This window comes from Geotalea sp. SG265 (assembly GCF_022808985.1).
In the GTDB taxonomy this organism is placed as follows: domain Bacteria; phylum Desulfobacterota; class Desulfuromonadia; order Geobacterales; family Geobacteraceae; genus Geotalea.
Genome location: NZ_JAKZFT010000015.1, coordinates 1 through 55,687, shown reverse-complemented (window position 1 = coordinate 55,687; position 55,687 = coordinate 1). Strand labels below are relative to the sequence as shown.

The following is a 55,687-nucleotide window of genomic DNA, read 5'->3' as shown; positions in this document are numbered from 1 at the left end:
GACGCATTTGACGCAGCCGATGCATTTTCCCAGGCTGATCCGTGGTTCGCCCCCCTCGGTCATTTCGATGCCATCCACGGGACAGATGCTCTGGCAGCGGGCACCGCAGGCGATGCATTTGCTTCCGACCAATCGAACCTTGCCACGGGGTTTTTTCACTTTCGCTTGGCTCATTTTATTTCCTTCCAAGGAGTTTTACCTATCGTCAGCCGTCTATACTGCCAGCATGTCTGCGGCTATCAGTCGCTCCACCAGCATCCTTGCGGTACCGTCAGGATTCCCAATCCCATCACCGATTATTTCTCCCTGGGCCCGCTCCGGCGAAAAGATCCTGCTAACCCAGGTGGGTGAGCCCTTCAGGCCGATGCTATTCACATCCAGGTTGAGGTGGCTGTTGTTCCAGGTCGTCACCTCGGCCCGTGCCGCCTTGAGCCGCATGGGGACCGTAGGGTAGCGCGGCCGGTTCAGTTCCCGGACAACGGTGACCATGGCCGGCAGTCGCGCCTCAACGATCTCGTAGCGCCCTTCCAGTTTCCGTCGGACACGAATCCGCTTCTTCAGGAAATCCACCTGTTCGATGCGATCGACCAGGGTCAGCTGGGAGAACCCGAGACGCACGGCGATACCGGGCCCTACCTGTGCCGTATCCCCGTCGATGGTCTGTTTGCCGCAGAAGACGATCCCCACCTCATCCCGCTCGGCCAGCTTTGCGATGGCGGCAGCGATGACATTGCTGGTGGAGAGGGTGTCTGCCCCCCCGAAACAACGATCCGAAAGCAGCACCGCCTCATCGACCCCCAGGGCCAGTGCCTTTCTCAAGGCGGCTTGCGCATTGGGGGGCCCCATGGAGAGGGCCAAGGCGCGGAACCCATGCCGCTCCTTCATGCGCAGGCTCTCTTCAAGGGCGTGCACGTCGTAGGGGTTGATGATGAAGGGTATTCCGTCCCTGACAAGGGTGTTGGTGACCGGATCGATCTGCACCTGGGTGGTGTCCGGGACCTGCTTGATGCAGGCAATGGCATACATTGGTAAAGCTCCTCCTGGATCTGGATTCCGGCGTCAGCCTTCAGCTTTGCAGCGATACTCCCGTATCGTGGGACAAATCCCATTGCTGCCGCAGCAGCGTGAAAGCATCACGCATGAGGTCGGCTGCAGACAGATTGGTCACTGCCATGATCTGGCGGAACTTGTCCATCTCCTCATCAGTGACGCGCATGGAAACGATATAGGGTTTTTTGGGGTTGTTGTACTTTCTTGCCATCTCTTCTTCCTCCTCTTTGAGAACCACCACCTTGGCTGAAACAGCCAATGGGCTTACCGCCGGGAAGGGATAGGCAATTTCGGTACCAACCCCCCTATCCGTGAACAGATGAGGTGATGGCGGAAAGGGTCTGATCACTTGAATACAGGGGAATGAGACGGTTTTCCCGGGGGTGGTGAAAGGGGGATCGGGGGAGTTTTTTCGGTCGTCGAGGGGTGAAAGCGGGCGTTCCATCCTATGACATGTGGTCCATTATGGAACAGTCCATCTGTATCGTTTCAGAACAAAGTTCATTAGACAGAGATTCTTTCGAGCGGTGGAGATCGAAGCCTAACTAAGGGTATTCCCAGGGGTTTAATCGTACTATTTCCGAAAAGATGGTGGCTGGTAAAATTGTTGGTATAGGGTTTGCGGTATAGTAGAAAAATGTTTTAGAAAATCGTATGCAGGACATGAATCGGTTGGGAAAACAAAAACAATGTGGTTTATGCCACAAAACACAAGGAGGAGCAACAATGGCATTAGCAGAACAGACGTACGGATTTTTCATTCCGACAGTTTCATTGATGGGAGTAGGTTGCTCAAAGGAAACGGGAGCCCAGGCCAAGGCGCTGGGTGCGACGAACCTGCTCATCGTCACCGATGCAGGCCTGTCCAAGATGGGGGTCGCTGATCAGATCAAGGCCCAGCTGGTGGAGGCAGGGCTGAAGGCGGTGATTTTCGATGGTGCCGAGCCCAACCCCACCGACAAGAACGTCCATGACGGCGTCAAGGTCTACCAGGACAACAAGTGCGACGGCATCGTCTCCCTTGGCGGCGGCAGCTCCCATGACTGCGGCAAGGGGATCGGCCTGGTCATCGGCAACGGCGGCCACATCCGCGACTTCGAAGGGGTCAACAAGTCCACCAAGGCCATGCCCCCCTTCCTGGCCATCAACACCACCGCTGGCACCGCTTCCGAGATGACCCGTTTCTGCATCATCACCAACACCGATACCCATGTAAAAATGGCCATTGTTGACTGGCGCTGTACACCGAATATTGCCATCAACGACCCGGTCCTGATGGTCGGCAAGCCTCCCGCCCTCACCGCTGCCACCGGTATGGATGCCCTGACCCATGCGGTCGAGGCCTATGTTTCCACCATTGCCACCCCGATCACCGATGCCTGTGCCATCAAGGCCATCGAATTGATCGCCGCCAACCTGAGCGTGGCCGTGGCCAACGGCGACAACCTGGAGGCGCGTGACGCCATGGCCTATGCGGAGTACCTGGCCGGCATGGCCTTCAATAACGCCAGCCTCGGCTATGTCCATTCCATGGCCCACCAGCTGGGTGGCTTCTACAACCTCCCCCACGGCGTCTGTAACGCTATCCTGCTGCCGGCCGTCAGTCAGTTCAACCTGATCGCCTGCCCGAAACGCTTTGCCGACATCGCCGTCGCCCTGGGTGAGAACATCACCGGTCTTTCCGTGACCGAGGCTGCAGAAAAAGCTATCGCCGCCATCCGCAAGCTCTCCGCCTCTATCGGCATCCCTGCCGGCCTGAAAGAGTTGAATGTGAAGGAAGCCGACCTGAAGATCATGGCCGAGAACGCCAAGAAAGACGCCTGCCAGCTGACCAATCCGAGGAAGGCGACCTTGGAGCAGGTGATCGAGATTTATAAGGCAGCAATGTAGGACGGCTGCCGCTTTTGCGCAATGCCGGCGTTGCCCTTCCCGATGCTCTTGTGCGGCGTAGCCTAGCTACGCCTCCGCGGCATCGCGCGGGCGCCTTGGCCTTGCATCAAAATCGACACCCGGTAGGAAAAAGCAAAATCGAGGGGCGAGAATCTCGCCCCCTCGTGAGAAAAATTTACAGGCTGATCAAAAAGCCCCAGGTGCAAGGCGCCCCGAAGACTGAGGACTGAGGCGTACATCAGGTACGCCGCAGGGACGAAGTCGAGGGCAACGCCGCAGATGGGGGTTTTTCATCAGCCTCCTATCTCCGAGCCGTGCCGCCTAACAGGTTCCCTCATGGTGCCCGGCCTACGGGTTTCGCTGGAAACGGCGGAGCCTCCCTTTCGGAAAGGAGTAAACAAGCCTTCGCGGCTAAACATTATGATTGGGAGAAGATAAAAAAACATGAACAAGATTTTACGCGTCAACATGACCGACCTCACCACCAGGACCGAGCCGGTACCGGCAGCCTGGGCGGGACTGGGGGGACGTGCCCTTACCTCGACCATCGTCGCGGCCGAAGTGCCTGCCACCTGCCATGCCCTGGGTGAAAACAACAAGCTGGTCTTTGCCCCCGGCCTTCTGACCGGCACCCCTGCGGCCAACTCCGGCCGTCTCTCCGCCGGGGCCAAGAGCCCCCTTACCGGCACCATCAAGGAGAGCAACGCCGGCGGCACGGCCGCTCAGATGCTCGCCCGCCTGGGGATCAAGGCTCTCATCATCGAAGGGCTGCCCACGGGGGACACATGGTACAGCCTCCATGTCTCCAATGAGGGGGTCACCATTCAGGAGGAGACCGAACTGCTCGGCAAGGGAAACTTTGCCGTCATCGAGGCCCTGGAAGCACGCCTGGGCAAGAAGACGGGCATTCTCACCATCGGTCCGGCCGGTGAACTGAAGATGACCGCCGCCAACATTTCCGTCAAGGACCCTGACAGCAAGATCCGCAGCCATGGTCGTGGCGGTCTCGGCGCCGTCATGGGTTCCAAGAAAATCAAATTCATCACCATCAATGACCAAGGGGCTCCCGGCGTGAAGATTGCCGAGCCGGAGAAATTCAAGGTGGCCGCCCGGACCTTTGCCAAGGCGCTGCTGGATCATCCGGTCAGCGGCGAGGGGCTCCCCACTTATGGCACCAATGTTCTCGTCAACATCCTCAACGAGGCGGGCGGGCTGCCGACGCGCAACTTTACCAGCGGCCAATTCCATGCCCACGACACTATCTCCGGCGAAACCATGTACGAAACCATTGTCTCCAGGGGTGGGAAACACAAGCATGGCTGTCACGCCGGATGCATCATCCAGTGTTCCCAGGTTTACACATGCACGGAAGGAAAGTATCTGACCTCCGGCTTTGAATACGAGACCATCTGGGGTCTTGGGGCAGACTGCTGCATCGAAAACCTGGACGATATTGCCCAGGCGGACAACATCATGGATGACATCGGCATCGATTCCATCGAGACCGCCGTCATGTTCGGGGTGGCCATGGAGGCGGGCATCCTCCCATTTGGGGACGGCAAAGGAATGATCCGCCTCCTGGAAGAAGAAATCGGCAAAGGTACGCCTCTCGGGCGCATCCTCGGTGGTGGCGCCGCCAGCGTCGGCAAGGCCTACGGCGTTACCCGGGTTCCGGTGGTGAAGAACCAGGCGATTCCCGCCTACGATCCCCGCTCCGTTAAGGGGATCGGCATCACCTATGCGACCTCCACCATGGGGGCGGACCACACCTCCGGCTACACCATTGCCACCAACATCCTCAACGTGGGAGGCTTCGTCGATCCGCTGAAGAAGGAGGGCCAGGTGGAGCTCTCCCGCAACCTGCAGATCGCCACGGCGGCCGTGGATTCCACCGGCATGTGCATCTTCGTCGCCTTCCCGGCACTGGACATCCCGGAGTGCCTGCCGGCCCTGATCGACATGATCAATGCCCGCTTCGGCATCTCGCTCACCGGCGACGACGTCACCAACCTTGGGAAACAGGTGCTGAAGACCGAGCGCCAGTTCAATATGGACGCCGGCTTCGGTAAGGAGCACGACCGGCTCCCCGAGTTCTTCAAACACGAGCCGGTGGCCCCCCACAATGCGGTCTGGGACTTCAGCGACGAGGAAATAGACGAGTTCTGGAACTTTTAAGGCAGTAAACCTTGGTCCCCCGGCACTTTGCCGGGGGATTGACGGTATGTGAGGCTTTCGTGAACATAACGGTTAAATTGTTTGCCACCTTCAGGAATGGCCGGTTCAAGATGGACCACCAGGACTGGCCTGAAGGGGTCGATTGCCGCAGGATCGTTGCCAGCCTGGGGCTTACGGAAGAGGAGATCGGCATCGTCCTGATCAATGGCCGCCATGTGCCTCTCGACCAGGTGCTCGGTCATGGTGATACATTGTCCCTTTTTCCCCTGGTCGGAGGAGGCTGATATGGATGCAGTGCAGCAGTACCTGTGGAGCAATGCGGTAGGTGACCTGGTGCCATGGCCTGCCCAGGCGGAAGCCGTCCGGCAGTTCGGCCTGACCTATGACCAGGTGGAAAGCCTGATCCTGGAAAAGGGGCTGCTGCCGGCCCGCTACCAGCGCAATCGCACCACTGTTTCCATTGACGAGCAGTTGCAGCTTTTCAAGAGCCGGGTGGCGGTCATCGGCTGCGGCGGCCTGGGAGGCTACATTATTGAGGAGCTGGCCCGGCTGGGAGTCGGCCAAATCGTCGCCATCGATCCCGACATCTTCGAGGAACACAACCTGAACCGGCAGTTGCTGGCGTCTCCAGCTTCCCTCGGCAAAGCCAAGGTCGATGCTGCAGCGGCTCGCGTTGCAGAGATCAATCCTGCGGTAACGCTCGAAGCGGTCAAGGAGGCATTCACCACTGCCAACGGCAAGCAACTCCTGCAGAGGGTGACGGTGGCGGTCGATGCCCTGGACAGCATCGGCTTCCGCCTCGAGCTGGCGGACGTGTGCACGGAAATGGAAATCCCCATGGTCTACGGGGCGATCGGGGGCTGGTACGGGCATGTGGCCACCCAGCTGCCGGGGGACACCACCGTCCAGCGCACCTACCGCAACTGGGTGGAAGGGAAGGGGATCGAAAAACAGCTGGGCAACCCTGCCTTCACTCCGGCGGTGGTTGCGAGCCTGCAGGTGGCTGAGGTCTGCAAGATCCTCCTCGGCAAGGGAGAACTGCTGCGCCACCGCAAACTGAGTATCGATCTGCTGGAGATGGAGATCTTCGAGGTCAGCTACGAAGCGCCGGCGGAACTGGTGCGTGCTGCCTGATTGTAGCTCTTTGCAGCCGGGTTGACATTGTGGGATATGGCGGGATACTCAGAGTGGAATTTCACTCTGAGGAGGACTAAGCCATGAACATCAGTGCGAGAAATCTTTTGTCGGGCAAGGTTACAGCAGTGGAAAAAGGGGCAATCAACAGCGAGGTCGACCTTACCCTTGCCGGTGGGGAGAAGATTGCGGCGGTCATCACCAATCACAGCCTGGAAAATCTGGGAATCAAGGAAGGGGTCGAGGCCTATGCCCTCGTCAAGGCCCCTTTGGTTATTCTTACCAAAGGTGAAACCGGCTTGAAATTCAGCGCACGGAATGTCTTGAGCGGCACCGTCGGAAAGGTGAAGCATGGCAGCGTCAACGCGGAAATCACGGTGGAACTGCGGGGGAAAGGGACCATCACTTCCATCATCACTGAAGGAAGTGTTTCGGCAATGGAGCTCAAGGAAGGGGACCAGGTGCAGGCGGTCTTCAAAGCATCAAGTGTCATCCTGGCTGTGAAGCAATAAATAAGGGGAAAATACCTGATCCTTCATCGTATACAATAAACCGTTGTTTTAATGCTTGACAGCAAAATGGTATAATGGTACCTATATTACCACAATAAGCGTCGGCATTTTCGTCGCTGTAAAATAGAACAGATTTTTCTCCGAGCCTGTCCGCCTAAAGGGATTTCCCCAGGGCGGCCGGCCTTTGGGCTCTGCTGGAAACGGCAGAACCTTCCTTTGAAAAGGAGAACCTTTCGTACCGCTACCATTGCGGCCAGGGGCTTCTCTTTTTCGGGAAAGCCCCTTTTTTGCACCCGCATGCAAAGCATAACCGAAGAAGCAGTTTCATCTCTCCGAGCCGTATCGCCTAAAGGATCTCTTTTCCCATGGCGATCGGCTAGGGTGTCGCTGGAAACGGTGGCGCCTCCCTTTTGGAAAGGAGAGCCTCGAAGTACCGGAACCTGTTCCCGTATTGAAGGGCCTTTCCATCTGCGGCAAGACTCTTTGATGCAATTGGGGGAAGATTTCCCCCTGTAATTACGAGAACAGGAGGATACGATGAAGAAACGCAGCATGGCAGCAACAGTGGTGGCAATTGGCTTGGTGTTCATCACGGGTGTTCACGCCAAGACCCTTGAGGATGTGCTCAAAGAAAAAGGGGTGATCACCGAAGAGGACTATAGGGAAGTCACCAAGAGCAAACCCCTGGACTACAAGCTTGGCAAGGGATTTACCTTGACCTCTGCCGATGGAAAATTCCAGACGACTTTGGGTGGCAGGCTCCAGACCCGTTTTACCTTCACCGATGCCGATGATAAGGGGGCGACGAGAGATTCGGACAAATTCGAGGTCAAACGGATGAAGTTCTGGCTGAACGGCTATGCCTACTCCAAGGACCTCACCTACCTGCTCCAGGTGGATTTTACCCAGGGGAGCTCCTCAAAGCTTCTGGAGCATGCCTACTTCAACTACCGGCTCATGGATGAAGCCCAGATCCTGGTCGGGCAGACCAAGGTACCCTTCGGCAGGCAATGGCTAAACTCTTCGGGAGGACAGCAATTTGTCGACCGTTCCACCGCCTCGGACATGTTCCGCCCCGGCTATGACGCCGGTGTGAAGCTGAACGGCGACATTGCCGGCGGCATCGCCACTTATGAAATGGGCTTTTACGGCGGCGGCGGCCAGAGTACCTTCCGCTCCTCCAACGACAACGCCTATGCAGCCCGGATCACCGTCAATCCCTTCGGTAAGATGGCCTATTCCGAGAGTGACCTGGATCAGAGTGAAAAACCGCTCCTTTCCGTTGGTGCCAACTACTACCGCAACGCCTTGCAGAAGACGTCGGCGACCGCCCTCGAGAGCAACAACGTCACTCTGGCCGGTTCTACCGGCTGGCTTGGCAAAGGAATCAGCACCTTTGCCACCGGCGAGAAGATCGACATCAACGGCTACGGCGTGGATGCGGCCTTCAAATGGCTCGGTGCTTCGGTGCAGGGAGAATACCTGCTTGGCCAAGCGGACGGCCGAACCAGCGACAAGACCCTGCGTGCCCACGGCTTCTACGCCCAGGCAGGCTACTGTATCATTCCAAAGAAGCTGGAAGTGGCATTCCGCTACTCCTTCGTCGATCCCAACCGGGACAAGGCCAACGACCAGCAGGTTGACACCCAGGGTGCCGTTTCCTACTACTTCAGCAAGCATAACCTGAAGTTGCAGGGGGATGTGACCAACAGCCACGATCAAGGCAGAGGGAAAACCGACGATTTGATCTATCGCCTGCAGGCACAGGTGATCTTTTAATCCATTGAGGTTGGGGCTGGGGAGAATGCTTCCCGGCCCCGGAGCCTGTTAATCCGAAAAAAGACCTCCAATCTACAGAAAGAAATGCTTTATCTTGAAAAGGAGAAGACAATGAAACAGTGGCGCATACTCCTGCTTGCAGTAGCCGCTCTCGCGGTGTTCTGCGTTTCAGCCTCTGCCGAAGAGCGGCTGAAGATGTCCACCACCACCTCCACCCAGGATTCGGGGCTCCTGAAGGTGCTGCTTCCCCCCTTCGAAAAGAAAAACAACTGCAAGGTGGACGTCATTGCCGTCGGCACCGGCCAGTCCCTCAAACTGGGGGAGATGGGGGATGTGGACGTGGTCTTCGTCCATGCCCGAAAGCTGGAGGATAAATTCGTTGCCGACGGTTTCGGCGTCAACCGCCGCGACGTCATGTACAACGATTTCGTCATCATTGGCCCGAAAAACGATCCGGCCGGGATAGCAAAAGCGAAGAGCGCCGCTGAGGCGCTGAAGATGATCGCTGCCAAGGGGGCGACCTTCGTTTCCCGTGGCGACAAGTCCGGGACCCATATTAAGGAAAAGGAACTCTGGCAGGCGGCGGGAATCGTGCCGAAAGGTGCTTGGTACGTGGAGTCGGGCCAGGGTATGGGACCGGTCATCACCATGGCCACCGAGCGCAGGGGCTACACACTGGCGGACCGGGGGACCTATAACGCCTTCAAGGAAAAGAAAACCGACCTGGCGATTCTCTTCCAGGGGGAGAAGGGACTTTTCAATCCTTACGGGGTCATTGCCGTCAATCCGAAGAAGCATCCCCATGTGAAGTACGACCTGGCCATGAAATTCATCGATTACGTGACCGGACCGGAAGGGCAAAAGATCATTGCCGGCTACAAGGCCCATGGTGAACCGGTTTTTTTCACCTACGGGAAAAAGTAAAAGTATATTTAAACAGGGCAGATCTATGCAAAACCTCGTCGAACTGAGGGCAATCGCAAAGCGGTATGGAAACACCTTGGCACTTGAGCTGAGCCGCCTGGTCATCCGGGAAGGGGAGCTCTATCTCCTGACTGGTCCCAATGGTTCTGGCAAGAGCACTCTGCTGAATATCCTCGGTCTCCTCCTCCGTCCGGACCGGGGCGAAGTGTTCTTTGCCGGCGAGCAGGTCAAATGGCAGGGGCCATTGACCAGACTGCGCAGGCAGGTGACTTTGCTTCACCAGTCGCCTTATCTGTTTCGCGGCAGCGTCGCCGACAATGTTGCTTATGGATTGAGCTTGCGCGGCATTACCGGGACATCGGCACAGCAGAAGGTAGCAGAGGCGCTGGCGACTGTGGGCCTCGACGGATTCCAGCGGCGGAAAAACACCGAGCTTTCGGGTGGGGAGGCACAGCGGGTCGCCATGGCCAGGGCTCTGGCTGTCCGGCCGAAGCTCCTGCTCTTGGACGAACCCCTGGCAAACGTGGACAAGGAGAGCGCCCGAGTCCTTGAAGAGGTCATTGCAGCCCTGCCGTCCAACGGCACGACGGTGGTCATGTCCTCCCACGACCCCGATCAGGGGGAACGGCTTCCCTGCACGCCGATTCGGCTGCAAGGGGGACGCATCGAATCTCCCCCCGGTGGCGAGGCGACCTTTCTGTGCCACCAGATGCCGAGGCCGGCGCTTCAGCTCTGACGGCTTCCGCAGATGAAGAAGCTCCATCTGCGGCGTTGCCCTTTCCGGTAGTCAGTGCGGCAGCAGACATGCTGCCGCATTTTTTTGTGGATTCCCTTTTGACCGGGCTTTTTGCGGCAAAACGGCTTGTCACCCCTGCTGCAGGTGCTAGACTTTTAGTAGCCGTTAAGGCTGCAACCATCTGCGAAAGGAGGTAAACTATGACTCCAGGTAACGTGGGACGAGGCGGGGGCCAATCACCCGCAAACGTCACCAAGCATCTGAAAGGGATCGACTTTCCCGCCAGCAAGCAGGACCTGATCAAGCATGCCCAACACGAGCATGCGGACAAGGAAGTCATCAGTCAGCTCCAGGGTTTCGAAGAGCGGCAGTACGGCAGCATGGCTGATGTAATGAAGGCCTACGGCAAGGAACATCAGGGCTCCTCGCGGAGCAAATCTTCCCAGCAACAGGGGCAGCAGAGCCGGCAGAGCAAATGATGCCGAAGTTCCTGACGAAACAACAAAGGGCCTGAATCTGACGATTCAGGCCCTTTATTTTCACCATGGGCAGTATCAGACGTGGCTGCCCGCCAGTGCCTCCCTGATGAAAGACAGGTGGCGTTGCTCGTCGGCCAGGTTCGCGCGGACGAGCACGGCAATGTCGGCAGGCCAGTCCAGGCCGTTGGCCTTCTCGTAGGTGGAGGTGGTGAGCTTTTCGTTGGTCTCCATGGCCTGCAATGCCCCTTTGGCTCCCATCATGCTGCGCAGAGCGGTGAAGCCCTTGATGAAGAACCCTTTGAAATCGGCAGTCAGGTCGGGAGGTGTGCCATGGAGCTCGCGCATCTTTTCCGACAGGACATCGATGTGGCGGCGATGGTCCCCCTGGAAGGAGATGAGCTTGTCCCTGACGATGGACTGCTCCATGTTCTTGATCGCCTGGTCGTAGGCATGGGTGGCATCCACATCCAGCTTGATCAGCTTTTCCAATTGGTCGAGGATTTCTTCACGATCCATGAATTGCCTCCTTAGGCTCTGTTATGGATTGGGGTGCCGGCAGCAAGGTCAGGCATGTGCCCTGGGGGGTCGCTTCTGCGGCCTCGGTTTGGCGGCAGCCGGCTCGGCAGTTTTTCCCTTCTCAGCGGCAATCTGCTCACCGATCTGGCTGAGGACATTGCCGTCCACCAGTTCCATGGCCTGGGGAAAGATTTCCTCCTCCTCCACATCCACGTGGTCGTCCTTGGTGTCCTCCAGCGCTTCGCAGTTGGCCTGCCACTCGTCAGAATCGAAATCCTGCTCGTTCATCTGCTGCAGTATCTGCCTGATGTCGTCATGATCAGCGTAGGAATCCTGGACCAGGTCGGCCAGGTCTTCGATTTCCTCCAGTTTCGGATAAAAGAACCGCTCTTCCAGGTTCATGTGGGTATTGAGTTCTTCCTGCAGCTGGGCGAACAGCTGCTGCTTCTGCTGTCCCCCGGCCTGCTTGAGTTGATCCATGAGCTTGGTAACTTCCTGGTGGTCGGTGCGAAGGATCTGGAATACGTCGGTTTCGGAGCTCTGTTTTCTGGCCATTTTTTCCTCCTTGTACCGGTGTTCGGTGGTGTGCATGCGGCAGCCCGTGCCGTAGCGCCTGGAATGACCGCGGCGGGAGAAGGAGCAGTGCTCCTTCTCCCACGGGCTCATCACAGTTTCGACATGGTTATGTTGGCGGTACCGTTGTCCGTCTTCAGGTTGACGCCGGCCGCGCTGCCGGTCTCCGTGGTCTTGTCGGGCTGGGCGGCGCTCCATCCCAGAACGAACAGGTCATACAACGCACCGGACAGCGGTGCAGCGGTGGTTCCGCCGGGCAGTTTGCCGGTGGTGTAGGGATTGTCCCCCACCTTGACCTTGTCGCTCAGATCCAGAGTATCAACGAGGGTGCCTCCGTGGGTGATGAGCATGATCCCTTGGTCGAGCCCGGCATCCTTGACGGTGATCTTGCCGCTGATGGTCCTGGCTTCGGCAGGCGCCGAGATGGCCAGGGGACTGAAGGCGATAAGCGGCGTCAGGGAGCTGACGCTGGTCCTCGGGCTGGGATTGAACAGCTCGGCGGTGGCGATGGCAAAGAAGACTCCCTGTCCCTCAGTCGGGGTAACGGAGGTCAGGGTGATCGGCCCGCCGTTACTGAATGCCCCGACATGGAGCGGGCCCGACGACAGCTCGATTGGAGTGCTGAAGCTGCCGGTGGTGCTGAAGGGATCGATGTGCCGGAAGCGTATTTCATAGGGTACCGGGTCCGTGGGCAGGGTCTGGTAGAAGGTGACGGCGGCCCCTGCCGGTTTGGCATTGACGTTGACCGCATATTCGCTGCCGGTGGTGAGCCGGATGGGCCGGTTGCTGATGGCGGTGGATTTGTCAGGGGAGCTTCCCTTATGGACTTTCACCCCATTGATGACGATCGTCTCCACGTTGCGTCCCCTGATGACCAAGTCATAGGTGGCGGTGGTGGCGGTGCCGAAGACTGGCAGCGGATAAAGGGTGAACCTGCCCCTGTTGTCGATGGTCGTCGAACGACGGGCCTGGCGCAGGGAGGTGACCGGATTGACCTGCTCTGCCTTGACGGTGAAGTTTTTGCCCGTGTAGTTCTTGAAGGCGGTACGGAAGGAGCTGCTCAGGTTTGTGAAGGCGCCGCTGATGTTACGGAAGGCGCTGCTGGCATTGCCGAAAGCCGTTGCCGGCGGCGCGACGGTGCCGGTGAGCGCTCCGGCGCTGTTCATGTCGAAATACCGCAGGCGTGCCTTGAGGATGAATTCCTTGGCCCTGGTGGGAACGGCGGCCAGATTCTGGGCCGAGGACATCTGCCCCTGGCGGAAGATCTCCACCACATCCTCGCCAACGTTAAAGTCGAGGGCCAGTTTCAGATCGCCGCTGGTGACGACGATGGGGGTCTCCGGCACGACCTTTATCCCCTGGGCGGGGGATGGAATGCGCAAGGGTGCCTTATGGCTGCCGGTGCCGTCAGTAAAATCCACCTCGTTGTTGAAGGTGACGCCGCTGGGCAGGGAACCCTTTGCCGGCCCCTCGGTGGGGGCGAGAAAAACCCTGATCTGTCCGTATTTCCCTGCCGGGAGCTTCAGTCCGCTCCAGACCTCCTGGGTTTGCCCGGCACTGAGGGAAGCGAGGTCGATGGTTCGCGGTGTTGCCAGCGGAAACTTGATCCAGCCGGTATCGGTGAGGTCGTCAGTATCGAGCTTGTGGAACCACGCCTCCGTTACCGTAATCCAGACATGGTCGTAATTGAGGTCGGGCGCATCCGTTATATGGATGCTGGCGGTACCGCTCGGCGCTGCTGCTCCTCCCCCTCCGCCGCCACCGCATCCTGCCGTTAGAAGAGTTGTCATAGCAATGAATAAAAGAATCACTCCAATCAAGCCGGGTCGTGCTTGTTTCATCTGTGTTCTCCTTTCATGCCTGTTATGGATGTATTTCCCTCGCTCTTTTCCTCTGTGCCATCCCGGCCGAACCGGTTCTGGCGGTGCGTGCCAAAAGTTGTTCCTTTTCCTGTACCGATTTCCGTGCCATGTCCGTCAGGTCCTGATCCTTCAGAAACTGGGTGCATCTGGGGAAAATTTCCTGCTCCTCGTCCTCGTGGTGGTGCCTGATCCCCTCATCGAGCTTTTCAAAGATCTCCAGCCACTCCTCAGAGGCGAAGCCGGTCCTTTCCAGCTGGGAGATAAGGTCCTTGGCCGTCTGGTGTTCGTCCAGGGCGTCTTCCACCAGTGCCTTCATGTCCTCAATGGGAAGGAGTTTCGGATAAAAGAACTTCTCTTCAATCTGGAAGTGTGCCGCCAGCTCCATGTGCAGGGTGCTGAAGGGCTGCTGCCGCTGATCCCGGGATGCCGCCGAGATCTGCTGCATGAGTTGCTCGGCCCGGCGGTGATCTTTTTTCAGAAGTTCGAAGAACTGGTGTGCCTGTTGTGCCATAGGCCTGCCTCCTGGTAATGTTGGAAGAGCTCCGGAAGTTCCTGCTTCCATCAGTGTACGGTCTGGCTTACACCTTGGGGCCTGAGGACGATCTTGACGCAGCCGTCCTGTTTGCGGTCGAAGAGTTCGTAGCCCATGGGAGCATCGTTCAGGGACAAGCGGTGGGTGATGAGGAACGACGAATCGATCGCTCCGGTTTCGATCAGCCGCATCAGCGGCCTCAGGTACTTCTGCACATGAGTTTGCCCTGCGCGGATCGTCAACCCCTTGGCAAAAACTGCACCCATGGGCATCTTGTCCACGAAACCGCTGTAGACGCCAGGGATGGAGACGGTACCCCCCTTGCGACAGGCCTTGATCAGCTGGCGCAGTGCGATGGGACGGTCGTTTTCCAGGCGCAGGGTCTGCTTGACCGTGTCGTAGGCTGCTTCCAGGCCGGTCCCTTGCGCTTCCATGCCGACGGCATCGATGCAGGAATCGGGGCCTCTGCCGCCGGTCATGTCGTGGAGCGCTTCCGTAATATCCACTTCTTCATAGTTGAGGGGCTCCGCCTTGCAATGCATGCGGGCCATTTCCAGCCGCTCCGGGAAGCGGTCTATGGCGAAGACCTTCCCCGCGCCCAGCTGCCAGGCGCACTTCATCGCCAGGAGGCCCACCGGTCCGCATCCCCAGACCGCCACCGTGTCCCCCTTCTGAATGTGACAGTTTTCCGCCGCCTGGTAGCCGGTGGGGAGAATATCGGTGAGAAACAGGACTTTCTCGTCGCTCAGCTCCGGCGGCACCTTTTCCAGTCCGGTGTCGGCAAAGGGGACGCGGACGAATTCCGCCTGACCCCCTGCATAGCCTCCGTAGAGGTGGGAATACCCGTAAATGCCCGCACCCGTGTCGCCATAGAGCTTTTCCAGCATCCACGAATTGGGGTTGGAGTTGTCGCAGAGCGCCCATAGCCCTTCCTGGCAGTACCAGCAGTCGCCGCAGGCAATGGGAAAGGGGACGATGACCCGGTCGCCGCGGCTTAAGGAAGTGATGGCCGAGCCTGTCTCGACCACCACCCCCATGAACTCATGGCCGAGGATGTCCCCTTCCTTCATGGTTGGAACCTTGCCGTTGTAAAGATGGAGATCTGAGCCGCAGATGCCGGAGAGGGTCACTTTGACGATGGCATCGCGGGGGTTGAGGATTTGGGGGTCCGGAACCGTATCGACCTGCACATGATGCTTCCCGTGCCAGCATACAGCCTTCATAGAGCCTCCTTTTCCTGCAGGTGAGGTGCTGATTTAATGGTAGGTCCGGCTTCCCGTATAGGCAGCCGTGGCAGTTTCTCCCGTTTCCATAATTTGTTTCAGCCGCTTCATGTCCTCTTCGATTACTTGGGCGTTGATGCCGTGGGCTACTTTTGCCGCAAGCTTCCCGGCGGTGCCGCCGGGGGGGCGATAGGTGAGATGAACCTTAACCTCGGTGCCGCGTCCCCCGGGGGCTTCCATGAATTCCACCGTTCCCTCGTTGGGGATGTCGGCATTGCCCAGGGATTGCCAGCTGATCCGCTGGCCCGGGTAGTCTTCCAGTATCTCCGCATCCCATTCCACCGATACGCCGGCCGGCCCCCGGGCTTTCCAGTGGGAGGTGCGGCCGCCGGTGGTGCGGACCGCTTCCAGGTGACGCATGAATCTCGGAATATTCTCGAAATTGTGCCAGAATTCATAGACTTCCTGGGGGGTGCGGTTGATGGTCAGCACCTTTTCCACAGTCAGTCCTTTGTCCTCGGTGCCCGCGGTATCGACCCCCATGGCCTCGAATACATCGCAATGGCCGGTTTTGCCCCGGTAGAGGAACATGCCCCCTGCCGCCATCAGCGCCATCCCCGGCAGAATCTTTTTCCCGGCCAGTTTCGTCAGGCCGGTGACGGCCAGCGCCGCCCCGCCGATCATGGATGCGGTCCGTTCGTTGCGCCCGACGTTGATTTGTTTTCCCCGCTGTTTCGCCTCTCTTTCCAAGCCACTCTGGGTTGCTCCGGTTGCAGCTTCCATTGTGTCTCCTCCATCGGCCCGCGCTCGGGCTTCTGTTAGAATTAGTTAACTTGGTATTTCAAACTAATAACACACAGGTAGGAGAATGCAATCAGTGGTCGGATTTAAGGAGGGAGGAGAAGGAGAGGGGGAAAAAGGTGCGTTCTGGAATTTTGTGAAATAAAAGACAGTCGCGACATCGTCCGTTCGCTCTGTCGCCACAGCTGCGGACCTTGCGGTGTCGCCCGTGCAATGACTCACCATGCTTGAAACTACGGATAGCCTCCATTCAAAATACGGCGGGCGTCCGCTCGCCGCTGTAGCTCGTCGCTCACTCCCGATGCCACGACTGTCTTCTCTGGAAATGTCTTAAGAACCCCAAAAAGCCCCGTCGGTGGGGACGGGGCAGGCGAAGGCTTAGTTATCGCGTTCCGTTGAAGAGCTTCTGTTCCCAGCGCCAGGCATCGGCGACGATTGTCGTCAGGTCGTCATGGCGGGGGGTCCACTGAAGGATGGAGCGGGCGCGGTCGGCCCTGGCGACAAGGGACGCGGGATCGCCGGGACGGCGGGAGGATTCCACTGCCTTGAACGGCACCCCCGACACGTGGCGCACCACCTGAATCACTTCTCTGACGCTGGAGCCTTGGCCATAGCCGACGTTGATGGTCTCGGACTCTCCCCCGTTTTCCAGGTATTGGAGCGCCGCCAGATGGGCGGAGGCCAGGTCCTCCACATGAATATAGTCCCGAATGCCCGTACCGTCCGGGGTCGGATAGTCGGTGCCGAAGATGGCAACCTGCTGGCGCATGCCCAAGGCTGCCTGGCAGCAGACCTTGATCAGGTGGGTGGCGTCGGGGGTGCGCTGCCCCATGCGGCTCAGGGGATCGGCCCCTGCCACGTTGAAGTAGCGTAGCGCCACATACCTCAGGCCATGGGCTGCGGCCGTGTCGCGGAGCATCCATTCGCTCATCAGCTTAGACGTTCCGTAGGGATTGATGGGGCGGGTCGGCGAATCCTCCGCGGCCACTCCCCCTGCGGGGAGGCCGTACACCGCAGCGGTACTGGAAAAGATGAACCGTTCCACCCCGCTTGCGACGCAGGTCTTGAGGAGGTTCATGGTGTTGCAGGTATTGTTGCCGTAGTATTTGAGCGGATCGGAAACCGATTCTGGGGCGACGATGGCAGCGGCGAAGTGAAGGACCGTCTTCGGTCCATGGTCGTGGAAAACGGCTGCCAGTTTCTTGGAGTCGGCCAGTTCACCGATAACAAGCTTTTCGCCGTTGACGAGGGCATCCGCCGAGCCGGTGGAGAGGTTGTCGTAGACAATTACCTCGTGTCCGGCTTCGCTCAGTTGCCGGACGACATGGCTGCCGATGTAGCCGCAGCCGCCAGTTACAAGAATGGGCATTGCAGGTCTCCTGGGGTATTAGGATGTGTGCCGGCTTCTGGAGTATGGCACAGGTTGACCGGCTCATAAAGCAATTTGGTTTTTCGATTCTTCGGCAGATGCAGTTTGATGTTGTTCTGGGGGTTAAAGTATTTCTAATGGTAGCAGGGTGCCCCCTGTTTGCAAGGGGCAGCTATTTCGTTTCCCGATGGACACTATTTCCCTTTTATCTCTCGGGCATTTACCGTAGGATAACTCCGAATTTTTTCATTGACGGAGGCGTGATGGATTCCCTGCTTTTAAAGGGCGCACTGGTGATCGACGGCAGCGGGAAGCCTGCCCGTATGGCAGATGTCCTGGTGACGGGGGGGCGTGTCGCAGCCATCGGCCGGATCGGTTCCGGCCATAATGCGGATCGGATAGCCGATGCGGCGGGGCTCGTCCTGGCTCCAGGATTCATCGACATCCACAGCCATTCCGATATGACCCTCTTTCCCTGCCCACAGGCGGAAAGTAAGGTCTTTCAAGGGGTGACCCTGGAGGTGACCGGCAATTGCGGCCTGAGCTGTTTCCCTGTGGCAGCGGGGGGGGAGCGGCAGTTGGAGGAATACCTGGCGTTGCATGATTTCAAACTCCCGCCGGAAGGGATCGGCTGGAACGATCTCCTTGGATGGGCCGGGGCCGTGGAACGGTCCGGGCTTGGCATAAACGTGGCTCCCATGGTGGGGCATGCCGCGCTGCGCATTGCCGCCATGGGCATGGAAGATCGAGCGCCGACCGCCAGGGAGCTGGGGCTGATGCGGCGATTGCTGGAAGAAGCCCTGCAGCAGGGGGCATGGGGAATGTCCACCGGCCTCATCTATCCGCCGGGAAGCTATGCAAGGCTGGAGGAGTTGGTGACTCTTGCCCGAACCCTGGCGGCGTTCGATTCTCTCTATACGAGCCACATCCGCAATGAAGGGGAGGGGCTCATGGCGGCCCTGGACGAAGCCATGGCCATAGGGAGGACGAGCGGAGTCCGCGTGCAGGTGTCCCATCTCAAAGCCATGGGGCGGGGTAATCGCGGCCTGGCCGGGGAAATTCTGGCCAAGATTGCCGCGGCACGGGGAGCGGGCATTGACATGGCTGCCGATCAGTACCCCTATGCGGCCTCTGCCACGACCCTGGCGGCAATCGTTCCCCAGTGGGCCCATGCCGGAGGCGTTGCTTCCCTTTTGCAGCGGCTGCAGGCACCCGAACTGCGAGACAGGCTTACGGGAGAAATGGAAGCCGCCATTGCCGCCCGCGAGGGGGCGGCGGGAATCATGATCAGCAACTGTCGTTCCGGACACAACCGCCATCTTTCCGGCAGGACCATAGCCGAGATTGCCGCCGGCTGGGGATGCAGCGGCGCCGAAGCGGTGATCCGGCTCCTGGTGGAAGAGCAGGGGGAGGTCGGTGCCATCTTCTTTTCCATGGCCGAGGATGACGTGCGGTCGATCCTTGCCGACCCGGAGGTCATGGTCGGTTCCGACGGCCACGGGCTGAACGCCGCGGCTGCCGCTGGCGAAGCGACCCATCCCCGCTCCTACGGAACCTTTACCCGCATCCTGGGCCATTATGTGCGGGAAGAAAAGGTGCTCTCCCTGGAGGCGGCGATCCACAAGATGACCGGCCTGCCTGCATCACGCCTGGGGCTCAAGGATCGTGGACTGGTGCGGGAGGGCCATGCGGCCGATCTTGTCCTCTTCGACCCGGCAAAGGTCAGGGACAATGGGGACTATGTGGATCCCCACCGCTACTCCGCCGGCATCGTCCATCTTCTGGTGGCAGGGGAACCGGTCATCTGGGACGGCAGGCTGACCGGACGCCGACCGGGCCGGGTTTTGAGAAAAGGAGAATGCGCACATGCCCATTGAAGCAGTACCCAGCATCTGGTGGGGCTTGCTCGGCCTGGCACCGCTTCTGGTTTACATCGTTCTGGTTTTTCGCAACGTGGATATCCTCGCCGCGACCGTCATCTGCGTCATCATCGGCGCCATTCTAAGCGGCCAGACCCTCGTGTCCCTGGGTGCGGCGCTGGCGGCCAGCATGGGGTCGTTCCTGGCGTTGGTGGGGTTGATCATCATGCTCGGCCGCGGCCTGGGGGAGGTGCTCAACGCCACCGGGGTCTCCCACACCATCGTTCACGGTATCGTCTACGGCATCGGCATCGACAGCGAGCGGAAGGCCATGCTCGGCATCATGATCGCCTGCCTGGTCATCGTCGGCCTTTTGGGGACCATGGCGGGGGGCAATGCCATCATCGCCCCCATCGTCCTTCCCATCGCCGCTGCCGTTGGCCTGTCCCGGAGCACGGTCGGGGTAATTTTTCAGGCGGTGGGGGAGGAGGCGCTGATCCTGGGGCCTTTTTCCCCGCCGGTCATCACCCTGCTCGGCCTGACGAAAATTGGCTACGGCGAAATGCTTCTCTACGTTTCCGGCCCGGTAGCCCTCATTACCCTGGTGGTGACTTGGCTGATGATCCAGCGCATCCAGCGCAACACCCGTTACCAGACCCCTTATGAACAGGCCGATGAGCTGGAGCGCTTCGAGCCGACGCGCCGGAACCGGCGGGCAGCTATGGCCTTTACCTGCACCTTCATTGCCGCAGTCGTCTACGGCATCGTTGTCAAGGCTCCAACATCGTTCGTTGTCGTCATCATGCTGGGACTTGCCCTTATCACCGGTTTTACGGGAGGGCTCAGGTTCGGGCAGATCCTCGGGCACGTCATCCGTGGCATGGCGGGAAACGTGGGATTGTTCCTGCTTTTCCTGCTCCTTGACCCTTTTATCCTTTTCGTGGAAAAGGCCGGGGGTTTTGCCGCCCTGACGACGCTCCTGAAACCGCTCATGGAAACGGGGGGCAAACCAGCCATCGTCATTACCGGCGGATTTCTCGGTGCCTTCGGCATCAGTGGTGCCACTGTGGCAACGCTCAAGCTCCTTCACGAGATGTTCAACCCCCTCCTTGCCCGCTATGCCGTTTCCATGCTCGCCTGGTCCCTTGCACTGGTGGTGGCGACCCGGGTGCACAATTTCGTCTTTCCCGGGGCGAACATGGTCAGTTCCCTCGGTTTCGCCGAATCGACGGATATGAAGTCCATGCTGCGCAACGGCTGGCTGGTGGCGGCCTGCCAGCTCACCTTCCTGGTCGTATTCAGCCTCTTTTTCGCCTGAATCACCCGGAGTGACTTTTGCGGGAGAAATGTCATGCGTAGAATTACCAATCAAAATGCCGGAGGGACCTGCTGTTTTCTGGTGCTGCTGGTGGCGCTGCTTTTTACCGGCTGCGTACGCGATCCGGGGCTTGTTTCCTATGAAGGAAAGGATTACGCCGGCGCTTTGCGCCACTTCCAGTCCAGGGGCGATCCCGCCGGCGATTTCGCAGCCGGCGTCATGTATTACAAGGGTGAGGGGGTCGAACCCAATCCTGCCGAGGCGGCAGTCTGGTTTGGAAAAGCTGCTGCCGCCGGTCATGCCAGTGCCCGCTACAATCTGGGGCTCCTCTATCTTAATGGGGAAGGGGTGGCAAAGGATCTCCAGGAGGCATTCTGCTGGTTCAGCCAGGCCGCTGTCCAGGGGGATGCCAGAGCCCAATACAACCTGGGACTGATGTATGCCCGGGGGGATGGGGTGACAGAAGACCGTTCTGCAACGCTGCACTGGTTCAAGGCGGCGGCTGAACAAGGATATGTGAAGGCGCAGATTTACCTCGGTGGCATGTATGCCCGCGGCGAAGGGGTGCTGAAGGACCGCCATGAGGCGGCACGCTGGTTTCGCATGGCGGCGGAACAGGATTCCACCGAGGCCCAGGTTTACCTGGGTGCCATGTACGCCCGGGGTGACGGCGTTGACAAGGACCGCGAAAGTGCCATTCACTGGCTGGAAAAAGCCGCCCGGAAAGGGTCGGTGAAGGCGCAACGCTATCTGGAGCAGCTCTCGGCAAAGCATGCAGGAAAATGAGAGCTGGCTGGGGTGGCGGAGCCTAATTGCGGCGCCGTCTCTCGTTGACATTGCGGTGTACTCTTCTATCATTTTTAAGTAAACACTAATCTAACGCGCAAGGAGGCTTATCATGGCTGAAAAGCTCAAGGACAAGGATTACGATCTAATCAGCGTCATCTACAATGCTTCGCAGGCGGCAGATACGTGTAACCAGTACATGCGTGATGCAGACCAGGAAGGGGACCGGGATGCCCGCCAGTATTTCAACGAGGTGCTGGAGACGAACGTCAACCTGGTGCAGAAGGGGAAAGACTTGTTGAAGAGCAGGCTATAAGACGGCTGGTTCTTCACTTGGGAGGCTTTCATGGACGACAGGGCGAAAAGGGAAAAACTGGTGGCCTTTCTCGACGAAAACGCCTTTGACCCGATCCTGGCCAAAACAGACCGGGATTTCACCGATGGAAGCAAACGGCAAAAGTTCCAGGATGTGAGGCGCTCTACGGAAAGCGAGCAAAAACGCTTTCACGATCAGTATCATACCGCACGGGAGGTCAAGGACAACTACCTGAGCGACCTCAACTCGAAAACGGCGCAGAAGAAGAATCGCGAACTTGAGGAGCTTGGCCTGCCACGTCTTCCCCAGTTCCGGGACCGGTTCGAGAAGTTGTGTCGGGACCTGGAAGTCTAGCGCCGCTGGCAAGGAGGAGGCACCCTATACAAAGGTCATTCTCAAGCCCGATGGGATGTAATCACTAAAAACAGGAAAGGAGCTGCCATGAAGAAAAACAGATTCTCGATACTACTGATCGTCAGTCTCTTCCTTGCCTTTCTGGCAACGGCCGCCCTTGCAGCGGACAAGGGGGTGGCGGGTAAAGACAAGGATTTTATCAAGAAGGCTGCCAGCGGCGGTATGATGGAGGTCGAGCTTGGGCAGATTGCCAAGTCGAAAGGGCAGTCCCAGGAGGTGAAGGATTTCGGCAACCGCATGGTGACCGACCACGGCAAGGCCAATGACGAGCTGAAGACCCTCGCCCAGCAGAAAAACGTCCCCCTGCCTGCAAAGTTGGAGCACAAGCACCAATCCAAGGTGGACAAGCTGAACAAGGCTTCCGCAGCGGACTTCGACAAGAAATATATGACGGAAATGGTCAAGGACCACAAGGATGACGTGGAGGACTTCAGGAAGGCGACCCAGAAGGTTAAGGACCCCGAGGTGAAGGCGTGGGCGGAAAAAACGCTGCCGGTACTTGAGCAGCATCTGCAGCAGGCAAAGGAAGTGGCCCAGAAGGTCGGTGCCAAGGTTAAATAATGCGGGTAACGGCATTCGATGATACAGCGGCCTGCCTGGGGTGCCCTGGCAGGCCATTCATTTGCGCGGAAAGGGGAAGAACATGCCGGAATTGCCCGATCTCACCGTCTTTACAGAAAATCTCCATAAACGGGTGACGAAGAAAAAGATAACCTCGGTTGCCTGCGGACCGTACCTGCGCCTGAACGTGCCTCCCCAGGCAGTTGCAGATGCGCTGCAGGGAGCGGCATTCGACGCCGTCGAGCGGTGGGGCAAGGAGGTACGCTTCCGTATGGACAACGGCAGGGTGCTTCAGGTTCATCTCATGCTCACAGGCGGTTTCGTCATCACCGACAGTCCGGGCCGGGTCCCCTTTGCCCGGCTCACCATCGGCTTTGCCGACGGCAGCTTTCTGGTGGTTGGCGATGAGAAGGCCATGGCCACCGCCACCCTCGATCCGGCCACGGGGGATGCCGCACCCGATGCCCTGGGGGTAACGGAGGATGAATTGCAGCGCCTGACAGCCCGGTTTCCGAAAGCCAAGGCGAAGGCATTTCTCGTGGACCAGAAGGTCATGCGCGGCATAGGGAACGCCTATGCGGACGAGATTCTCTGGGAGGCGAGGATTTCGCCCCTGTCCCTAATGGGTAAGTTGCCCCCCGAGGCAATCAGGGCGCTGGCCGAAAAGATACCTCTGGTGCTGCAACGGGCCATCGTCTCTATCAAGGAGCGGAATCCGGGCATCATTGCCGGCGAGATCAGGGACTTCCTTCTGGTGCATAATCCCTCCCGCAAGGCATCCCCAACGGGACGGCCGATCATCAAGGAAAAGATCGCCCAGAAGACCACCTATTATACGGATGAGCAGACGTTGTACGTCTAGTCGGGGCACGAGAAAATTTTTGACTTATCTGCGGGATTTCGGGTAAATTGTTGAAAGTGTGGTGCTTGACCGTCGAGTCCATCCGCAAGGATGAACGGAGAACCTGCGGGGCTTACAAAAAGCCGGGTTGCCGAAGTCGCACGAATCGGCCTCCGGCTATTTTTGTGCTGATACCATTTAATTCACCATGGAAAAAGGAGTAGATAAACCGATGAAAAGACCTTCGATCCCGGTCGCCGGGACAAAGGGGCGGCCGTCCGTTCCCGCCTGCCTCGTCTTCCTTGCCGTCGCCGCAGCGCTCGGCCTGACCGGATGTGCCGAGAGCAAGTCCTCCCCCCCGGAGGGGAAGGCCTTTGCTGCGGTGACAACGGCAAAGCAGGCACCGCAGGCTGCTGCCCCGGCTGCCGCTGCCTTCGCCAAAGCCACTACGGCTGACAAGCCTGCGGCCAAGCAGGCTGCCAAGGCGGCCACCAAGGCTTATACCTCTGCAGCTGCCAAGGAGCCCAAGGGAAAATACCTCGCCGGTGAGGATCCCGCCTATGCAAAACGCTGCGGCTGGCCGGTCAAGTGTCCGGAACCGCTTCCCGGCTCGATTCTCCCCAAAAAGAGGATTGTCGCCTACTACGGCAACCCTCTTTCCAAGCGCATGGGAGCCCTTGGGGAATACCAGAAGGACGAGATGCTGCGCCGCCTGAAGGGGGAGGCGGCCCGTTGGGAGAAGGCCGATCCCTCCCATCCGGTGCAGCCTGCTCTCCACCTGATCGCGGTGGTGGCCCAGGGGGACCCGGGCAAGGCCGGCAAGTACCGGATGGTCATGCCCGACAAGATCGTCAATCAGGTCTATGGTTGGGCGAAAGAGGCCAACGCGCTCCTTTTCATCGATATCCAGACGGGGCACGACAATATCAGAACCCTGCTGCCGCGCTTCGAGTGGATTTTGAAGAACCCGGACGTTCACTTGGGAATCGACCCTGAATTCAACCTGATCAAGTGCGGCAAGGTGCCGGGGAGCAAGATCGGCACCTACGACGCCGAGGACATCAACTATGCCTCCGGTTTTCTCCGCGACCTGGTGAAGAAGTACAACATCCCCCCCAAGGTCTTCACCGTGCACCGCTTCACCCGCAATGGGGTCACCAATGCCAGGAGGATCGCGGTTCGCCCCGAGGTGCAGATGATCATGCATATGGACGGCTGGGGAGCACCGTGGCTGAAGCGGGATTCATACAAGGATTACATTGTTTCCGAGCCGGTGCAGTACACGGGATTCAAGCTCTTCTACCACAACGACACGAAGAAGGGTGACCCCCTGATGACCCCGCAGGACCTGCTCAAACTGGAGCCAAAACCCCTTTACGTCCAATATCAGTAGCTTTCAGGCTGCATTCTGCCAAACAAAAGGAGGACCGACACCGAGTCGGTCCTTTTTTTATGGGAATAATTAAATGGATTTAACTTTTTGATTGCCAGCGGCATTTTTGTTCTTTATACTTTTAGGGAACGAACGGGTTTCTTTAAAGCTAAAAACACTTTCTTAAATGGAGGAACGGATATGAATAATGTTAGAAGATCCGTCGCTATCCTGACCGCATTGGCAGCTCTCACCGGCCTCATCTTTGCTGCAGGGTGTCAGACCGGCCGGGGCACCGGCGGCAGCACCGGCAGCGATACCGGAAGCAGCACCTATGGAACGGGGACGGGAGGAGCGACGGGAACGGGGACCTCGGGAAGTATGGGTACCGGCACCGGCGGCACCACCGATACCGGCGGCTCCACCGGGTCCTCCAGCGGCGGATATACAGGCTCAGGAACAGGCGGCAGCATGGACACCGGGACCAGCGGCACAAAGGGTGGGTCCGGCTGGTACTGATGGCGGGGAGGTTATGCGTGCCATAGGAACACCGAACATTGCCTAGCCCGGGAAGGGGGGACAGGTTGCCGCCAGGTGCCGTCCCCCCTTTTTGGTGAAGGCGGAAAAACTGATTATCACGCCGGGCGATGAAGCCGGCAGGGGAGGTGACGACGATGAGAACCGAGTGGGGCTGGTTTGACTATGGGTTCATCTTTGTCTTGATTCTGCTGGTTGTACTAGTGCTGTTCAGCTATGTGTACTTCAATCCGCGAAAAAAGGGGAAACCTCCGAAAATAGACAAAAAAGCGGGAGACGAAGGGGAGGATTGACGAGAAAAAGGCTGCTTCCGCGGAAGCAGCCTTTTTCCAGCCCTTTGAGATTTGTCTGCTGATCTTATTTACGCTGCATCCGCTCACCGCAACAGCTCAGCTGGCAGTCTTCCTGGCTGCGGCATTCCTGCAGCACCTGTACCTCAACTCCACATTCCTTTCTTGCGCAGCGGTATGTGCTTCCCTTGGCCAATTCGGACATAAAACCTCCCTTGAGATTTTCGGCTGCCTCTGCAGCCTTCAGATGAGAATCAGCTATAAAAAGCATAATTCAAAAGGTTGGAGAGTCAAGGAACACCGCTTCCTCTGGAATATGATTTGCATCTGAAGAATTTTCAGGAATGACAGACGGTTCACAGGAGCTCTGCCATGCGCCCCTTTACCCTGGTCTTCAGGGACGAAACCCTGGAGAAGGAATTTCAGAAGGTCTGTTTCGAAACGAACCTGCCGCAAATCAGGGTGTGTCTGGCACTGGGATTTCTGCTCTACGCCCTGTTCGGCATCCTCGATCACTGGATCATCCCGGACGCGGAGCGCCTTGCCTGGATCATCCGCTATGCCGGCGTCTGTCCGCTCCTTGCCGTGGTTTTCTTTCTTACTTATCTGGACGTTCGCCATCAGTACCTGTATCCGCTGATGGCTTTTGCGGGTCTTATTGCCGCAGTGGGCATCATCGTCATGATACTGGGAGCGGGTGCGCCCGGAAGCTACCTCTATTATGCGGGGCTGCTGCTCTGCCTGATGTTCTTCTACGCCTTTTTCCGTCTCCCCTTCACGACTGCAACAGCCCTGTCCTGGGGCATATTTCTGTTGTACGAGTTCCTGGTCGTCCGGGCCGATAGCATCAGCTTTCCCGTGCTGGTGAACAATACCTTTTTCTTCATTGCCTTCAACATAACAGGGATGTCCGCAGCCTATTCCCTGGAGCGGCACATGCGCCGGGACTTCATGCAGCGGCGGAAGATTCGAGAACAGACCGAGAGACTGGAGACGGCGTTGCAGGAGGTGGAGAAATCGCGGCAGGAAGCAGAGGAGATAGCCAAGCTCGATCCACTCACCGGCCTCTACAACCGGCGCTATTTCTTTGCCGTTGCCGAGCGGGAGCTGGCGCGCTACCGCCGGTATCGTCACAGCCTGTCCCTCATCATGATCGACCTGGATCATTTCAAGCTGGTCAATGATACTTATGGACACTTCATCGGCGATCAGGTGCTGCAGGCTCTGGCCGCTGCCATTGGCGGCCTTATGCGCCAGGCCGACACCCCGTGCCGCTATGGTGGAGAGGAGTTCGCCATCCTCATGCCCGAAACGGACCTGGCGGCGGCCGAAACCCTTGGACGCCGCATCAAGCAGACTATTGAGAGCGCAGAGATCGAGACCCGCAAAGGGGCCATAAAGGTCACCCTCAGTATGGGGATTGCCTCACTCGACGGTGTGGAAAACGCCGGCATCGAGCACCTGGTGGACCGGGCCGATCATGCCCTCTATGAAGCCAAGTATTCCGGACGCAGCGAAATCAAGATTTGGGACAAGACGTCGGCAGGAACCCAGCTTGAACTGATTCCCCTCAGCTGATGCCGAGCCGTTGGCGGATGGCCCGGTCAATCTGCCGGGAGTACAGCCTGGAAGCTCTGCGAGACATGGCTCATGCCCGGCAGAAGGGGGCAAGTTCGAGGAGGAACTCTCTGACTTCCTCGCAATCCCTCAGCCGGTAAGTGGCAGCCGATTCTCCAATCTGCTCGCCGACAAAAATACCGAGCCCTTTTCCGTGGATGGTGCGGAAGGCATCCTCGTCGGTGGTATCGTCACCCAGATAGAGAGGGAGCACCCGGGGGCCGCCTAGGTCCAGTATTTCCAGTAGCGAAAGAACGGCTTTCCCCTTGTTCCAGTCCACATCGGGGAGAAGCTCGAACATCTTTTTGTCTGCGCTCTTCCGCAGTTGCGAATGCCTGCTGCTGGCGCCGTCCACCGCGGCTTCGACACGTGCCGTTTCACCTTCGGCGACCAACCGGTAATGGACGGTTATGACGAACTTTTTTCTTTCGATGATGGCGCCCCGTATCTCCGACAGCTGCTGCGAAAGCTCCTGGTGGACTTGGTCAAGCACCGGAAGACAGCGGATGCCCCCGGGCTGTTCCGCGTGCAGACCGTTCGGGCCGCCGATTTCGAAGCCGTGGCTCCCCGCATAGACAATGGAGTCGATATTGACCCGCTGCCGGACATCGGGCAGATCACGGCCGCTAATGACGCCGACCGTGCACTTTGCCGAGAGCCTGACCAGGGCCCGGTGCATTTCGGGGGTGATCAGGGCGGCACCCGGGGTAGGGGTAATGGCGGCCAGGGTGCCGTCATAATCGAGGAAGACCGCCAGCTGCTTTTCCCTGCCCAGCTGCAGGATTTCTTCCAGGTTCGCTAGCGCGGAAGGAAGAGGGGGATATCCTCCCCGGGGGGCGCCATCGGGAGATCCGCTGCCAGTCCCAGCCATTGATGCTCCTGTTTCCAGTGCGGCAGGACGATCATGCAGTCCTGTGCACTAGAAAGCCGCTTACCGGCTCCCCGGCAAGCGGCTTATGATCGTTTTTCACCTGTTTCTTCGGTAGACCGGCTGTCGATAATCGGCGCTGAAATCGAAGATCCCATCAGAGATTATCAACCCGTGACTTTGTGCACAGCGGGATTCCTCCCGATGCTTACCCTTTCGGAAACAGGTTGAATTAACTATAACTAATATTTCAACCATGTCAAATGTCTTACCCGGCAGTTTGTCGGCACCGTGCAAACGCCCTTTACTCAGGCTTGTCTCGAAATTCCGAGATAAGAGGCAGTCGCGACCCCGTCCGTTCGCTCTGTCGCCACAGCTGCGGACCTTGCGGTGCCGTCCATGCATTGCGCACAATACTTGAAGTGACAGATCGACTCCGATCAATATGCGGCGGTGTCCGCCTCCGCTCACTCCCGATGCCACGACTGCCTTCCATGGAAATATGAAAAACCTTTATTTATCTTGATCGTGCCTGTGAAGTAGGATAAAAATACCAAAAATCAAGCTGGAAGGACTCACCTATAAAGGAGGAGGCATGCGGATCAAAGGTTTTGTCATGGCGCTTGCGGCCGGAATACTGCTGACAGGCGCGGCCCAGGCCGAGGAGGTCAACCCGGTGGTGGGAAAGGCGGGGGATTTCGTCCTGCGCCAGGCCGATCTGGAAAGGATTATTGTCAACCTGCCGCCGGAAGCGCAGCAGAAATATCAAGGAGAGCAGGAGCAGGCAAACCTGGTCAACCAGGTGCTGCTGACAAAGGCACTGGCGGCTAAAGCGCGGAAAGAGGGTTTTGAACGAAAGCCTGAGGTCAAGGAGCAGCTGAGCTATGTCGTGGACCAGTTCCTGGGGCAGGAATATCTGCGCCGGGTTATTATGGCCGGTGCGGCCGTGCCGGAGGCCGACCTGAAAAAATATTACCGGGAGCACGAGAAGGAGTTCGTCCTTCCGGAACGGATCAAGGTGCGGCATATCTTCTTTGCTGCGGCAAAGGACGCGGCTGCCGATGCCAAGGCCAAGGCCCGTGCCAAGGCGGAAAACGTGGCAGCGCTACTGAAAAATGGGGGAGACTTCGCCAAGCTGGCGGCTGAACATTCCGAAGATGCCGAAACTGCCGCCAATGGAGGGGACCTGGGATACCTGTCGCCGGGAAAGACCAATTCCGAGGAATTCGAGACGGCGGCCTTCGGTCTCAAGGCGGGGGAGGTCAGCCCGGTGGTTGAGACTCCCTTCGGCTTCCACATCATCAAAGTTGACGAGCGCCAGGAAAAGCGGACGGCAAAGTTCGATGAGACGAAGGAATACATCGGCTCTGTGCTGAAGACCCAGCTGGAGGAAAAAAAGGCCGGTGAGTTCCTGGAAAAGTTGGCTAAGGATGCGGAGCTCCAGGTTCTCCTCGGCAGGAAGACAGAGGAAAAGAGCGGCAAATAACGATTTCATCTCATCCTGCATCCCCAAATGGCCTGCCTGTGCGCAGGCCATTTTTTTTGGCTCCTCGGGAATTCATGAAATAAAAGGCAGTCGTGACATCGTCCGTTCGCTCTGTCGCTACAGCTGCGGACCTTGCGATGCCGCCCGCGTAATTGTGCACGATGCTTGATTGGCCGTTGCCTCTCCGTTCCACATGCGGCGGGTGTCCGCTTGCCGCTTTAGCTCGTCGCTCTCTCCCGATGTCACGACTGCCTTCCCCGGAAATCTCTGAAGAACTGTTTTGGGCACGTCCGGAAATAACTTTCTTGTCGAGAGCCAGTCCCATGACAGGCACGGACAGACATTGACAGAGGAAAAAGAAGGCCTACACTATTTAATAAGAGTAAACTAATTTAATGGAGGCCCACATGAAAAAGGCGCTGGCTGCAATAGGATTGCTTGTCTCATTTATCATGGCAGGATGCGGCACCACCGGCGGCACTGCGACTGTCGGGGCGCTGGGCGGCGCGGCAGCAGGTGGCGGCGTATACGAATACCGGCTGCATCAGGAAAAGCAGAGAATAGAAAATGACCACAAAGCAGGCAAGATGGACGACAAGGAATACAATGCCCGGAAGGACGAGATCGAGCGCATGCAGCTGATCAAGTAACCTGCAGAGCTCGGAAAAAACTGCACACAGACGAGGAACCGGCATGGGCAAAATACGATTTATCTGCATGTTCATCATGGTCGCATGCCTTGCTGGCTGCTATGCAATGAGGCCGTCCAGCGGCGGAGGTGGACAGACGGAACTGGCAGAGGAGGGAAGGCGGGTCGATCCGGCGGATATCTCCCTCCCCTTCGGCTATCGCATCGAGGTCGTTGCCACCGGCCTGACCTTTCCCACAGGGGTCACCTTCGACGAAAAGGGGAATGTCTATGTGGTGGAGGCGGGATACTCCTATGGCGAAGTGTGGGAGACCCCCCGGCTCCTGCGTGTGGCGGACGGGGGGCTGCGGGTTATTGCCGAAGGGGGTGAAAACGGGCCATGGACCGGCGCCGTCAGGCACGATGGGGCATTTTATGTTGCTGAAGGGGGCGAGCTGGAAGGGGGCAGGATCCTGCGCATTGCCGACAACGGCGAGATAACGACCATTGCCGATCATCTCCCCTCACGGGGTGATCATCATACCAACGGTCCGGTCGCGGGCCGTGACGGGCTCATCTACTTCGGTATCGGGACGGCCACCAACTCCGCCATCGTCGGGGAAGACAACCTGAAGTTCGGCTGGCTGAAGCGCTATCCGGGGTTCCACGATACCGCCTGCCGCGACATTAGGCTTACCGGGGAAAACTACCGCTCAAAGGATTTCCTCAAGGGGACAGGGGAGGTGTCGACGGGAGCCTTCGCTCCTTTCGGCACGGCAACCAGCAAGGGGCAGGTGATAAAGGGGCGGATACCCTGTAACGGTGCCGTTTTCAGGGTGAATCCGGACGGCGGGGACCTGAAGCTCGTGGCATGGGGATTCCGTAATCCCTTCGGCCTGGCATTTTCACCCGACGGCGAGCTCTTCGTTACGGACAACGGCTATGACGACCGGGGGAGCAGGCCGGTCTTCGGCGCCGGCGACCCCCTTTGGCTGGTGAAGGAAGGCACCTGGTACGGCTGGCCGGACTACAGTGCGGGGCTGCGCCTGGACGAAGGCAACCAATTCAAACCATTCCTCCAGGAAAAACCGCGCCTTCTGCTGGCGGAGTACCCGAACCATCCCCCCAATCCGGCGGCCATCCTGCCGGTTCATGCCTCGGCCGACGGCTTCGATTTTTCCCGCAACGAATCATTCGGCCACCGGGGCGAAGCATTCATCGCCCTCTTCGGGGACCAATCGCCGGCAACAGGCAAGTCCCTGGGTGCAGTGGGATTCAAAGTGGTACGGGTGGATGTGCGGACCGGGGTGATCAATGAGTTCGCCGCCAACAGCGGGAAAAAGATTGGTCCCGCCTCGGCTTTGGAAAGCAGTGGATTCGAACGACCCATTGCCGCCCGCTTCGATCCATCGGGGGAAGCGCTTTACGTGGTCGATTTCGGTATTCTCAAGGAGACGGAAAAGGGTGCGGAGCCCCAGCGGAAAACCGGGGTGTTGTGGCGCATCACGCGGGAAGTGAAATAACAATGCGAGACTGAAAGCAATCATTGGGGGGCACCATGCGGTACATGACCCTGGCAGTGATGGCGGTTCTCTTACTGTGCGCCTGCGGCACCCCCCGGCGGGGAGAAAACATTGCCGGGCCGCTGACGCTCTCCACGGAAAAGGAAGTCCGGGGGGAAAAATATTTCATGACCTATTGCAACAAATGCCATCCCCTGGGAGAGAGCGGCGTCGGTTTCGCCCTCAACAACAAACCCCTGACCGGTCCGCTGATACGGACCCAGGTCCGCTTCGGGGCCGGGGCGATGCCGGCTTTCTCCAAAGAATTCCTCCCCGACGAGAAGCTTGACGATATCCTCGCTTACCTGCAGGTCCTCCGGGAACACTGATTCATGGAGCAGCCCGAGGACCCATCGGCGGAAGAAAGCGTACCTGAGCGGGTCGTGTGGCAGGAATTCAACGTGCCGTGGCGTTTTCCCGTCGTCTTTACCAGGAATGCCTTCGCTCCCGGCAACGACGCCCTGGCGACTGCGCTGCGATCCTTCGGGCCGGTTGCGGTGTTTCCCGTTGCCGACAGCGGCGTTACCGAGGCCAATGGGGGGCTGGCAGAGGACGTTGCAACCTATGCCGCATGCCACTGCGATGTCTTGCGCCTGGTTTCCCCCTTGCACGTGCTCCCCGGCGGGGAACGGTGCAAGAATGGCCCGGGCCAGGTGGAAATTCTGCACCGCCTTTTTCATCGACACCAGCTGTGCCGCCATTCGGTGGTGCTGGCCATCGGCGGCGGCGCGTTTCTCGATGTGGTGGGCTATGCCGCTGCCACCGCCCACCGTGGGCTGAGGCTGGTCAGGCTGCCGACGACGACACTGGCCCAAAGTGACGCGGGCATCGGCGTCAAGAACGGCTACAACGCCTTCGGCAGGAAAAACTGGGTCGGCACCTTCGCGCCCCCTTTCGCCGTTGTCAACGATTTCCAGTTCCTTCACACCCTGCCTCTCCGGCAGCGGCGGGCGGGGCTTGCCGAAGCAGTCAAGGTGGCGGTGATCAAGGACGGCGATTTTTTCCACCTGTTGTCGGCAAAGCATCGGGAGCTGGCTTTACTGGAGCCGGGGCTGCTGGAGGAGACGATCATCAGGTGCGCAATGCTGCACCTGCAGCATGTGGCCGCCGGGGACCCCTTCGAGAAGGGCTCGGCACGTCCCCTCGACTTCGGCCACTGGTCGGGTCACGCTCTGGAGGAGGCGAGCGGCGGCGAGATTCTTCACGGCGAGGCGGTGGCCATGGGCATGGCGCTGGATTGCCTCTATGCCGCAGAAAAGGGGTTGATGACCGAGGAGGAAGGGGACGCCATCCTCGGCCTGCTCCGGGATCTGGGGTTCCGGCTTTTTCATCCGCTCCTGGCCGGTCTCGACCTGCAGGCGGCCCTCGACCGTTTCCGTCAGCATCTGGGGGGTGGTCTCAGCATTACCCTTCCCGTCGGTATCGGTTGCCGGACGGAACTGCACCAGCTGGACCCGGAGGCCTTGCACCGGGCACGGCGCCGGTTGATGTCACTTCCATTAAAAAGGCGGGAATCCTCATGAAGATGGGACAGCACCGTAAACCGACTGCCATGGAGCTCCTGGAGCGGGATTTCGTCAAGTGCCGTGCCCGGATCCTGGAGATAGCAGCCTTCATCGACCGCATCGACCGCTTCGAAGGGAGTGATGGGGCGAGGAAGGATTTCCGCTACCGGGCCATATTCCAGGCGCTGGAAATCATCTCTTCCGTGGAGGGGAACCGGGTGCGGGAGATCCTGCTGCTTTTGAGCGATCCCACACTGCAGCCCCTGGAAGACGTCCTGCCGCCACAGCGGGCGCAGGGTGCATGGAGGCCCCCCCGGTGATCATCGAGCCCCATATTCACATGGTTTCCCGCACCACCGACGACTACCGGGCCATGGCCATGCATGGCATCGGCATCGTTACCGAGCCGGCATTCTGGCCCGGCTATGATCGAAAAACCGCTGCAGGCTTCGCCGACTACTTCGAGCAGTTGACGGTTGTCGAGCCGAAGCGGGCCGCCGGGTTCGGCATCGGCCATTACTGCTGGCTCTGCCTCAACCCAAAGGAGGCGGTCGATCTGGGGCTGGCCATGGAGGTGATGGAGATACTCCCGGAATTCCTGGACCGCCCCACGGTCCTGGGGATCGGAGAGATCGGCCTGAACCGCAACGGCAAGAACGAAGTCAAGGTGCTGGAGTGGCAGGTGGAGCTGGCGGCCCGGCGCAATGAACTGATCCTCGTCCACACGCCCCACCTGGAGGACAAGCTCAAGGGGACCCGGCTCATTCTCGACATCATCCGTGCAGATTCCCGCATCTCACCCGACCGGGTCCTCATCGACCACGCTGAGGAGCATACCATCGGCCTCATCCGTGAGCGGGGCTTCTGGGCCGGGATCACCCTCTACCCCCATTCCAAGTGCTCGATAGAACGGGCTGTGGATATCCTTGAAACATCGGGTCTTGAGCGGGTCTGGCTCGATTCGGCGGCGGACTGGGGGGTGAGTAACCCCCTGGCGGTGGTGGCGGCCGGTGAGGAGATGCGGCGCCGCGGCTTCAGCGATGAGGCCGTGGACACGGTGCTTTTTCAAAACCCCGCCTCATTCCTCGGCCAGTCGCCGCGGTTTCGGCTCCGGTGCTGACCTACTGCACCAATATCCATCCCGGCCACAGCTGGGATGAGGTCCTGACCGGGGTCTGGCCCCGGGTTCTCCAGGTAAAGCGCGTCGTTGCCCCCGATGCGGCATTCCCGGTGGGGCTGCGTCTTTCTGCCCTCGCCGCCGGGCAGGCCACTCCGGCGGCGGCCTTGCGATTCGTGGACTGCTGCGCCGACAACGGCTGCTTCATCCCCACCCTCAACGGCTTTCCCTATGGTCCCTTCCATGGCGGCTCAATCAAGGAAAGGGCTTACCTGCCCGACTGGCGCAGTCTGGAGCGGGTTCGCTATACCCTGGACCTGATCCGGCTCCTCAGGCTCTGGCTTCCCCCCTCACTGACCGGGTCCATCTCCACCCTTCCCATCGCCTGCGGCCGCCATATTTCCCGGGCAGACCTGGCGGCAGTCCGGCGCAACCTGATTACGGTGCTGAGAGCGCTGGAACTTTCCGCCTCGGCCGGCAAACCGATCCTCCTTGCCCTGGAACCGGAGCCGGGATGCCTGCTGGAAACGACCCGGGATGTGGTTTGGTTCGTGGAAGCAATGGCTCTGCCCCGGGACCTGCGGCGGCTGATCGGCGTCTGTTTCGATTGCTGCCATGCCGCCGTGCTCCATGAAGAACCGCGTACGGCCTTCGCCCTCCTGGCGGAGGCGGGCATCCCCGTGGTCAAGATCCATCTCTCGTCGGCGGTCCGCATCACCGCCAATCACCGCCAGGCAGCGGCCCTCTTCAGAGATGACTGCTACCGGCACCAGACCACCGTCAGGAGCTATACCGGCACTGTCCATTTCACCGACCTGGCCGACGCCCTTGACGATACCCCCCTGCTGCCAGGAGAATGGCGCATTCACTATCACCTCCCCCTCTACGACGATGGTAATGCCCTCTACGGCACCACCAACGCCTTCATCAACGAAGTGCTCGCCTGGGCGCCGTCCCAGACACTTTTGGAAATCGAGACCTACAGCTATGAAAACATGCCGCCGGAGCTGCGCCGGGGGAGCGTCGTCGATTCCATTTGCCGTGAATTCGCCTGGGTCGGAGGTATCCGATGAAGCGGACCGTGGTGATAAATGTGGCCGGACTCAGTTCTTCCCTCCTAGGTCCCCATACGCCACGGATTAACGGGCTTGCCCGGAGCGTCTCCTCCATCCGGCCGGTCTGCCCGGCGGTCACCTGCACCATGCAGGCGACCTTTCTGACGGGAAGGCTTCCGGCACAGCACGGCATCGTCGGCAACGGTTGGTATTTCCGCGAGCTGGCCGAGGTCTTCTTCTGGCGCCAGTCCAACCGCCTCATGGAAGGGGACAAGGTCTGGCAGGTGGGGCGGGCGATGAATCGGGACTTCACCTGCGCCAACAGCTTCTGGTGGTACAACATGGCCACCGATGTCAACTGGAGCGTCACCCCCCGTCCCATCTATCGTGCCGACGGACGCAAACTGCCTGATTGCTACACCCAGCCGCCGCACCTGCGGCAGATATTCACCAGGCGTTTCGGCACCTTCCCCCTTTTCCGCTTCTGGGGTCCAGCCACGTCCATCGCTTCTTCCCGCTGGATCGCCGATGCCGCCATGGCCGTCGAGGAACTCTTCGCCCCGGTCCTGCACCTGGTCTATCTGCCCCACCTTGACTACGTGCTGCAGAAGGAGGGACCGGAAGGGGCAATCCATGGGGACTTGCGGGAGCTGGACCAGGTCTGCGGCTCCCTGCTGGATTTCTTCCGCGACCGGGGGTGCCGGGTCATCCTTCTCTCCGAATATGGCATTTCTAAGGCAGACCGGCCGCTTCACCCCAACCGCATCCTGCGGGAGGCCGGGCTGCTGGCGACGAAATCGGACCTGGGGCGGGAGTACCTGGATGTGGGGGCAAGCCGGGCCTTTGCCGTGGCCGATCACCAGGTTGCCCACGTCTACGTACGGGAGAAGCGGGAGGTGGAGGGGGTGGCGGCCCTCTTTCGACAGGTGCCTGGCATCGAGCATGTTCTTGATGCCCGAAGCAAGAAGGAATGGGGGTTGGGACACCGGCGCTCGGGAGAACTGGTGCTGGTTGCCGGCCGGGAATACTGGTTCAGCTACTATTACTGGACCGACGACGGGAAGGCCCCCGACTACGCCAGGACGGTCAACATCCACGCCAAACCGGGCTACGACCCATGCGAACTGTTCTTCGACCCGAAGCTCCGCTTTCCGGCCCTGAGGGTGGGATTCTCCCTCCTGAAGCAGTGCCTGGGCCTGCGTGCGCTCATGGAGCTGATCCCCCTCGATGCCGGGCTGGTGAAGGGCTCCCACGGCCGGCTGCCCGAGGACCCCGGGGAGCTTCCCCTGCTTATTTCCTCGGAACCACATCTCCTCGGCTCCGACCAGATTGCAGCCCAGGATGTCTTTCATGTGATCCTCGACCATGTTTTCAGGGAGTGATGCCATGGAACCTCTTCGTATCTATCTGGAACTGTGCCGGGTCAGCAACCTGCCAACCGTCTGGATCAACACCCTGGCGGCATGCCTGCTGGCGGGGGAGGGATGGCAGCTGAAGAAGATCGTCCTGCTGCTCCTGGGGTTTTCCCTGATGTACGGCGGCGGCATGGCGCTGAACGACTGGCTCGATGCCGATACGGACCGGCTGCACCGGCCGGACCGGCCACTCCCATCGGGGAGGATCGGGGAACGGGAGGTGCGGATCTGCTGGCTTTCCCTCTTTACCGCGTCCCTCGGTGTTTTCTACGCCGCCGGAGGATTGAACGCCTTCTGCGGGGGGGGCATCCTGCTGCTTTTCGTCATTACCTACAACCTGAGTCACGGCTTTTCCTCTCTGGCGGTCGTTCCCATGGCCGGGTGCCGGTTCATGATCTACATCGTCAGCGGCATTGCCTGTGCCGGACGACCGAATCTCCTGCTCCTGGTTCTGGCTGCGGTGCAGTTCGGCTACATTCTCTACATCACCATGGTGGGGCGCCGGGAAAAACATGCTGGCGAAGCCCATTCACGGGTGCCGGTGCTGCTGGCCGGCGTGCCGCTTTTGGACGGCGTGGCACTGGCGCTGGCCATGGGGATCGGCTGGATCTTTGCCGGTCTTGCCGGCGGCATCGCCACTCTGGCAGCCCAGACGAAAATTAAGGGGGACTGAGCCCGATAGCCTGCCAAGGCGACGTCAGGGTGTAACTGCTTGAATTGGCGCCGGTTGCTGCCATACTGTCTATATAAAAAACCTATCCAAGGGAGAATGGCCATGGAAAAAGCGATGTTCTGCAGGCAATGCGAGCAGGCGGCCCAGGGTGTGGGGTGCGAGGTGATGGGAAACTGCGGCAAGAACCCCCAGGTCGCCGCCTTGCTGGACCTGATGATACACGGCCTGGAAGGGGTGGCGGTCTATGCTCACCAGGCGCGGAAGCTGGGGGCGAAGGACCCGGAGGTGGATCGCTTCATGCTTGATGGCCTCTTTACCCGGGTGACCAACGTCAACTTCGATCCGGAGGACATTGCCCGGCGCCTGCAACGTTGTTACCAGGTGAAGGAACGGGCGCGGTCTCTCTTCGAGACGGCCTGGCAGGAACGGAAAGGGGAGAAGGCTCCCGAATTCGATGCCGGGCCGGAGGCATGGAAAGCTGCCCAGGATACGGCGGGGCTTGTCACCCAGGGAAGACAGTACGGGGTTCGTACCTGGCATCAGGACCCGGATGTGCTCTCGGCGCTTGAGCTGGTTATCTACGGCCTCCTCGGCATGGGGGCCTTTGCCTGGCACGCGGCGGAGATGGGCAAGGAGGACGACGAGATCTATGCCTTCATCCACCGCGCCCTGGCGGCTGCGGCGGACCACAGGACGACCCTCCAGGATTTCGTCGCCCTGGCCCTGGAGTGCGGCAGGATGAACCTGCGGACCATGGAGCTTCTTTATCAGGGGCATGCCGAGCGCCTGGGCGATCCCGAGCCGATGAAGGTCAACCTGGGCACTCGTCGCGGCAAGGGGATCGTCGTTTCGGGGCACGACCTTCCCATGCTGGAGGAACTCCTCAAGCAGTGCGAGGGGAAGGGGATCAACATCTATACCCACGGGGAGATGCTCCCCGCCAACGGATACCCGGGGCTGCGAAAATATGCCCATTTCGCCGGCCACTTCGGCACCGCCTGGCAAAACCAGACCCGGGAGCTCCCCAATTTCCCCGGGGCCATCATCTTCAACACCAACTGCATCCAGCGCCCCGATCCCGCCTATGCGGACCGGCTCTTCACCTGGGGTGAGGTGGCCTGGCCCGGGACGACCCACCTGGAGGGGTTCAATTTTTCTCCGGCGATCGAAAAGGCGCTGCAGCTTCCTGACCTGCCGGAAAATCCGGGGCAGGAGATCCTGGTGGGGTTCGGTCACGGGGCGGTCCTCAAGGTGGCCGGAACGGTGGTGGATGCGGTGAAAACGGGGGCGATCCGCCGCTTTTTTCTTATCGGCGGCTGCGACGGGGCCAAGCCGGGGCGCAACTACTATACGGAGCTGGCACAGCAGGTGCCCAAGGACTGCGTCATCCTCACCCTGGCCTGCGGCAAGAATCGTTTCAACCGGCTGGAATTCGGCGATATCGGCGGCATTCCTAGGCTGCTGGACGTGGGGCAGTGCAACGACGCCTACTCGGCGATCCGCATCGCTCTGGCCCTGGCTGAGGCATTTGAGTGCAGCGTCAATGACTTGCCGCTGTCCATGATCCTCTCCTGGTACGAGCAGAAGGCCCACGTCATTCTACTGACCCTGCTCCATCTGGGAATCAAGGGGATCCGCCTCGGCCCGTCCCTGCCGGCCTACGTTTCACCGGGGGTGCTGGATTACCTGGTCAGAAACTATGAACTGGGGCCGATTACGACGCCGCAGCAGGACCTGCAACAAGCCTTGGGTGGGTAGCGTAGAAGAGTTCCTGAACCGAAAGTGGTGAGCGACGCGAAAGGGGACCGGGATCGGTCCCCTTTCGCAAGGGAAAATAAGCGTTGACGTACCTGCTGCGGCAATTACATCCTTGGGCGTGCCGGTTTGTAACCGGCAAGGCTCTACAACTGCTCCACGAGCTCGATCCCGTGGTGCTCCACCTCGATCAGCTCGATAACCACATCGTGACCCGTTGCCTTTAACTGCAATCCCCTGACCTTGACCGGAAAAGCACTGGTAACCTGCCAGGCGGCGATCTTCTGCCCCCCTTCATTGTGGAGGGTTATGCCGATGGTGCGGCGCTCGATGGTCTGGGGCTTGACACTGCAGAGCCATTTATAGAGGTCGGTGCCGAAGGTGATCATGCCGTTGGCCAGGACCAGGTTGGCAGTCTGCTGTTTCAGCGCTTCCCGGTCGTGGAGGGCAAGGTCTTCCTGGGCAAGGGTGACCTGTGAAAAGCCCGCAAAGAGGCCATGGCTTTCCACGTGGTAGCGGTATTGGGGAAATGGCAGTTCACCATCCATAGGACTTTCTCCTCAGGTAGCCGAATTATTAAAGTAAGCTTATCATAAATGTCTGGCAAATCAGCTGCGCATATGGGAAAAATATCCTACCGGCTGGAGCCGGCGGTGTCGATGACACCAGGTGATTGTACTGTGTCGATGAAAGGAGGAAAAAATGAAAAAAGCGCTCTTGTTGATCCTAGTAGTGTGCATAAGTGGCTTGTCTGTGACAGTTTTGGCAGCGACGCCGAAAAACGTGGGCCCAGAGATCATCAACCTGAAAATGGGGGTGATGATTCTGCCATTCTCCCACCGTAAGCATCAGAAAGAACTGAACGGCGAATGTTTTCACTGTCATCCCAAGGCCAGTGCAGGAAAGATCGACAACTGGGGCAAGGAGACGGCCCATAAGATCTGCATCAGCTGCCATGACCTTGAAGAAAAGGGCCCGGTGGAATGCAAACAGTGCCATAAGAAATAGCTGCTTTTGCAGATGGCGAAGCAAAAGAGGCTGCCCCCAAAGGGTAGCCTCTTTTTTTGTGTCTTTCCCGGGAATCGCTGGGAAAGAAAGGCAGTAGGGTCGTTGTCCGTTCGCTCTATCGCCACAGCTGCGGACCTAGCGGTGTCGCCCACATCATCCCATCCGATGCTTAAAGGGCCACCCCTCCTCCGTTCCGTACGCGGCGGGTGTCCGCTCGCCGCTGTGGCTCGTCGCTCATTCCCAACGCCCCTACTGCCTTCTCCGGAAACGGTTGAAACAAGATAAGGGCCAGACGTTCCGGCCTTATGCCTGATCCACGATTGCCGCCCAGTCGTCGGGGAGCTGCGTTTCAATCTCTTCCATGATGTCGGCCCCATCATCGCTTTCCTTGACGCAGTGGAAAACCTTTCCCACCAGATCCCTCGCCTGCTGCCAGTCCAGATGCAATTCCGTACCCACCAAGGCGAAGAAATCGTCGATGGACAGCTGGACCGGCGCCTGCTGATGGCTGCGCAGGGTGGCGAAATCCAACTGGGGAGGGAGCGTGTTGGTCAGCTCCCTGGCCCATTTCTCGTCGATCTTGCTTGCCAGTACGCCGAGGACGATCTTGAGAGCGGAATCGGCCGCCTTTTCGTCATTGATGAAAGGGAGTTCCATTACCTGCTCAATGAAGCTGTGATATTCCATAAATACCTCCTTTACCGGTGCCTGGTGCGGTTTTAGTCAGTCCAGCCCATATGTCTGCAGAATCTTGCGGAACGACGGCGACGAAAGGGAAACCTCCGGCAGATACTCGCCGAGCAACTCCCTGTGCCAGCGCCTGCCGGTGCGCCGGTACTCTTCCCTATCGGTGAAATGGTAGCGGTAGTAGCGGGCGCGGACTTTGAGCGGCGGTGTGTCGGAGAACGGGTTCGTCTTCAAGAGCCCCAGTACCTGCCGGTCCCCCTGGAGCAGCTTGGCGAGGAAATGGATGAACCACAGCGGCCGGGTGCGGGAAGGCATGGCCGCGAACCACATGAGCCAGTCGAGCCGCAGGTGATACGGAGCGATGATCGGCGGCAAGCGCCGCGCGTCCCCGGGCTTGCCGCGAAATTCATACTCCTTCCAGCCCGTTGCGCCGTCAACCGCCCCTTCCACGACGATTTCGTACCGCTCCCGTGTGATGCTGCCGAAGGCGCCGTAGGTGTTGACCAGGTGAAAGGGGTCGAAGCTGGTGTTCATGATCTGCGCAGGTGAGATCATGTTCAGCACCGGCCGGATGCTGCGGACCGCCACCAGGAGCACCACTCCCCAGCAGGCGACAGCAAAAAGCGGCGGTGGCGGTGTCAGGGGGGGAGGCTGCAGCCCTGCAATTCCCAGCGTGCCGCTGACCGTCGAGCAGCAGAGGATAAACGCAAGCCAGTTGAGCCAGGCGAAATTGCCACTGACGATGATGGAAAAGAGGAAGAAGGCGGAAACGGTTCCGGCTGCCAGGGCCATGGGTTGCGGGGCGAGGTAGAAGACCGGCATGACCAGCTCCGCCAGATGATTGAAGGCAACCCCCATGCGCCGCAACCAGGCGGGCAGGAGGTGAAAAAAACGGCTGGCCGGATTCGGCATGGGCTGGGTCTCGAAGTGGTAGTCCAGGCAGGAGAGGTCGCGCCAGCACGGGTCGCCGCGCAACTTGATCAGTCCGGCACCGAACATGACCCGGAAAAGCACCCAGCGATAGAGCCAGACAATAGCCACCGGCGGCTCCACATGGGTGGGGCCGAGAAAGATTGCCAGGAAGCCGCATTCCAGCAGCAGCGATTCCCAGCCGAAGGCATAGAATTCCTGGCCGATGTTGACGTAGGAGAGGTAGAGCGCCCAGAGGAGAAACCAAACGAGCATGGAGGCCGCGGTGCCGAACTGCTCAGAAAGCCCGGTCACGGCGAGAAGGGCGAGGCCGGTTCCCAGCCAGGCGAAGAGTCGAAAGGCCCGATCATGGGGAAAGAGGTAGAAGATGCTGGGGGCCGACCGGAACGGTACCAGCTGCATGTACTGGGGAGCCGGCAAGAGCCCTTTCTCCCCGCACAGTGGGCGGAACTGGTTGAGAGCCACCAGAAAGGCCATCAGGTAGATGATGCCTAGCCCCCGCTGCAGCAGGAGCCGGGGCAGCCAATATTCCGAGGGTTCCATGGAACCTCCGAATCGCGGACCTGCTGCCGCTGTCACTGTAATTTCAGTGGATGGTCTTAGACCATTTTCCGAACAGCTTCAGATACTTTTTCGGCAGCTGGGAAACGACGTCTTCCATTTCTCCTCCGCTGACAGCGTTCCCTAGCACCGACAGGACAGCGGTGGCGTGCCGTTCGGCATTCTCCGCATCGGTCCCCTCGCGTCTGGCGATCCGCTGCAGGAATTCGTCCAGCTCCATTTTGCTCCGGCTTTCCACCTCCTTCAGGTATGGTTGCAATTCCCGCGGCAGTTGTGCGGCGAGCTGATCCGCTTCTCCCATGAAAAGACGCTCGCCGAGGGTCTGCAGTGTCGCCCTGACTGCCCTTTCTGTCTGCTCCTTGTCGCACCCGGCCTGTTCCTGAACGTTTTTGATGAATTGATGGTAGTCCATGTCTCCTCCTTTACGTTCGGTTGCAACGGCCTATTTAAAAAGCTTAACACAGGGGGCATGGGGGTCAACGGCGGCACGGCAGCCGGCTATCCAGCCGTACAGGTCACCCTAAGCCAAGGCGCTGCTGCGGTGACAGCAGTCACAGTCCCTGGGAACCTTTTGGCGGTATCCTGCAGGCAACGTAATACCGGACAACAGATGGAGATAACTATGCTGAAAAAGAAGATAACTGCGCTGTTCCTGGGCCTGCTGGTGCAGGTCGGCCTCTTCGGCGCCGCTCATGCCGATTCCCCCATCGGGAAAAATCCTCTCCAGGAGCGGAGACCGCTAGTGCGAAATTCTTCCGCAGCCACTGTCGCCGACAAGCGGCAGAATGCCACCCTCTACAACGCCAACTGCGCCATCTGCCATGGCCAAGCCAAACGGGGGCAATCCCCCTCCCTCGTCAGGAATGCCATCAGGAATAATACGGGAGGGATGGGTTCACTCAAGTTTCTCAGCCAGGAGCAGGTCGACGTCATAACCGACTTCTAAAGGCGTTGTTCAAGCCACGGCAGCCATATCAACTGCAACAATGTCTGTAATTGATAAAAAAGGTTAATTAGATATAATCTCTGGAGAATGCCCATTCAAAGGGGATTTTTTTATGCGCCGAGCTTGGCTGACAACTCTATCGGTCGTCATTCTGATGCACCTGCTTGTCCCTGCCGGCCGGTGCCAGACCCCCCCGGCAGAGCTGCAGCTTACCAATGCCGCTGCCATTGCCATGGCTATCAGGCGGAATATAGAGGTGCAGAACGAATCCCTCTCTTCGTTTATGGCTGAAATCGACCTATCGCGCAGCTGGGGCATATACAATCCCGTCGTCAGCCTTTCCGCCAACAGCGGCATTACCGCCACCCCGGGCGAGATGTTCAGGACCAGGAATACCCTGACCACCCTGGGGCTGACCCAATATCTTCCCACCGGCGGCAGCATCTCTGCCACAACCCAGACCGGCTATACAACTGCCGAGTCGGACAATCCCGAGCAATTCACCAAGGATTGGCAGTCATCCATGGGGCTGACGGTCAGCCAGCCCATCCTGCGCAATGCCTGGAAGGAAGCGACCGGCTTTCCCATCTTCGCCGCAGAGAAAAGTCTCGACGAATCCTTCGAGCGTTTCCGCTCCTTCCTCAACGATACCGTTTTCACCGTCAGTGCATCCTACAATCGCCTCTTCACCCTTCGCCAAGTGCTGGCGGCGCGAAAAGATGCCCTAGAATCGGCGGAAAAGTTCCTGGATGAGATACGGAGGAAGGTGACGTCAGCAAATCCTCTCGCCATGGAGATTGCCGATGCCGACTTTGCCGTAGTCCAGCGGCGCAGGGAGCTTGTCGAGGCGGAGCGGAACGTCAGGGATCACGAAGCAGGGTTCCGCTACCTGATCGGCCTTGAAGGGAAAGCAATCATTGTCCCGGTGGATCCCCCGTCCAGGGAAGAGCCGCCGGAGACGGAAGAACAGGCGGTGGCAGCCGCCTTGAGCCGTCGTCCCGACCTGTTGCAGCTGCAGACGAGCCTGCAGGTGCAGCAGGTACAGGAGCGCATCGCCCGGGGCCAGGTCCTGCCGGAGCTGAACCTTTCCGCCGGGGGCGGACTGAGCGGCACCGCCCCCACCATCGGCAAGGACTGGCGGGACCTGTTCGAAGGGCGGCGGCGGTTTTGGACGGTGGGTATGCAGTTCAGCTATCCCATCGGCAATACGGCGGCGATCGACGACTACCGCCGGACCAGGATCAGGACTGAGCAATTGCAGAACCAGATCAAGTCCCTGAGCTGGAGAATCCGCAACGACGTGGAATCGGACATGCGGTCGCTGATTTCGGCCCGCCTGCAGCTGCGCATGGCGGACCGCTCCCTGAAACTGGCGGAGCAGCGGGTGGATGAATACCGGAAGAAGGTCGGGACGGGCGCCATCAAGGTTCAGGATGTCATCAATGCCGAAAATGACCTGACTGCGGCGCGCAATGCCCAGACCGATGCGGTCGAAACTTTTGCCAATGCGGTTGCCCGCTTGTGGCGGGATATGGGAACGCTCCTGGATCGCAACGCTGTAAAGCTCGACCCGAAACACCCGGGGAAGGTGGTGGCTGCCGGGCCCGGGGAGCACGCCCTGTGAAGGCACTACTGTCAGGCTTGCAGGCGAAAGACCTGGCGATCATGGCTGCCATGGTTGCCGGCTATCTCCTGGTGGCTCTCTGCAACCTGGGAAGCTTCAATGTCCCGGCAACGTCCTGGCAACCGCTGCAGAAGGGAGAAAGCCTGGTCATCGATCTGGGGCGGCAGGTCAATCTGGCAAGGATCTACTATTATTGCGGCATCGACCGGCACCATTCTCAAAAGGGAACCTTTTCCCTGGCATACGAGCGGGACGGCCGCTTCCAGCCTTTAATCATGCTGGAGAAGGATGACTGCAGCGTCTGGAAATACCGGGAAGCGGCTGTCGCCGCCTCACGACTGCGATTGACGGCGGATACGCCCGGCGCCACCCTGAACGAGCTGGTGCTGGTGGAAAAGGGGAAGCGCACCCCCCTGACCGGGGTCGCCATCTCCGGTCGTCCCGCCGCAAACGCCCCCCCCGGAAATCTCCTGGACGAGCAGCAGACCTTTGCCTATGTTCCCTCCTTTCGCAACGGTTTCTATTTCGACGAGGTCTACCACGGTAGAACTGCCTTCGAGCATCTGCACCGCATGGAGCCCTTTGAAAACACCCATCCCCCCCTGGGGAAGGTCTTCATTGCGTCGGGCATCGCCCTTTGCGGAATGAACGCGGTCGGCTGGCGGATTGCCGGTACCCTGTTCGGGGCAGCGCTTTTGCCGGTCATGTACCTCTTCGCCCGGAAGCTCTTTGATGGTGCTTTTTTCGCCTTTGCCGCCGCCTTTCTCGTGATGGTGGATTTCATGCATTTTACCCAGTCCCGCATCGCCCTCATCGACATCTTCGCCGTCTTCTTCATCACCCTTATGTACGCATTCATCCACGACTTCCATGTGAACGGCAGCTTCTCCGGCGGCTGGCGGCAAACGGCCCGGCCGCTGCTTCTGGCAGGGGCCTGCTTCGGCCTCGGCGCGGCCTGCAAATGGATCGCCGTTTATGCCGGGGCAGGGGTAGCCCTGTTGGTGGGGCTGCAGGTTTGCCGCAGTTATCGGCAATCACGGGGGGAGCCGGAACGGAGTCGCTTTTTTCGGGGCTACCTGATGCCGCTCCTTTGGGTTTGCTCCGTTTCGTTCGTACTGATTCCGGCAGCCATCTACCTGCTCTCCTACATCCCCTTTCTGCTGGTTGACGGGGGCAATCACGGCATAATGGACGTCATCCGCAACCAGCGGTACATGTTCGCCTATCACAGCGGGCTTACTGCTACCCATCCCTTTGCTTCCCCCTGGTGGAGCTGGCCCCTGGATCTGACCCCGGTCTGGTTCTATACCGGGGCAGGTCTCCCCCCCGGCCGGGCTTCCACCATTGCCTCCTTCGGCAATCCGCTCATCTGGTGGACCGGCATCCCTGCCGTTATAGCTGCCGCCGTCATTGCCCTGCGCAAGCGGGAGCGGGGGATGACGGTGATCACTGTCGGCTTCATCTTCCAGTATCTGCCGTGGGTTTTCGTCACCCGGCCGGCCTTCATCTACCATTTTTTTTCGGCGGTGCCGTTCATGATCTTCTCCCAGGTCTACGTAATGGAGCAGGCCATGGCACGGTGGCCCAAGGCACGGTACGGGGTGGTGGGGTATCTGGCCGCTGCCGGGGTGCTGTTTGCTGTTTTCTACCCCGTTCTCTCCGGGATGGAGGTCTCAGGCGGCTATGTGGCAGGGCTGCGGTGGTTCAAAACGTGGGTGTTCTAATCTGCATCTATTTTCGTGACCGGGGGTTCTATGATCGAGGCAATAAGCTTTTCCGTGGTGGTGCCGGTATTCAACGAAGAAAAAGTCCTTCCCGAGAGTTACCGGCGGCTCACTGCCGTCATGGAGGGGCTGGGAGAGCCCTATGAGATCATTTTCGTCAACGATGGCAGTTCAGACCGGACCATGTCCATACTGGACGAGCTCTGCGAGCGGGACCGCCACATCCGCATCATCGACTTCGCCAAGAACTTCGGCCACCAGACCGCCATCACCGCCGGGATGGATTATGCCGACGGCAAGGCGGTGGTGGTGATCGATGCCGATCTCCAGGACCCGCCGGAACTGATACCGCAGATGATCCAGTGCTGGCGGGAAGGATACGATGTGGTCTACGGCAAGCGGAAGGAACGCAAAGGGGAGACCTTCTTCAAAAAGATGTCAGCGGCCCTCTTCTACCGGCTGATGCGCAAGATGACCGAAGTGGACATTCCAGTGGATACGGGCGATTTCCGGCTCATCGACCGCAGGGTATGCGATGCCCTCAAATCCATCAAGGAGCGGAACCGCTATATCAGAGGGATCATCAGCTGGCTCGGGTTCCGGCAGATCGGTGTGGAATTCGACCGGGAGGAGCGTTTCGCCGGCGAAACCAAGTATCCCCTGAAGAAGATGCTCAAGTTCGCCTTCGATGCCATCACCTCCTTTTCCTTCAAGCCGCTGAAACTCTCCTCATACCTGGGATTGACCCTCTCCTTCTGCAGTTTGATCTACCTGCTGTTCGTGATCTGGCAAAAGCTCTTCACCGGCAACACCGTGGCCGGATGGGCCTCCAGCATGGTCATCAGCCTCTTCTTCAACGGTGTCGTCCTGATGATGCTGGGGATTGCCGGGGAATACATCGGCAGGATCTATGACGAGACCAAGGGGCGCCCCCTCTATGTGGTGCGCCGCGTGCGGAACTTTGCCGTGGAGAAGGACTGCCGGGGGCGATGAGTCATCCGTTATCCAACGGTGCCGGGATGCCTTCCCGAAACCGGATGCGGGCGAGGTGATAGACAAGGTAGCCGAAGAGCAGCAGGTTCACTGCCGCCGTAGCCAGCAGGAGCGGATCGGAGCTGGGGATTTGGTGAACATCGCCGGTGCTGGCGAGTAAGACCTGAGCCACATTCAGATAATGGGTGATGCTGAAGCCGGTGAAAAGGAAAAACATTACCCTGCTCCTGCCCCGAAGGGCGGCCAGCAGGGTGAGGGCGAGTACCGGAAAGAGGTAGCGCTCGTGCATTCGAGAGGCGAGGGTGAAGACGGCGGAAATGAGGAACGCCCCCATCAGATAGAGCCGGTCCTCCTTTTCGCCGCGGAAATAGATGCGCATGGAGCAAAGGGTAGCCAAGACGATGAAAAAGGTCCCCCAGTTCCGGTAACTGAAAAGGAACCATGGGGTGGTTTCGGAGACGAAATTGGCTCCGCTCAGGGCAAAGAGGTTGTAGGCATTGACGCTGGCGAAGGGATACGAGGTGAGGGTTGTCCTGTAGTGCCTGAAGATCCACAGTATCCCTTCCGTAAAGACAAAGGGGGAAACACCTACGGCAAAGACAAGCATGCCGGCCGTGGTTGCGAGTGCCACCCGTCTTGCCGCATCCCTTTCCGGCCTGATGAGCACCAGCTCAGTGGCCACAGCCAGAAATAGAGGGGTGAAGATAAGTGCCTGGGGCTTTATCAGGAGCGCCGCGGCGAAAAGACCCACCGACGGAGTGAGCCGATTCTCAGACAGGCAGTGAACAGAGAGAACGATGAACAGGGTAAAGACTCCATCCACCTGCCCCCAAACCGAAGAATCGAGAATGACCGCCGGATTGAGGCCGTAGATGAGGGCAAGGGCAAGGGCCGGCCTCCTGCCCACCTGCCGGTCACCCAGGCGGTAGATAAACATCACCAGGGCCAAGTCGGCAAAAATGGCGGGAAGCTTGATGAGCAGCTGGAATGCGATACAGCGGTCGGGCAGGAGCAGTAACTCCTTAAGCTTGCCGATGAGGTAGAGGACATACATATAGCCGGGGGGGTAATCGGCGAAGAATTTTCCCGAATAGAATCCCCGGAAATCTTCCGCCGCCCGCATGGCCCAGGCCTGAAAGGTCTGCACATCGCCGGCGTGCCCTTCCAATGAGGCAGCGAGCACAACCCGCACCAGCAGCAAAATCACCATTATTCCGGCGATAATCCACCGCGACCCGCCTTCCCCGCTTTGAGTACGGCGGAAAAACCGGCTGATTATGAGAGTCACAGCCAGGGTGTAGCCTGCGGGGACCAGAGCGAGTGTGAAAAAAGACGCCATGGGGATCATCTCGCAGGCCCCGGCGAGCGGGCAGCATTCCTGAAGACCCAGAGCCTGTTGCCGAAAAAGCTGAGGAGCATGGTGAAAAAGGTGGCCGCCGTTTTTGCCGGAAAAAGGGTCAGGCCCAGCAGCCCATGGAACAGGTAGACAAGCAGGAGCGAGATGCCCAGCCCCGCCAGATTGACAGTGACGAAGCGCATCATCTCACCCGCCTTGAGCCCCGGCGTGCCGAAGGTCCAGTATTTGTTGCAGAGGTAGCTGTTGACGATGCCGCAAGCGTAGGAGCAGGCCTGCGCCGGCAGGTACGGCAGGCCCAGGCTGTCGAGAAGAAAGAAGACGGCGAAATCCACGGCGGTGTTGACAATGCCCACCAAATTGAAGCGTGCCAGTTGCCCCAACAAGAGGACCGGCGATTTGCCGTGCAGGGACTGAGGTTTTTCGTGATCGGTATCCATTTTAAGAATTATAGCCGCAGAGCGTGAGAAAACCATCCTCTTAATATAAATTTACTAATCATTGCCTTGACGCCCCTGACGGCGGCATGCATAATTTGAGTAGTACAACGCCTTGAGCGGGCATTAACCGGGCAGCACGGCACAATGTGGCCTACTACATAAAAGGGGGTACAGCATGTCGCATAGAATCAAGCAAGCACTGGCGTTTCTGGTATGCATGAGCTTCCTGCAGTTGGGGGCAGTAGCCGTTGCCGATGAGAACGAAGAAAGGGGCGCCGCCACCGGTGGCAGTACCTATGAGCGTGAAAGGGACCAGGACCGGGACCGGGATGAAGATCGGGCCCGTGAGCGTGAACGGGAGAAAAGGGAGAAGGATCGAGAGCGCGACCGGGAAAGGAGAAATAGGATATCACCGTCGCCGACGCCTGGTGCAACATCAACCCCGACACCGACACCAACAGCGAAGCCCACACCTACACCTACGCCGACACCGACTCCAACACCAACACCGACTCCAACACCGACACCGACACCGACTCCAACACCAACACCGACTCCTACAACTACTTCCGGCGCGACTCTGTATCAGACCTACTGTTCGGGCTGTCACGGAACTTTGACGAAGAAGGGCTGGACCACCACCCAGATCCAGAACGCCATCAGCTCCAACATGGGCGGCATGGGCTTCCTTTCCACCCTGACCTCCAGCCAGATCCAGGCCATTTCCGCTGCCGTTCAGTAGTCTTCATTGACCTAGACAACGCAAAAAAGGCTCCCAGTCGAGGGAGCCTTTTCTTATTTATCGCCAACACCGGGGTGTCAAAGATTTCACCCCTTTTGGGCTGCTTTGATTTCGAAAATCCGCACTAGCCCCGGGGTGAGCTTGACCCGTTCCAGGGTTTTGCCGTCGTATGCCCTGAAAGGGGTGGGCGTGCCGTCCAGAGCGTATTCCACCACGGCCGATCCGGGGCGCGCATGGATCCGTAGCGTCGGGTCCCCCTGCTTGTCCCAGACGAAGAGAACCTGGCTGCCATCGGGCCTGACGAAGAGATGTTGGAACAGCTCGTCTTTTGTCCCGCCGAGGACCTCCACCTTCAGTTCCCGGTCGGCAATGGTCAGTGTACCCACGTCGAGCAGGGCGATCAGGCGCTTGATGGTGAAGAATGCCATTTTCCGCGTCCGGTCGGGGCGGCTGATCCCCAGGTAGTAGTTTTCCCCGCCGCCGATGACCGGTTCCGACTGTTTCCGTTCCTTGATCTGATAGATTCCCAGATGCTCAATCCGCGGCGTTGCCAGAAACGTGGCGAAGGCCCGCGCCCACCAGTTGGCCTGGTCCAGCTCGCTCTTGCCGGGAGTATTGGCAAATCCCGCCTCGTTGATCCAGATAGGTTTTCTGCCGCAGTATTGGTCCGCCCAGGGGACAAATGTTCCCTGGAAGTGATTGGGATAGCCCTGGTCCAGGTAGTTTTCCAGCACGATGTTCTTCTCGGTCCAGGTTTCCGGATAGGCATGGAAGGGGAGGATATGGAAACTGTCGCCGCTGCCGTACTTGTCGCAGGCCTGCTGCACCCAGTCGGCGTCCGGGTAGACCATGCCGCCAAAGAGGATCTGTTTGCGGGGATCGGTCCTGCGGATCGCCTCAGCCCCCTTCTGCAGTACTTCGTTATACTGCTGTGCCGTGCCGTCCCACCACTGGCGCACATCTTCCTCGTTGTAGATCTCGTAGGAGCGGATGTTGCCGTGGCCGGCAAGGGCTCCAGCCAGGCGGGAAACGAACGCGGTCCAGTCTTCGATACGGGCGGGGGGATCGTTCCAGTCCTCCCGGTCGGTGCCGCCGGCGGCGGCCCATGGTGCCGTATAGCCGATATAGGGGCGCAGGGTAATGCCGTTTTGCGCAGCCAGAGCCACGAAACGGTGCAGCCATTGGAAGTCATACTGTCCCCGGGCGGGTTCGTAGTCTCCCCAGGGCAGGCTCCCCCTCCAGGTGGTCAATCCCAGCTCCTTCATCAGCCGAAAGTCCTTCGCCACCTCCTCCAGATCTTCACCCTTGACGTAATCCTGGAGGATGCTGAAGGAGACCGGCTTGGTAAATACTGCGGCGGTAGGTGCCGCGATCGTGCTCCCACCTCCGGCCGTACCTTCGGCACCATGGGGAATGTGGCAGCAGGCGCTGGACACAAGCAGGAACATTGAGACGGCAAGGGATGTCAGTTTTTGCATCTTGTCACCTCGGCAGTTTATTGGACTTCCGGCAAATCATTTCCCTCTCCCCCGCTGAGAGAGGTCGGGCGAGGGGGAAATGGAATAATGATTCGGCGAAGCATTATCGATTACTGAAAGTATAGCAGAGACAATGGTTACTTTCGCAGGGGGGTGACCCGGCTCACTTCAATGGAAGGTGGATTGCTGCAGACTGGTGGCATGAAAACGTTATGCGCACGCCTCAAAGAGAGAATCATCGCCAGGGTTGCCGCCGTCGCCGGGCTGGACGGGAAGAAACTGCTGCAGATGCGGCGGGCAATCGGCTTCGTCACCCCCCACCGCCGGACCGTTGCCGTCATCCTGGCCATCATGCCGGTCATTGCAGCCCTCGGCGCCCTTGAGCCGCTCATTTACAAGCTGGTCTTCGACCGGCTGGCTGGCAACAGGGGATTGTCCAGCATCCTTCTGGCGGTCGGCGCCATCATGGCGGCGGCATTGGCCCGGGAAGGCTTCAACGCCCTTTCCAACCGGCTTAGCTGGAAGGTGAGGCTGGCAGTGAACTACCAGCTCCTCGATGCCACCACCAGCCGTCTCCACTCCCTCCCCCTTTCCTATCACCGGGGGGAAACGGTGGGGGGGCTGATGACTAGGCTCAACCACGGCATCAACGGCTTTGTCGCCGCCGTCGCCGAAATCACATTCAACATCCTTCCCGGACTCGTCTACCTGGCCATCTCAGTGGTGGTCATGGTCCGACTCGATTGGCGGCTGTCGCTGGTAGTGATCCTCTTCGCCCCGCTCCCGGCATTGATCGGTGTCTTCGCCTCGAAGGAGCAGACCGCCAGGGAAAGCGCGCTGCTTTACCGCTGGGGGGTGATCTTTTCCCGCTTCAACGAGGTATTGGCGGGAATCGTCACGGTCAAGAGCTTTGCCATGGAGGAAGCGGAGCGGAAAAAGTTCATGGACGAGGTTGCCGATGCCCACGGTATCGTCAGGCGGGGGGTCGCCACCGACACAAAGATCGGCGCCGCCCAGAACCTGGTGGTGATGCTGGCCAAAGCCGGCTCCATCGGCTGTGCTGTCTACCTCATTTCTCGCGGCGAGACTACCGTCGGTACTCTCATGGCCTTCCTCGGCTATCAGGGAGGGCTCTTCGGCCCGGTCAACAGTCTGACTACCATCTACCAGACCCTGCGCAAGGCGACCATCTCCTTCGATATAGTCTTTTCCATTCTCGATGCCGAGGACCGGCTCAAGGATGCGCCACATGCACTGCCGGTGCAAGAGGTCAAGGGAGAGGTCGCATTCCGCAACGTCTCCTTCGCCTACAACGAGGAGCGGACCATCCTCAGCAACATCAACGTCAACGTGCGGCCTGGGGAAACGGTGGCCATCGTCGGACCGAGCGGCTCGGGCAAGACTACGCTTATCTCGCTCCTGCAGCGCTTCTATGATCCCACCTCCGGCTCGATCAAACTGGACGGGGTTGACCTGCGTTTCCTCCAGCAGCGTTCGCTCAGGCAGCAGATCGGCGTCGTCCTCCAGGATGCCCTGGTTTTCAACGACACCATTCGCAACAACATCGCCTACGGTAGGCCCGATGCTACCGATGAAGAGATTCAGGCGGCGGCCATGGCGGCCAATGCTCATAAATTTATCTGCCGGCTCCCCGGGGGCTACGATTTCGTCGTCGGCGAACGGGGCAGCCGCATCTCCGTAGGTGAGCGGCAGCGGATCAGCATCGCCCGGGCGCTCCTGAAGAACCCCTCCCTCCTTATCCTCGACGAAGCCACCTCGGCCTTGGACGCCGAGTCGGAGGTCCTGGTGCAGGAGGCCCTGGAGCGGCTCATCAAGGGACGCACCAGCTTCATCATCGCCCACCGCCTCTCCACTATCGTCGGCGCCGACCGCATCCTCGTCCTCAAGGACGGCCGCATCATCGAGTCGGACACCCACCAGGCGCTCATGGAGCAGGGCGGCTACTACGCCTCGCTGGTGGAGTGCCAGTCGCGGGGGCTGCTCTTGGCGAGCTGACAAAGTAGCCACAGATGAACTACGAAAGGTGAGGGAAGAAGAGATGATTTACAGGCCGGATCTCACCCTGCCCATTGATCGGCAACGAAGGTGGTCATCAACATGACCATGAACGGCAGGTTAACCATGACCCAGGCCCGATCGAACCAGCTATGGCGGCCAAGGGCGGCGGGCAACAGGAAAAATGACGGGAGGGCGAGCACGTAGCGATGCATCCCCTGGGCGACTCCCGATGTGAGGGAGAAAAACAGGATTGCGCCGCTATATAGCGCCAGCACCTTGTCGTGGCGGAACATCCATATTACCGAAATAATTCCTGTCGCGAGACAGGCCATCTCCACCATGTAATAAGCTAGAGACTGGGGGCTGGTGATCATGAGACCAAGAGCTCCCTTCCAGGCTGCCAGCGTTCCCGCAAGATCCAGCAAATTCCTGCTGAAATAAACACTCTCCACAAAATGGAATGGCCGGCCCATCAACAGATTGAAAAGTGCATATGCCAGGGCCGGGGCCAACACGAAGATGAAATCCCAGTACGCCCTTTTCTTGCCACCAAACAGTGCTTTTCTGCCCTCGCTTCGATACCAGTACAGGAAAAGCGGCAGAAGGAGCAGCGCCCCTGCCGCCTTTGTCAGAGTTGCCGCGAAGGCCAGGATGCCGGCCGGAACGAAACAACGCTCACGGGCAAACATGAGCGCTGAAAAAGAGAGTCCAAGGAAGAGTCCCTCCGTGTAGACCATGGCCAGGAACATGGAGGCAGGCGCAACAAGGAGATAAAAGGAGGCCCGGAGGCCCGCGTTTCGGTCGATGATGTCGCGTCCGATCCGGTACAATGCCACCATTCCCGCAAGGGCTCCCCCCAGGGAGATCAAAACTCCGGCAAGGGTTGCGGCGGCTGTCTCCTTCACTCCCAGAAACGTTAAAGGTAGTTTTACAATGCGGATCAACAGCGGGTAACCTGGGAAAAAGGCATGGTTGACCGATATCCAGGAAGGCTGTTCTCTCTGGCTGCGCATAATGCGGGTTTTCCAACTGAAATCGGGGGGGATTGCCCTCATGGCCGGGTCGTGATATCCGGCAAGGGCGATTGAAAGGTAGTATTCCGAATCCCAAGCCACATGGCCGTTCATAAATGGGGTGTTCAGATAACGGTGCGTAGCCAGTCCCGCTGGGCCTGTATCTTCAGCCGTCCAGGACAGGACTCTGTCGGGGGCGGCGAGGCTGAAACGGGCACCCAGGTACTGTACCAGAACCAGCACCATGCATACCCATATAAGCCATGTCAGAATTATGGTTCTGTATTCGGCCGGAATCATATTTTCTCATACTATCACAGGACTTATTAAATTCAACCAATGTCGCTCTCCCCTGTTTTGCGGGGTCAGGTCTTGAAATATAAGAAAACTTATTTTTCAAGACTTGACCCCGCTGCGGAAGATGGCACTCTGCTTCCTTTTTGTTACACTTTTATCAGTGGTGAGAGTCAGAGTTCGAAAGTTAAGAGGAGGCTGCCGTGAGCGCCAATATCAGGGCATTGAAAAACCCCCGCATTGAGCAGCTATGCCCCCTCAAGGGGCCAAATAGCATAAGTTATTTGTTTGGCTTGCTAAATTTATGCTCTTTGAAACTCAATTTTGCCGGGTTAGCCAGCCAT

58 protein-coding genes and 3 riboswitches (1 of these 61 cut by a window edge) are annotated in these 55,687 nt (G+C 59.1%); of the genes, 38 read left to right on the top strand and 20 right to left on the bottom strand.

Annotated elements, in window-relative coordinates; genetic code table 11:
- The 3 genes in view from ML541_RS15525 to ML541_RS15515 are tightly spaced (at most 40 nt apart) and all read right to left on the bottom strand, a layout consistent with a single transcriptional unit that may run on beyond the window.
- On the bottom strand, positions 1-174 hold the start of the coding sequence (locus ML541_RS15525; RefSeq protein ID WP_243374240.1) for an electron transfer flavoprotein subunit alpha. 1,173 nt of this gene lie to the left of the window's left edge; 174 of the gene's 1,347 nt are visible here — the first part of the coding sequence; its start codon is at positions 172-174; the stop codon falls past the left edge of the window.
- A 39-nt stretch (positions 175-213) separates the two neighbouring features.
- Positions 214-1,026, bottom strand: coding sequence for an electron transfer flavoprotein subunit beta/FixA family protein (locus tag ML541_RS15520; RefSeq protein WP_243374238.1), 813 nt, complete (start codon positions 1,024-1,026; stop codon positions 214-216).
- A gap of 40 nt (positions 1,027-1,066) precedes the next feature.
- Complete coding sequence (locus ML541_RS15515) at positions 1,067-1,261, bottom strand: hypothetical protein (RefSeq protein ID WP_243374237.1); 195 nt, start codon at positions 1,259-1,261, stop codon at positions 1,067-1,069.
- Positions 1,262-1,776: 515 nt separating this feature from the next.
- Between ML541_RS15515 and ML541_RS15510 the strand changes: the two genes are divergently transcribed.
- The 9 genes from ML541_RS15510 to ML541_RS15470 all read left to right on the top strand — a co-directional run bounded on the left by ML541_RS15510 (position 1,777) and on the right by ML541_RS15470 (position 10,679).
- Positions 1,777-2,940 carry an iron-containing alcohol dehydrogenase gene (locus ML541_RS15510; protein WP_243374235.1) on the top strand — a complete coding sequence of 388 codons (1,164 nt, stop codon included), beginning with the start codon at positions 1,777-1,779 and terminating at the stop codon, positions 2,938-2,940.
- A 293-nt stretch (positions 2,941-3,233) separates the two neighbouring features.
- Positions 3,234-3,351, top strand: a riboswitch (molybdenum cofactor riboswitch).
- A 33-nt stretch (positions 3,352-3,384) separates the two neighbouring features.
- The gene (locus tag ML541_RS15505; RefSeq protein ID WP_243374234.1) at positions 3,385-5,115 is read left to right on the top strand and encodes an aldehyde ferredoxin oxidoreductase C-terminal domain-containing protein; all 1,731 of its coding nucleotides are present in this window, start codon (positions 3,385-3,387) and stop codon (positions 5,113-5,115) included.
- 59 nt (positions 5,116-5,174) lie between these two features.
- On the top strand, positions 5,175-5,399 hold the full coding sequence (locus ML541_RS15500; protein WP_243374233.1) for a MoaD/ThiS family protein: 225 nt from the start codon (positions 5,175-5,177) through the stop codon (positions 5,397-5,399).
- Between the two features lies 1 nt (position 5,400).
- Entirely contained in the window at positions 5,401-6,249 is an 849-nt protein-coding gene (locus ML541_RS15495) for a HesA/MoeB/ThiF family protein (RefSeq protein ID WP_243374232.1), read from the top strand.
- Between the two features lie 83 nt (positions 6,250-6,332).
- A complete protein-coding gene (locus ML541_RS15490; RefSeq protein ID WP_243374231.1) occupies positions 6,333-6,761 on the top strand; it encodes a TOBE domain-containing protein in 429 nt (142 codons plus the stop codon).
- 126 nt (positions 6,762-6,887) lie between these two features.
- A riboswitch (molybdenum cofactor riboswitch) is annotated at positions 6,888-7,004 on the top strand.
- 75 nt (positions 7,005-7,079) lie between these two features.
- Positions 7,080-7,198: riboswitch (molybdenum cofactor riboswitch) on the top strand.
- Positions 7,199-7,298: 100 nt separating this feature from the next.
- Complete coding sequence (locus tag ML541_RS15485) at positions 7,299-8,540, top strand: porin (RefSeq protein ID WP_243374230.1); 1,242 nt, start codon at positions 7,299-7,301, stop codon at positions 8,538-8,540.
- 111 nt (positions 8,541-8,651) lie between these two features.
- Positions 8,652-9,464 (top strand): substrate-binding domain-containing protein, encoded by an 813-nt coding sequence (locus ML541_RS15480; RefSeq protein ID WP_243374229.1) that lies wholly within the window; start codon positions 8,652-8,654, stop codon positions 9,462-9,464.
- A gap of 25 nt (positions 9,465-9,489) precedes the next feature.
- Positions 9,490-10,200 (top strand): ATP-binding cassette domain-containing protein, encoded by a 711-nt coding sequence (locus tag ML541_RS15475; protein ID WP_243374228.1) that lies wholly within the window; start codon positions 9,490-9,492, stop codon positions 10,198-10,200.
- Between the two features lie 200 nt (positions 10,201-10,400).
- Entirely contained in the window at positions 10,401-10,679 is a 279-nt protein-coding gene (locus tag ML541_RS15470) for a DUF2795 domain-containing protein (RefSeq protein ID WP_243374227.1), read from the top strand.
- A 75-nt stretch (positions 10,680-10,754) separates the two neighbouring features.
- Here ML541_RS15470 and ML541_RS15465 read toward each other — a convergent pair whose 3' ends face one another.
- From ML541_RS15465 to galE, 7 genes are all read right to left on the bottom strand, one after another.
- Positions 10,755-11,195, bottom strand: a complete 441-nt coding sequence (locus ML541_RS15465; protein WP_243374225.1) for a DUF2383 domain-containing protein — start codon at positions 11,193-11,195, stop codon at positions 10,755-10,757.
- 48 nt (positions 11,196-11,243) lie between these two features.
- Positions 11,244-11,750, bottom strand: coding sequence for a hemerythrin domain-containing protein (locus ML541_RS15460; RefSeq protein ID WP_243374223.1), 507 nt, complete (start codon positions 11,748-11,750; stop codon positions 11,244-11,246).
- Between the two features lie 110 nt (positions 11,751-11,860).
- Positions 11,861-13,609 (bottom strand): DUF4382 domain-containing protein, encoded by a 1,749-nt coding sequence (locus ML541_RS15455; protein WP_243374221.1) that lies wholly within the window; start codon positions 13,607-13,609, stop codon positions 11,861-11,863.
- Between the two features lie 22 nt (positions 13,610-13,631).
- The gene (locus tag ML541_RS15450) at positions 13,632-14,141 is read right to left on the bottom strand and encodes a hemerythrin domain-containing protein (RefSeq protein ID WP_243374219.1); all 510 of its coding nucleotides are present in this window, start codon (positions 14,139-14,141) and stop codon (positions 13,632-13,634) included.
- A gap of 50 nt (positions 14,142-14,191) precedes the next feature.
- Complete coding sequence (locus ML541_RS15445) at positions 14,192-15,385, bottom strand: zinc-dependent alcohol dehydrogenase (protein WP_243374216.1); 1,194 nt, start codon at positions 15,383-15,385, stop codon at positions 14,192-14,194.
- Between the two features lie 33 nt (positions 15,386-15,418).
- Positions 15,419-16,168, bottom strand: a complete 750-nt coding sequence (locus ML541_RS15440; RefSeq protein ID WP_243374215.1) for an SRPBCC family protein — start codon at positions 16,166-16,168, stop codon at positions 15,419-15,421.
- 400 nt (positions 16,169-16,568) lie between these two features.
- Complete coding sequence (gene galE, locus ML541_RS15435; protein ID WP_243374213.1) at positions 16,569-17,555, bottom strand: UDP-glucose 4-epimerase GalE; 987 nt, start codon at positions 17,553-17,555, stop codon at positions 16,569-16,571.
- A 263-nt stretch (positions 17,556-17,818) separates the two neighbouring features.
- Between galE and ML541_RS15430 the strand changes: the two genes are divergently transcribed.
- The 10 genes from ML541_RS15430 to ML541_RS15385 all read left to right on the top strand — a co-directional run bounded on the left by ML541_RS15430 (position 17,819) and on the right by ML541_RS15385 (position 25,852).
- Positions 17,819-19,432, top strand: a complete 1,614-nt coding sequence (locus tag ML541_RS15430; protein ID WP_243374211.1) for a D-aminoacylase — start codon at positions 17,819-17,821, stop codon at positions 19,430-19,432.
- Positions 19,422-20,732 carry a permease gene (locus ML541_RS15425; protein WP_243374209.1) on the top strand — a complete coding sequence of 437 codons (1,311 nt, stop codon included), beginning with the start codon at positions 19,422-19,424 and terminating at the stop codon, positions 20,730-20,732. The genes ML541_RS15430 and ML541_RS15425 overlap by 11 nt, the downstream gene beginning before the upstream one ends.
- A 33-nt stretch (positions 20,733-20,765) precedes the next feature.
- On the top strand, positions 20,766-21,518 hold the full coding sequence (locus ML541_RS15420) for a tetratricopeptide repeat protein (RefSeq protein ID WP_243374207.1): 753 nt from the start codon (positions 20,766-20,768) through the stop codon (positions 21,516-21,518).
- Positions 21,519-21,630: 112 nt separating this feature from the next.
- Positions 21,631-21,834 (top strand): hypothetical protein, encoded by a 204-nt coding sequence (locus ML541_RS15415; RefSeq protein WP_243374205.1) that lies wholly within the window; start codon positions 21,631-21,633, stop codon positions 21,832-21,834.
- 30 nt (positions 21,835-21,864) lie between these two features.
- On the top strand, positions 21,865-22,188 hold the full coding sequence (locus ML541_RS15410; RefSeq protein ID WP_243374203.1) for a hypothetical protein: 324 nt from the start codon (positions 21,865-21,867) through the stop codon (positions 22,186-22,188).
- Positions 22,189-22,275: 87 nt separating this feature from the next.
- Positions 22,276-22,809, top strand: coding sequence for a DUF4142 domain-containing protein (locus ML541_RS15405; RefSeq protein ID WP_243374202.1), 534 nt, complete (start codon positions 22,276-22,278; stop codon positions 22,807-22,809).
- Positions 22,810-22,891: 82 nt separating this feature from the next.
- Positions 22,892-23,671 carry a DNA-formamidopyrimidine glycosylase family protein gene (locus tag ML541_RS15400; protein WP_243374200.1) on the top strand — a complete coding sequence of 260 codons (780 nt, stop codon included), beginning with the start codon at positions 22,892-22,894 and terminating at the stop codon, positions 23,669-23,671.
- A 211-nt stretch (positions 23,672-23,882) separates the two neighbouring features.
- Positions 23,883-25,043 carry a hypothetical protein gene (locus ML541_RS15395; protein WP_243374198.1) on the top strand — a complete coding sequence of 387 codons (1,161 nt, stop codon included), beginning with the start codon at positions 23,883-23,885 and terminating at the stop codon, positions 25,041-25,043.
- Positions 25,044-25,223: 180 nt separating this feature from the next.
- Positions 25,224-25,541, top strand: coding sequence for a hypothetical protein (locus ML541_RS15390; RefSeq protein WP_243374196.1), 318 nt, complete (start codon positions 25,224-25,226; stop codon positions 25,539-25,541).
- A gap of 155 nt (positions 25,542-25,696) precedes the next feature.
- Complete coding sequence (locus ML541_RS15385) at positions 25,697-25,852, top strand: hypothetical protein (RefSeq protein WP_243374194.1); 156 nt, start codon at positions 25,697-25,699, stop codon at positions 25,850-25,852.
- A 64-nt stretch (positions 25,853-25,916) separates the two neighbouring features.
- Here the strand turns inward: ML541_RS15385 and ML541_RS15380 are convergent, their stop codons facing one another.
- On the bottom strand, positions 25,917-26,054 hold the full coding sequence (locus tag ML541_RS15380; RefSeq protein ID WP_243374192.1) for a hypothetical protein: 138 nt from the start codon (positions 26,052-26,054) through the stop codon (positions 25,917-25,919).
- A 167-nt stretch (positions 26,055-26,221) separates the two neighbouring features.
- Here ML541_RS15380 and ML541_RS15375 point away from each other — a divergent pair, with 167 nt between their 5' ends.
- A complete protein-coding gene (locus tag ML541_RS15375; RefSeq protein WP_243374190.1) occupies positions 26,222-27,427 on the top strand; it encodes a sensor domain-containing diguanylate cyclase in 1,206 nt (401 codons plus the stop codon).
- Positions 27,428-27,497: 70 nt separating this feature from the next.
- Here the strand turns inward: ML541_RS15375 and otsB are convergent, their stop codons facing one another.
- Positions 27,498-28,337 carry a trehalose-phosphatase gene (gene otsB / locus ML541_RS15370; RefSeq protein ID WP_243374188.1) on the bottom strand — a complete coding sequence of 280 codons (840 nt, stop codon included), beginning with the start codon at positions 28,335-28,337 and terminating at the stop codon, positions 27,498-27,500.
- 592 nt (positions 28,338-28,929) lie between these two features.
- Here otsB and ML541_RS15365 point away from each other — a divergent pair.
- The 11 genes from ML541_RS15365 (at position 28,930) to hcp (ending at position 39,533) form a co-directional block, all read left to right on the top strand.
- On the top strand, positions 28,930-29,820 hold the full coding sequence (locus ML541_RS15365) for a peptidylprolyl isomerase (RefSeq protein WP_243374187.1): 891 nt from the start codon (positions 28,930-28,932) through the stop codon (positions 29,818-29,820).
- A 407-nt stretch (positions 29,821-30,227) separates the two neighbouring features.
- Positions 30,228-30,470, top strand: a complete 243-nt coding sequence (locus ML541_RS15360; protein ID WP_243374186.1) for a hypothetical protein — start codon at positions 30,228-30,230, stop codon at positions 30,468-30,470.
- A 43-nt stretch (positions 30,471-30,513) separates the two neighbouring features.
- Positions 30,514-31,971, top strand: coding sequence for a PQQ-dependent sugar dehydrogenase (locus ML541_RS15355; RefSeq protein WP_243374185.1), 1,458 nt, complete (start codon positions 30,514-30,516; stop codon positions 31,969-31,971).
- 35 nt (positions 31,972-32,006) lie between these two features.
- A complete protein-coding gene (locus ML541_RS15350) occupies positions 32,007-32,339 on the top strand; it encodes a cytochrome c (protein WP_243374184.1) in 333 nt (110 codons plus the stop codon).
- Positions 32,340-32,342: 3 nt separating this feature from the next.
- On the top strand, positions 32,343-33,533 hold the full coding sequence (locus ML541_RS15345) for a 3-dehydroquinate synthase (RefSeq protein ID WP_243374183.1): 1,191 nt from the start codon (positions 32,343-32,345) through the stop codon (positions 33,531-33,533).
- The gene (locus ML541_RS15340) at positions 33,530-33,835 is read left to right on the top strand and encodes a hypothetical protein (RefSeq protein ID WP_243374182.1); all 306 of its coding nucleotides are present in this window, start codon (positions 33,530-33,532) and stop codon (positions 33,833-33,835) included. The genes ML541_RS15345 and ML541_RS15340 overlap by 4 nt, the downstream gene beginning before the upstream one ends.
- Complete coding sequence (locus ML541_RS15335; RefSeq protein WP_243374181.1) at positions 33,817-34,635, top strand: TatD family hydrolase; 819 nt, start codon at positions 33,817-33,819, stop codon at positions 34,633-34,635. The genes ML541_RS15340 and ML541_RS15335 overlap by 19 nt, the downstream gene beginning before the upstream one ends.
- Positions 34,629-35,705, top strand: coding sequence for a metabolite traffic protein EboE (gene eboE, locus ML541_RS15330; protein WP_243374179.1), 1,077 nt, complete (start codon positions 34,629-34,631; stop codon positions 35,703-35,705). The genes ML541_RS15335 and eboE overlap by 7 nt, the downstream gene beginning before the upstream one ends.
- A complete protein-coding gene (locus ML541_RS15325) occupies positions 35,702-37,069 on the top strand; it encodes a nucleotide pyrophosphatase/phosphodiesterase family protein (protein WP_243374177.1) in 1,368 nt (455 codons plus the stop codon). The genes eboE and ML541_RS15325 overlap by 4 nt, the downstream gene beginning before the upstream one ends.
- Before the next feature lie 4 nt (positions 37,070-37,073).
- The gene (locus ML541_RS15320; protein WP_243374176.1) at positions 37,074-37,775 is read left to right on the top strand and encodes a UbiA family prenyltransferase; all 702 of its coding nucleotides are present in this window, start codon (positions 37,074-37,076) and stop codon (positions 37,773-37,775) included.
- Positions 37,776-37,877: 102 nt separating this feature from the next.
- Positions 37,878-39,533, top strand: coding sequence for a hydroxylamine reductase (gene hcp / locus ML541_RS15315; protein ID WP_243374175.1), 1,656 nt, complete (start codon positions 37,878-37,880; stop codon positions 39,531-39,533).
- A gap of 143 nt (positions 39,534-39,676) precedes the next feature.
- On the opposite strand, the gene ML541_RS15310 is transcribed toward hcp, so the two are convergent.
- The gene (locus ML541_RS15310) at positions 39,677-40,078 is read right to left on the bottom strand and encodes a phage tail protein (RefSeq protein ID WP_243374174.1); all 402 of its coding nucleotides are present in this window, start codon (positions 40,076-40,078) and stop codon (positions 39,677-39,679) included.
- 154 nt (positions 40,079-40,232) lie between these two features.
- Between ML541_RS15310 and ML541_RS15305 the strand changes: the two genes are divergently transcribed.
- On the top strand, positions 40,233-40,538 hold the full coding sequence (locus ML541_RS15305) for a cytochrome c3 family protein (protein WP_243374173.1): 306 nt from the start codon (positions 40,233-40,235) through the stop codon (positions 40,536-40,538).
- A 303-nt stretch (positions 40,539-40,841) separates the two neighbouring features.
- Here ML541_RS15305 and ML541_RS15300 read toward each other — a convergent pair whose 3' ends face one another.
- From ML541_RS15300 to ML541_RS15290, 3 genes are read right to left on the bottom strand one after another with little or no spacing between them, the layout of a single operon-like run.
- A complete protein-coding gene (locus ML541_RS15300) occupies positions 40,842-41,225 on the bottom strand; it encodes a DUF2267 domain-containing protein (RefSeq protein ID WP_243374172.1) in 384 nt (127 codons plus the stop codon).
- A 36-nt stretch (positions 41,226-41,261) separates the two neighbouring features.
- Positions 41,262-42,698 (bottom strand): lipase maturation factor family protein, encoded by a 1,437-nt coding sequence (locus ML541_RS15295; RefSeq protein ID WP_243374171.1) that lies wholly within the window; start codon positions 42,696-42,698, stop codon positions 41,262-41,264.
- Between the two features lie 43 nt (positions 42,699-42,741).
- Positions 42,742-43,128 (bottom strand): DUF2267 domain-containing protein, encoded by a 387-nt coding sequence (locus tag ML541_RS15290; protein WP_243374170.1) that lies wholly within the window; start codon positions 43,126-43,128, stop codon positions 42,742-42,744.
- Between the two features lie 210 nt (positions 43,129-43,338).
- Between ML541_RS15290 and ML541_RS15285 the strand changes: the two genes are divergently transcribed.
- From ML541_RS15285 to ML541_RS15270, 4 genes are all read left to right on the top strand, one after another.
- Positions 43,339-43,662, top strand: coding sequence for a cytochrome c (locus ML541_RS15285; protein WP_243374169.1), 324 nt, complete (start codon positions 43,339-43,341; stop codon positions 43,660-43,662).
- Between the two features lie 112 nt (positions 43,663-43,774).
- Entirely contained in the window at positions 43,775-45,286 is a 1,512-nt protein-coding gene (locus ML541_RS15280) for a TolC family protein (protein ID WP_243374167.1), read from the top strand.
- Positions 45,283-47,010: a phospholipid carrier-dependent glycosyltransferase gene (locus ML541_RS15275; protein WP_243374165.1), complete on the top strand. Its 1,728-nt coding sequence runs from the start codon at positions 45,283-45,285 to the stop codon at positions 47,008-47,010. Before ML541_RS15280 ends, ML541_RS15275 begins: the two co-directional genes overlap by 4 nt.
- A gap of 30 nt (positions 47,011-47,040) precedes the next feature.
- On the top strand, positions 47,041-48,003 hold the full coding sequence (locus tag ML541_RS15270; protein WP_243374163.1) for a glycosyltransferase family 2 protein: 963 nt from the start codon (positions 47,041-47,043) through the stop codon (positions 48,001-48,003).
- A 1-nt stretch (position 48,004) separates the two neighbouring features.
- On the opposite strand, the gene ML541_RS15265 is transcribed toward ML541_RS15270, so the two are convergent.
- Together ML541_RS15265 and ML541_RS15260 are read right to left on the bottom strand one after the other, a co-directional pair.
- Positions 48,005-49,342, bottom strand: coding sequence for a glycosyltransferase 87 family protein (locus ML541_RS15265; RefSeq protein ID WP_243374161.1), 1,338 nt, complete (start codon positions 49,340-49,342; stop codon positions 48,005-48,007).
- A 5-nt stretch (positions 49,343-49,347) separates the two neighbouring features.
- On the bottom strand, positions 49,348-49,797 hold the full coding sequence (locus ML541_RS15260; RefSeq protein ID WP_243374159.1) for a GtrA family protein: 450 nt from the start codon (positions 49,795-49,797) through the stop codon (positions 49,348-49,350).
- A 175-nt stretch (positions 49,798-49,972) separates the two neighbouring features.
- Here ML541_RS15260 and ML541_RS15255 point away from each other — a divergent pair, with 175 nt between their 5' ends.
- Positions 49,973-50,539 carry a cytochrome c gene (locus tag ML541_RS15255; protein ID WP_243374158.1) on the top strand — a complete coding sequence of 189 codons (567 nt, stop codon included), beginning with the start codon at positions 49,973-49,975 and terminating at the stop codon, positions 50,537-50,539.
- An 86-nt stretch (positions 50,540-50,625) separates the two neighbouring features.
- Here ML541_RS15255 and ML541_RS15250 read toward each other — a convergent pair whose 3' ends face one another.
- A complete protein-coding gene (locus ML541_RS15250; protein WP_243374156.1) occupies positions 50,626-52,017 on the bottom strand; it encodes a beta-galactosidase in 1,392 nt (463 codons plus the stop codon).
- A gap of 201 nt (positions 52,018-52,218) precedes the next feature.
- On the opposite strand from ML541_RS15250, the gene ML541_RS15245 reads away from it, so the two are divergent.
- Positions 52,219-54,033, top strand: coding sequence for an ABC transporter ATP-binding protein (locus tag ML541_RS15245; protein ID WP_243374154.1), 1,815 nt, complete (start codon positions 52,219-52,221; stop codon positions 54,031-54,033).
- A 62-nt stretch (positions 54,034-54,095) separates the two neighbouring features.
- On the opposite strand, the gene ML541_RS15240 is transcribed toward ML541_RS15245, so the two are convergent.
- On the bottom strand, positions 54,096-55,295 hold the full coding sequence (locus tag ML541_RS15240) for a mannosyltransferase family protein (protein ID WP_243374152.1): 1,200 nt from the start codon (positions 55,293-55,295) through the stop codon (positions 54,096-54,098).
- Positions 55,296-55,687 lie beyond the last annotated feature (392 nt).

Coding starts and splice junctions, on each gene's coding strand:
- ML541_RS15520 (WP_243374238.1), bottom strand. CDS start 1,026: ATGTATGCCATTGCCTGCATCAAGCAGGTCCCGGACACCACCCAGGTG.
- ML541_RS15515 (WP_243374237.1), bottom strand. CDS start 1,261: ATGGCAAGAAAGTACAACAACCCCAAAAAACCCTATATCGTTTCCATG.
- ML541_RS15510 (WP_243374235.1), top strand. CDS start 1,777: ATGGCATTAGCAGAACAGACGTACGGATTTTTCATTCCGACAGTTTCA.
- ML541_RS15505 (WP_243374234.1), top strand. CDS start 3,385: ATGAACAAGATTTTACGCGTCAACATGACCGACCTCACCACCAGGACC.
- ML541_RS15495 (WP_243374232.1), top strand. CDS start 5,401: ATGGATGCAGTGCAGCAGTACCTGTGGAGCAATGCGGTAGGTGACCTG.
- ML541_RS15490 (WP_243374231.1), top strand. CDS start 6,333: ATGAACATCAGTGCGAGAAATCTTTTGTCGGGCAAGGTTACAGCAGTG.
- ML541_RS15485 (WP_243374230.1), top strand. CDS start 7,299: ATGAAGAAACGCAGCATGGCAGCAACAGTGGTGGCAATTGGCTTGGTG.
- ML541_RS15480 (WP_243374229.1), top strand. CDS start 8,652: ATGAAACAGTGGCGCATACTCCTGCTTGCAGTAGCCGCTCTCGCGGTG.
- ML541_RS15475 (WP_243374228.1), top strand. CDS start 9,490: ATGCAAAACCTCGTCGAACTGAGGGCAATCGCAAAGCGGTATGGAAAC.
- ML541_RS15470 (WP_243374227.1), top strand. CDS start 10,401: ATGACTCCAGGTAACGTGGGACGAGGCGGGGGCCAATCACCCGCAAAC.
- ML541_RS15465 (WP_243374225.1), bottom strand. CDS start 11,195: ATGGATCGTGAAGAAATCCTCGACCAATTGGAAAAGCTGATCAAGCTG.
- ML541_RS15460 (WP_243374223.1), bottom strand. CDS start 11,750: ATGGCCAGAAAACAGAGCTCCGAAACCGACGTATTCCAGATCCTTCGC.
- ML541_RS15455 (WP_243374221.1), bottom strand. CDS start 13,609: ATGAAACAAGCACGACCCGGCTTGATTGGAGTGATTCTTTTATTCATT.
- ML541_RS15450 (WP_243374219.1), bottom strand. CDS start 14,141: ATGGCACAACAGGCACACCAGTTCTTCGAACTTCTGAAAAAAGATCAC.
- ML541_RS15445 (WP_243374216.1), bottom strand. CDS start 15,385: ATGAAGGCTGTATGCTGGCACGGGAAGCATCATGTGCAGGTCGATACG.
- ML541_RS15440 (WP_243374215.1), bottom strand. CDS start 16,168: ATGGAAGCTGCAACCGGAGCAACCCAGAGTGGCTTGGAAAGAGAGGCG.
- galE (WP_243374213.1), bottom strand. CDS start 17,555: ATGCCCATTCTTGTAACTGGCGGCTGCGGCTACATCGGCAGCCATGTC.
- ML541_RS15430 (WP_243374211.1), top strand. CDS start 17,819: ATGGATTCCCTGCTTTTAAAGGGCGCACTGGTGATCGACGGCAGCGGG.
- ML541_RS15425 (WP_243374209.1), top strand. CDS start 19,422: ATGCCCATTGAAGCAGTACCCAGCATCTGGTGGGGCTTGCTCGGCCTG.
- ML541_RS15420 (WP_243374207.1), top strand. CDS start 20,766: ATGCGTAGAATTACCAATCAAAATGCCGGAGGGACCTGCTGTTTTCTG.
- ML541_RS15415 (WP_243374205.1), top strand. CDS start 21,631: ATGGCTGAAAAGCTCAAGGACAAGGATTACGATCTAATCAGCGTCATC.
- ML541_RS15410 (WP_243374203.1), top strand. CDS start 21,865: ATGGACGACAGGGCGAAAAGGGAAAAACTGGTGGCCTTTCTCGACGAA.
- ML541_RS15405 (WP_243374202.1), top strand. CDS start 22,276: ATGAAGAAAAACAGATTCTCGATACTACTGATCGTCAGTCTCTTCCTT.
- ML541_RS15400 (WP_243374200.1), top strand. CDS start 22,892: ATGCCGGAATTGCCCGATCTCACCGTCTTTACAGAAAATCTCCATAAA.
- ML541_RS15395 (WP_243374198.1), top strand. CDS start 23,883: ATGAAAAGACCTTCGATCCCGGTCGCCGGGACAAAGGGGCGGCCGTCC.
- ML541_RS15390 (WP_243374196.1), top strand. CDS start 25,224: ATGAATAATGTTAGAAGATCCGTCGCTATCCTGACCGCATTGGCAGCT.
- ML541_RS15385 (WP_243374194.1), top strand. CDS start 25,697: ATGAGAACCGAGTGGGGCTGGTTTGACTATGGGTTCATCTTTGTCTTG.
- ML541_RS15380 (WP_243374192.1), bottom strand. CDS start 26,054: ATGTCCGAATTGGCCAAGGGAAGCACATACCGCTGCGCAAGAAAGGAA.
- ML541_RS15375 (WP_243374190.1), top strand. CDS start 26,222: ATGCGCCCCTTTACCCTGGTCTTCAGGGACGAAACCCTGGAGAAGGAA.
- otsB (WP_243374188.1), bottom strand. CDS start 28,337: ATGGCTGGGACTGGCAGCGGATCTCCCGATGGCGCCCCCCGGGGAGGA.
- ML541_RS15365 (WP_243374187.1), top strand. CDS start 28,930: ATGCGGATCAAAGGTTTTGTCATGGCGCTTGCGGCCGGAATACTGCTG.
- ML541_RS15360 (WP_243374186.1), top strand. CDS start 30,228: ATGAAAAAGGCGCTGGCTGCAATAGGATTGCTTGTCTCATTTATCATG.
- ML541_RS15355 (WP_243374185.1), top strand. CDS start 30,514: ATGGGCAAAATACGATTTATCTGCATGTTCATCATGGTCGCATGCCTT.
- ML541_RS15350 (WP_243374184.1), top strand. CDS start 32,007: ATGCGGTACATGACCCTGGCAGTGATGGCGGTTCTCTTACTGTGCGCC.
- ML541_RS15345 (WP_243374183.1), top strand. CDS start 32,343: ATGGAGCAGCCCGAGGACCCATCGGCGGAAGAAAGCGTACCTGAGCGG.
- ML541_RS15340 (WP_243374182.1), top strand. CDS start 33,530: ATGAAGATGGGACAGCACCGTAAACCGACTGCCATGGAGCTCCTGGAG.
- ML541_RS15335 (WP_243374181.1), top strand. CDS start 33,817: ATGGAGGCCCCCCCGGTGATCATCGAGCCCCATATTCACATGGTTTCC.
- ML541_RS15325 (WP_243374177.1), top strand. CDS start 35,702: ATGAAGCGGACCGTGGTGATAAATGTGGCCGGACTCAGTTCTTCCCTC.
- ML541_RS15320 (WP_243374176.1), top strand. CDS start 37,074: ATGGAACCTCTTCGTATCTATCTGGAACTGTGCCGGGTCAGCAACCTG.
- hcp (WP_243374175.1), top strand. CDS start 37,878: ATGGAAAAAGCGATGTTCTGCAGGCAATGCGAGCAGGCGGCCCAGGGT.
- ML541_RS15310 (WP_243374174.1), bottom strand. CDS start 40,078: ATGGATGGTGAACTGCCATTTCCCCAATACCGCTACCACGTGGAAAGC.
- ML541_RS15305 (WP_243374173.1), top strand. CDS start 40,233: ATGAAAAAAGCGCTCTTGTTGATCCTAGTAGTGTGCATAAGTGGCTTG.
- ML541_RS15300 (WP_243374172.1), bottom strand. CDS start 41,225: ATGGAATATCACAGCTTCATTGAGCAGGTAATGGAACTCCCTTTCATC.
- ML541_RS15295 (WP_243374171.1), bottom strand. CDS start 42,698: ATGGAACCCTCGGAATATTGGCTGCCCCGGCTCCTGCTGCAGCGGGGG.
- ML541_RS15290 (WP_243374170.1), bottom strand. CDS start 43,128: ATGGACTACCATCAATTCATCAAAAACGTTCAGGAACAGGCCGGGTGC.
- ML541_RS15285 (WP_243374169.1), top strand. CDS start 43,339: ATGCTGAAAAAGAAGATAACTGCGCTGTTCCTGGGCCTGCTGGTGCAG.
- ML541_RS15280 (WP_243374167.1), top strand. CDS start 43,775: ATGCGCCGAGCTTGGCTGACAACTCTATCGGTCGTCATTCTGATGCAC.
- ML541_RS15270 (WP_243374163.1), top strand. CDS start 47,041: ATGATCGAGGCAATAAGCTTTTCCGTGGTGGTGCCGGTATTCAACGAA.
- ML541_RS15265 (WP_243374161.1), bottom strand. CDS start 49,342: ATGGCGTCTTTTTTCACACTCGCTCTGGTCCCCGCAGGCTACACCCTG.
- ML541_RS15260 (WP_243374159.1), bottom strand. CDS start 49,797: ATGGATACCGATCACGAAAAACCTCAGTCCCTGCACGGCAAATCGCCG.
- ML541_RS15255 (WP_243374158.1), top strand. CDS start 49,973: ATGTCGCATAGAATCAAGCAAGCACTGGCGTTTCTGGTATGCATGAGC.
- ML541_RS15250 (WP_243374156.1), bottom strand. CDS start 52,017: ATGCAAAAACTGACATCCCTTGCCGTCTCAATGTTCCTGCTTGTGTCC.
- ML541_RS15245 (WP_243374154.1), top strand. CDS start 52,219: ATGAAAACGTTATGCGCACGCCTCAAAGAGAGAATCATCGCCAGGGTT.
- ML541_RS15240 (WP_243374152.1), bottom strand. CDS start 55,295: ATGGTGCTGGTTCTGGTACAGTACCTGGGTGCCCGTTTCAGCCTCGCC.